The sequence below is a fragment of the Micromonospora sp. AMSO1212t genome (assembly GCF_008868145.1).
Lineage (GTDB): Bacteria > Actinomycetota > Actinomycetes > Mycobacteriales > Micromonosporaceae > Micromonospora > Micromonospora tulbaghiae.
The window spans coordinates 1-57,671 of record NZ_WBKS01000003.1 but is presented as its reverse complement, the minus strand read 5'-3'; the positions used below and the strand labels follow the sequence as shown (position 1 = coordinate 57,671).

Below are 57,671 nucleotides of genomic sequence, written 5' to 3'. Positions count from 1 at the left end.
GGTTGGAGCCCCAGCTGAACCAGACCCCGGTGAGGTTGTCCCACGCGTCGCCGGCGCCGAGACAGGCGTACGCACCTGTGTAGTCGGGGTGGATGTAGAGGGCGACCGGCCGGCCGCCGTTCGAGTCGTTCCAGGCCGAGGACGCCAGGTTGCGCATGCTGGCCCGGTTGTTGTAGTCGCAGTTGGCGTTCTCCGCCGTGCTGATCGTGTCCCAGTTGTTGTCGGCGTTGTACCACCAGCACCACCGGCCCGCCCACCCGGCGTCCTGGCTGACGTACAGGTAGCCGCTGCCCGCGGCGGCACGCTGCGTGTCCGCGTGCGGGGTCGGCCGGGGCGCGGCCTGGGCGGCGGTGGCGGTGAAGGCCAGCGCGGCTGCCGCCGCGACCACTGTGGCCAGCACGGACCGTACTGCTCTCATGGTGTTCCCTCCGGTCGGGTCCTGCCGTGGCGGGCCGCCACGGAAGTCGTGGGGTGGGTCAGCCGGTGGCCAGCACGGCGCGCGCCCGCGGCAGCGCGGCGGCCTCCAGACGGAGCCGTTCGGCGACCTCGGTGTGGAACCGCCTGTCGAGGGCGCGACGGTGCTCGGCGTCGAGCCGCCGGGCGAGCCGGCCGAATCCGGTCCGTGTCGCGCAGGTCGCCTCGGCCGCCGCCAGCCTGATCTCACCGGGCGTGACGGAGCCGGACGCCGGCTCGGGCGCCGACGCGCGGGCCGATGCCGGATCGGCCACGTCGTGCCCGGCGGCGCGCATGCACCGCCGCCACGCGGCCACGCCGTCGGCGTAGCGGGGGTCGGCGAGCACCCGGCCGACGCGCAGTCCGGCCAGGTTGTCCGTGATCCTGGTGACGCGGTACCAGCCGGGCAGATCGCGATAGAGCTGTCGCTCCGCCTCGGACGTGCAGCTGTGACTGCTGCGGCGCAGCACCCCACCGGCCGGCAGCGTCGCGCGCAGGGCGTCGGGCTCGCCGGGGTCGCCGTTGACCGCGCGTACGGCGGCGGCGCCGCGTTCCGGGGGCAGTTCCCGGACGTACCGGGTGTTCGGGTCGGCCGCCATCGCCTCCTGGAGGCGGCGTTCCAGGGCGCCGCCGTATCCGTATCGGCGGGCGTAGGAGACGTCGTCGAGGACGTACGGGAACTCGCGCAGCTCCGGCACCGGCTGCCGGGGAACCGGCCAGTAGCGGAACCCGCGACGCTGCATGCAGTCGCGGATCAGCACCTGCGTGGCGGCGTACCGCACGTCGGCGGCCGGGGCGGTGGCGGGCGGGACCGGGTCGGCGGCGGCACTAGCCGCGGGCGCGCGGTGACTCTCGGACTGCGGCGCGACGTCGGGGCGCGCGCCCAGTGCCCCGGCCGCCGCCGCCGCGAGGGCGGCGGGGACCGCGAGGACGTACCACCATGACCGCGCTCGGCGCGACACCACCGCCATGACATGCACCTCGGCCGTCCGGGGCGCCCGATGCGCCCGTCAGAAGACAGCTTCGGCACGGTGCGTGCCTCGGGACAGAGACCTTCGATCAGGCTCGAACGACAGGGCCCGGCGTACCGCGGGTCAGGGCTGCGCGGCGCGGGCGATGCTCGCCCGGATGGGGGCGTAGTGCTCGGCGACGGCCGAGCGCAGCGCCGTCGCGTCGGCGGCGGTGAGGGCCGCGACGATCGCCTGGTGCCGCTGGGCGGTGATCACCCGGTCCTCCGGCTCGGTCTGCAGGGTGGGCGCGACGATGGCCTGCACCTGCCAGAACGCCTCCGTCAGCTGGACCAGCAGGTCGTTGCCGAGGGGTTCCATCAGCTTCAGGTGGAACGCGCGGTCGACGTCGAGGAAGTCCTCGCCCCGGGCGGCCCGGCTGTGCATCTCGTCGGCGAGCGCGGACAGCTCCGACCGGTGCTGCTCGTCGAGGGCGTCGATGACGGTGGCGGCCAGGCCCTGCTCCAGCGTCTGGCGGACGTCGACGACCTGGGCCAGTACGCGATGGTCGTCCTCGCCGCTGAGCAGTCCGCGGAACGTCAGGCTCTCCACCAGGGCGTTGAGGGACATCCGGCCGACGAACGTGCCGTGGCCGTGGCGCACCTCGACGATGTCGAGCGCGGAGAGGATCTTGACGGCCTCGCGGACGCTGGAGCGGCTGGCGCCGACGGCCTCGCACAGTTCCGTCTCGGTGGGCAGGAGGTTCCCGGGCTTCAGGCGGTTGCGCAGGATGTACTCCTTGATCCTGGTGGCGACCTCCTGCCGGCGAGGGCTGGGCCGCTCGGCGCCGCGTAGCGGACTGGCGTCAATGGTCGTCATCTGCCCCTTGCCCTTCGTTCCCGAATCTGACACCCTCACCCTACCGGCATCAGACGTCAGACGTCATACACCTTATGCTTCACATCCCCGAGCGCGAGCGGTCACCGCGAGCGCATGAAGAGCCTATGGAGGCAGCTACGTGAGCACCACCGGTAAGCCGTCGGGGAGCCGGCGCGTCCTGCGAGGCCGCGCCCGCTCCCTGGCCGTCGCCTCCCTCGCGGGGGGCCTCGCGGTCGCGCTGGCGGCCTGCAGTGGCGGTCCCGCCTCGACCAACGCCGTGGGCGACGGGAAGGGGGGCACGTCGATCGAGGCCACGCTGGCCTTCACGCTCTCCAGCGGTTTCGATCCCAGCAACGCCTCCTCGGCCGTGGCGACAGCGGTCAACCAGCACGTCTTCGAGGGCCTCGTCGACCTCGACCCGATCACGCGGGAACCCTACAACGCCCTGGCCAAGAGCGACCCGACCCCCGGGGCCGACGGCCGGACCTACACCGTGACGCTGCGTGACGGGGCGAAGTTCTCCGACGGCACCGCTGTGACCGCCGAGGACGTGGCCTGGTCCTTCACCCGCGTGCTCAAGCCCGCGGACCCGAAGGCGCCGCCGCTGATGCAGGGCTTCGTGTCGTTCCTCGACAGCGTCACCGCCAAGGACGCGACGACCGTCGAGTTCACGCTGAAGTACCCGTTCGCGCTGTTCAGCGAGCGGATCGCGGTCATCAAGATCGTCCCCAAGGCGAAGACCGGTGACGCGGCCGCGGCCAAGGCGTTCGACACCGCCCCGATCGGCTCCGGCCCGTTCAAGGTGGACAGCGCGTCCAAGGAGTCCGGCGTCAAGCTGAGCAAGAACGCGAACTACAACGGCCCGCGCGCCGCCAAGGTCGAGACGATGACGTGGAACACCACCACCGAGGCGTCGGCCCGCGTGTCGGACCTGCAGGGCGGCCGGGTGCAGGCCATCGAGGCCGTGCCGTACCTGAACGTGGACTCGCTCAAGGACAAGTACACGATCGACGTGAAGCAGGCCTTCAACCAGGTCTTCCTCATGTTCAACAACTCCGCCGCCCCGTTCAGCGACAAGCGGGTGCGCCAGGCCCTGCACTACGCCATCGACAAGGAGGCGGTCATCAAGACCGCGCTCAACGGCTACGGCAGCCCGGCGACCAGCTACCTCGACGAGGGCAACAAGGCGTACCAGAAGGCCGCCACGGTCTACGACTACAACCCGGACAAGGCCAAGGCCCTGCTCCAGGAGGCCGGCGTCACCAACCTGTCGTTCCGGCTCGACACCACCGACAGTTCCGTGGTCAAGGACGTCGCCCCGCTGGTCATCGAGCAGTGGAAGAAGATCGGCGTCACCGCCACGCTCAACACCGTGCCGTCCTCGGCCATCTACGGCGACATCGTCCCCAAGGACACCTTCCGGGTGCTCATGGCCACCGGTGACCCGAGCGTCTTCGGTGTGGACACCGACCTGCTGATGCGCTGGTACTACTTCGGCGAGACCTGGCCGGGCCAGCGTTACCGCTGGAGCGACGCCGACCGCAAGGCCATGAGCGACCTGCTGGACAAGGCCGCGCAGACCTCCGACGAGGCGGCCCGCAAGGTGCTGTGGAAGCAGGCCCTGGACATGGCGGCGGACCAGGTGCCGCTGTACCCGATCCTGCACACCAAGGTCGTCACCGCGTACGACCCGGCCAAGGTGGACGGCTTCTCCGGCGCCTCCACCACCGGCCTGTACTTCCTGGGCACCGGCCGGACCGGCTGAGCCCGCGCTCGGGGTTCCGGCCCCGCAGGCGTCCCGCCCGGCCCACGTGACCCGTGCGGCCGGGCGGGGCGTCCCGGCGCCCCGCCACGAGAAAGAGAATCCATGCTGACCGTCCTGAACCTGGTCGCACGACGATTCCTGACGCTGATCCCCCTGGTGCTGGGCATCACGCTCTTCGTCTTCGTGATCATGCAGTTTTCCCCGATCGACCCGGCGTTGTCCGTCCTCGGTGACCAGGCCACGCCGGCGCAGGTCGAGGCGTTCCGCGCCGCCAACGGCCTGAACGACCCGCTGCCGCTGCGCTACCTGCACTTCCTCGGCGACCTCGTCCGCGGCGACCTCGGCATGACGTTCCCGCCGTCGGTCCCGGTGGCCGAGAAGATCGCCATGGCGCTGCCGCTGACCATTCAGCTGACCGTGCTCGGCGTCGTCGGCGCGCTCGTCATCGCGCTGGCCCTCGGCATCCCGGCCGCCCTGTACCGGGACCGCTGGCCCGACCAGGTCATCCGGATCGTCTCCATGGCCGGCATCGCCACGCCCTCGTTCTGGCTGGCCCTGCTGTTCATCCAGGAGTTCTCCGTCCGCCGCCCGATCTTCCCGACCGGCGGCTATGTCAACCCCGCCGACTCGGTCGGTCTGTGGTTGCAGTCGCTGGCCATGCCCGCGCTGGCGCTGGCCGTACCGGTCGGCTGCTCGCTGGCCCGCATCGTCCGGACCTCCATGGTCGAGGAACTCGACAAGGACTATGTCCGTACGGCGATCGGCGCCGGACTGCCGCCGCGCGTGGTGGTCGGCCGCAACGTGCTCCGCAACGCGCTGGTCAACCCGCTCACCGCGCTCGGCCTGCGGATCGGCTACCTCATCGGCGGCACCGTCGTCATCGAGGCCATCTTCTCTCTGCCCGGCATGGGCACCCAGATCATGAGCGCCGTCCAGCAGAACGACACCGCGCTGGCCCAGGGCACCGTCCTGACCATCGCGCTCTGCTTCGTCCTGGTGAACCTGGTCGTCGACATCCTCTACCTCTTCGCCAACCCCCGACTGCGCGGAGGCCACTGATGCGCCGGTCCCTCACCACGCGGCTGTCCCGCCCCGGCATGGCCTTCGCCCGGCTCGGTCTCGCGGCCCGGTTCGCGCTCGGCTTCGTCGCGCTCATCGTCGTGGTCGGCGTGCTCGCCCCGCTGCTGCTGCGCCACGACCCCACCCAGACCGGGCTCGGCCCGGCGCTGACCGGCCCGAACGGCGACTTCTGGTTCGGCCTGGACAAGCTCGGCCGGGATGTGTTCTCCCGGCTGGTGGCCGGCACCCGCCGCTCCCTGATCGTCGGCTTCGGCGCGGCGGGCATCGCGCTGGTGGTCGGCGCGATCCTCGGCGCGATCGCCGGAAGCAGCCGCACCGTCGTCGACGAGATCATCATGCGCTGTCTCGACGTGGTCATGGCCTTCCCCACGATCGTGCTCTCCGCGCTGCTGATCATCTCGTTCGGCAAGAACAGCCTGCTGGTCCTCGTGATCGCGATCGGCTTCGTGTTCACCCCGTCGGTCGCGCGCATCGTCCGCGCCAACGTGCTGTCCCAGTACGGCGAGGACTACGTGGCCGCCGAGCGCATCATCGGAGCCCGGCGCCCGCACATCCTCTGGCGGCACGTCCTGCGCAACTGCGCCGCCCCGATCCTCGTCTTCGTCACGGTCATGGTCGCCGACGCGATCGTCTTCGAGGCGTCGCTGTCCTTCATCGGCGGCGGCCTCGCCCCGCAGGAGGCGGCCTCCTCGTGGGGCTCGGTGATCGCGTTCGGCAAGGAGATGGTGCAGATCGGCGGCTGGTGGGCCACGTTCTTCCCCGGCCTGCTGATCCTGCTCACAGTGCTGGCGCTCAACGTGCTCTCCGAGGGCATGTCCGACGCGTGGGCCGCACCGGCCGCCCGCCGCGCCATGTCCACCACCAGCGGTGACGCCCTGGAGCAGGCGCAGCCCGGCACCGGTGAGGTGGTCGAGCTGCCCGGCCTCGCCGAGGCGGCGCGGCGGCTGCGCGAACGCGCCCGCCCGCTGCCGCAGGGCCGGCCCGTCCTTCAGGTCAGCAACCTGTCCATCGGCTTCGAGGGCCGCCACCGCGGCGTGGACATCGTCGACGGGCTCTCCTTCGACGTACGCCCCGGCGAGGTCGTCGGCCTGGTGGGGGAGTCCGGCTCCGGCAAGTCGCTGAGTGTCCTGGCCGTGATGGGCCTGCTGCCGAAGGGCGCCCGGGTACGCGGCGAGATCCGCTTCCAGGACACGAACCTGCTGAAGCTGAACGCCAAGGGCCGCCGGGCCCTGATGGGGCGCGAGATCGCCATGGTCTACCAGGACGCGCTGTCGGCGCTGAACCCGGCGCTGCGTGTCGGCGCCCAGCTCGCCCAGATGATCCGCCGCGGCGGCACCCGCTCGGCCGAGGAACTGATGCGGCTGGTCGGGCTGGACCCGCAGCGCACGCTCGCCGCGTACCCGCACGAGCTGTCCGGCGGGCAGCGGCAGCGCGTGGTGATCGCCATGGCGCTGTCCCGCGACCCGAAGCTGATCATCGCCGACGAGCCGACCACCGCGCTCGACGTCACGGTGCAGGCCCAGGTGATGAAGCTGCTGCTGGACCTGCGCGAGCGGCTCGGCTTCGCCCTCATCCTGGTCAGCCACGACCTCGCCCTGGTCAGCGACGTCTCCGACCGGGTCGTGGTGATGTACGGCGGGCAGATCGTGGAGACGGGCGTGACTGCCGACGTGGTGGAGGCGCCCGCCCACCACTACGCCCGCGGGCTGCTCGGTTCCGTCCTGTCCCTGGAGACCGGGGCGGAACGGCTCACCCAGATCCGCGGCGTGGTGCCGTCACCGGCCGACTTCCCGAAGGGCTGCCGGTTCTCCGACCGCTGTCCGATGGCGACCGAGATCTGCCGGGACACCGCGCCCCCACTGGAGGGCACGGACGGCCACGGGTACGCCTGCCACCACCCCGCCGTCACCGTCAGCGAGAAGGAGCCGGCCCGATGAGCGCCACCGCCGAGCACCGGCCGATCGCCGAGCTGAGCGACGTGCACGTGGTGCACGCCGCGCGTGGCGGCGGCATGTTCAGCCGGGACAAGGTCTACGCCCTCACCGGCGCCGACCTGGTGATCCGGGCCGGCGAGACGGTCGGCATCGTGGGCGAGTCCGGCTGCGGCAAGTCCACGCTGGCCAAGGTGCTCGTCGGCCTGCAACGGCCGACCAGCGGCACGGTGTCCTTCGCCGGTAAGGACGTGTGGTCGATGAGTGCCGCCGAGCGGCGCGAGCACATCGGCGCCGGCGTCGGCATGATCTTCCAGGACCCGGCCACCTCGCTGAACCGCCGCATGCCGGTACGCGACATCCTGCGCGACCCGCTCGACGTGCACCGCCGGGGCACCCGGCAGCAGCGCGAGCAGCGGGTGGCCGAGCTGATGGCCCTGGTGGGCCTGCCCCGCTCGGTCGCCGACGTGCTGCCCAGCCAGCTCTCCGGCGGCCAGCGCCAGCGGGTGTCCATCGCCCGCGCGCTGGCCCTGGAGCCGGGGCTGGTCATCGCCGACGAGCCGACGAGCGCGCTCGACGTGTCGGTGCGGGCCCAGATCCTCAATCTGCTGCTGGACCTCAAGGACCGGCTCGGGCTGGCCATGGTGCTGGTCTCGCACGACATCCAGACCGTCAAGCGGGTCAGCGACCGGGTCGTCACGATGTACCTGGGCCGGATCGTCGAGCAGACGCCCGCCGACCTGCTGCCCGAGGGCGGCCGGCACCCGTACACCCGGGCGTTGTTCTCGGCCACGCCGGGCCTGCTGTCGCCGATCGAGCCCATTCCCCTGGTCGGCCCGGTCCCGTCGGCCACCCGGCCGCCGAGCGGCTGCCCGTTCCGGACCCGCTGCTGGGCCGCCACCGACGGCTGCGCCGTGGACATGCCGGCGCCGCGCCCCGCCGAGGGCGTGGGCCACGAGTTCCGCTGCCACCACCCGGTGCCCGCCGGAACCGCCAACACCGAACTGGTCGCGCTCGCCACCCCGGCGACCGGCCGCACCGCATCTGAGTCTGTCGAGGAGAACCTGTGACCACCCCAGCCCCGCGGTTCGCCGGAGTCGTGCCGCCGGCCGTGACCCCCCTGACCGAGGAGGGCGAGGTCGACGTCCGCTCCCTGGAACGGCTGGTCGAGTGGCTGCTCGACGCCGGTGTCGACGGCATCTTCGCCCTCGGCAGCTCCGGCGAGACGGTATTCCTCACCGACCGGCAGCGGGACCTGGCCCTGGAGACCATCGTGAAGACCGCCGGCGGCGCCGTGCCGGTCATCGCCGGATGCATCGAGCCCACCACCCGCCGGGTCGTGGAGCGCGCCGAGGCGTCCACCCGGCTGGGCGCGGACGGCCTGGTCGTGACCGCGCCGTTCTACGCCATCGTCGGCCCGCACGAGATCGAGCGGCACTTCCGCGCGGTCGCCGCGGCGGTCGAGCTTCCCCTGCTGGCGTACGACATCCCGGTCTGCGTGCACAGCAAGCTCTCCGTCGACCTGCTGACCCGGCTCGCCGCCGAGGGTGTGCTGGCCGGCGTCAAGGACTCCAGCGGCGACGACGTCGCGTTCCGCCAGCTCGCGCTGGCCGTCGCCGAGCACGCGCCGGAGCGCGACTTCAGCCTGCTCACCGGCCACGAGGTGGTGGTCGACGCGATGATGCTCGCCGGCGGCTCCGGCTCCGTGCCCGGACTGGGCAACGTGGACCCGGCCGGATACGTGCGGCTGCACCGCGCCTGCGTGGCCGGCGACTGGGCCGCCGCCCGGCGGGAGCAGGACCGCCTGACCCGGCTGTTCCGCATCGTCGACGCGGCCGACCCGGCCACCTCGGCGGGCGCTACCCGGGGCGTCGGCGCGTTCAAGACCGCCCTGGCGCTGCTGGGTGTCATCGCCGGCAACGCGGTGTCGCTGCCGCTGCGGCCGCTCGACGCCGCCGAGACGGGCCGCGTGCGTACCCAGCTGGAACTGGCCGGGCTGCTCTGACCATGCCCGACCTGAGCACGAGCGGCGCCGGCCTGGTCGCCGCGCTCGACATCGGCGGCACCAAGACCACCGCCGCCCTGGTCACCGCCGGTGGAGCGGTCGTCGGCCGGCTCACCGCACCGACGCCTGGTCGCTCCGGCGCCGCCGCGGTGCTCGACACCGCCGCCGACCTGGTCGAGAAGCTGCGGGCGGACGCGCCGGGTGCCGTACGGGCGCTCGGCGTCGGCAGCGCCGGTGTGATCGACAGCGGCTCCGGCCTGGTGCTGTCCGCCACCGATGTGCTGACCGGGTGGACCGGCACGGACCTGCGCGGCGACCTGCGCCGGCGCCTGGGCGTGCCGGTCACCGTGGTCAACGACGTGCACGCCCACGCGCTGGGGGAGGCGCGTCACGGCGCGGCGGCCGGATACGACACGGTGCTCTACGTCGCTGTGGGCACCGGTGTCGGCGCGTCGTTCGTCCTCGGCGACTCGGTGCTCGCCGGTGCGCACAGCGCCGCCGGGCACGCCGGGCACCAGCCGTCCCCGTACGCCGGAACGCTTGCCTGCACCTGCGGCGGGCGCGGGCACCTGGAGGCGATCGCCGCCGGTCCCGCGCTCGCCGCCGAGTACGTCCGGCGTACCGGCCGGCCGGTGGCCGACCTGCGGGCCGTCGCCGCGCTCGCCGAGGGCGGCGACGAGACGGCCCGGGAGATCGTCCGGCTGGGCGGCGCGGCCGTCGGTTCCGCCGTCGGCGGCCTGGTCAACGTGCTCGACCCCGCCGCCGTGGTGGTCGGCGGCGGCGTCACCGGCCTCGGTGAGCCGTGGTGGCGGGCGCTGCGCGACGGGGTGCCCGCCGAGACGCTGCCCGGCCTGGCCGGCGTACCGGTTTTCGCCTCCACCCTCGGCCCCGACGCGCCGCTGCTCGGCGCCGCCTCGCTCGCCTGGAAGGTCTCATGAACGCGCTCGTCGACCAGCTCCGTCACCGCCTGGTGGTCTCCTGCCAGGCGTACCCGGGTGAGCCGATGCGCGACCCGGACACCATGCGCCGGGTCGCGCTCGCCACCGCACGCGGCGGCGCCGCCGGCATCCGCGCGCAGGGACTGGCCGACATCGCGGCCATCCGCGCGGCGGTGGACCTGCCGCTGATCGGGCTCTGGAAGGACGGCGACGACGACGTCTTCATCACCCCGACGCTGGAGCACGCACTGGCGGTCGCCGACGCGGGGGCGCACGTCGTCGCGCTCGACGGCACGTCCCGGCCCCGGCCCGACGGCCGGACGCTCGCCGAGACGATCGCGGCCGTGCACGAACGCACCGGCGCGCTGGTGATGGCCGACTGCTCCACGTTCGACGAGGGCGTGGCCGCCGCCGCGGCCGGCGCCGACCTGGTGGGCACCACGCTCTCCGGGTACACCGCGTACACCACCAAGGGCGACGGGCCGGACCTGGACCTGGTCGCCCGGCTCGCCGCCGCGATCGACGTCCCGGTGGTCGCCGAGGGACGCATCCACACGCCGGAGCAGGCCGCGCAGGCGCTGCGGGCGGGCGCGTGGACGGTCGTGGTGGGCACCGCCATCACCCACCCGAGCACGATCACCGGCTGGTTCGCCGCCGCCGTGCAGGAGGCCGCGTCGTGCCGCTGACCGACCTCGACCTGGCCGGCTGTATGGCGTACCGGCCGGAGCTGGACGTGCCGGCGGACCTGGACGCGTTCTGGGCGCGCACGCTCGGCGGCGGCGGCGAACCGGAGGCGGCGGTCTACGAGCCGGTCGACACCGGTCTGACCCAGATCCGGACGTACGCCGCCACGATCCCCGGCTTCGGCGGCGAGCCGGTACGCGGATGGCTGCACCTGCCCGCCGGGGCCGACGGACCGCTGCCCTGCGTGGTCGAGTACCTCGGCTACGGCCGGGGCCGCGGCCTGGCGCACGAGAAGCTGTTCTGGGCGGCGGCGGGCTTCGCGCACCTCATCATGGACAGCCGGGGCCAGGGGTGGAGCGCCGCCACCGGCGGCACCCCCGACCCGCACCCGTACCCGGCCGGCACCGTGCCGGGCTTCCTCACCCGGGGCGTCGACGACCCGGCGGAGCACTACTACCGGCGGCTGATCACCGACGCGGCGCGCTTCGCCGAGGCCGCCCGGCGGCACCCGGCCGTCGACCCCGCGCGGGTGGCGGTGACCGGCTTCAGCCAGGGCGGCGGCCTGGCCCTGGCGGCCGGTGCGCTGTGCCCGGACGTCGTGGCGGTCATGCCCGACGTGCCGTTCCTGTGCGACATCCGCCGGGGCGTGCGCGTCGCCGGCCCGGACAGCCCGTACGCCGAGGTCGTCGAATACCTCGCGCTGCACCGCGACCGCGCCGACCGGGTGTTCCGCACCCTGTCCTACCTGGACGCCGCCGTGCTCGCGCCCCGCGCCACAGCGCCGGCGCTGTTCTCCGTCGCGCTGCGGGACCAGGTCTGCCCGCCGTCGACCTGCTTCGCCGCCTACCACCGCTACGGCGGCGACAAGGACGTGCGGGTGTACGAGTTCAACGACCACGAGGGTGGCGAGGCGGCGCACCAGCGCGAACAGCTCAAATGGCTGCGCGGGATCCTGGGCGCCTAACGCGCGCGTTCCACCACGTAGTCGGTCAGCTCCAGCAGGAAACGGCCGTCCTCGGTGTCGGCGGCGGCGCCCAGCGCCCGCTCGCCCGCACGCCGGGCGGCGAGAGCGAGTTCCCGGGCGCTGCGCCGCGCCGACTCCACACAGTCGTACGCGAACAGCCGCCCGTGCAGCCAGCGCACCTCGGCGGCGCTGCGCTGCGCCCGGGTAAGGCTCAGCAACCGCACGAGCCGTTCGCGTTCCTCCAGGGTGCACCGCCGCATGAAGTCGATCAGGATCAGCGTGCGCTTGCCCTCCCACAGGTCACCGGCGATCTCCTTTCCGTACCGGGCGTAGTCGCCGGTCAGGTTGAGCGCGTCGTCCTGGATCTGGAACGCCGCACCCAGATACCAGCCGTACCGGTCCAGTACGTCGACCGCGCTCTCCCGGCCGGTCGCCACGAGGATCCCGGTGCGGCACGGGTAGATGCACGTGTACCAGGAGGTCTTCTTCAGGCACATCCGGTAGTAGTCGTCCGCGTCCAGGTCGCACACGTTGTCGCGGATCCAGCCGATCTCGATGGCCTGACCCTCCAGGGAGTGGCGCATCATCAGCTCGGTCTCGGTGAACAGCCGCCACGCGATCCCGGAGCCGAGCGCCGCCCGGTTCGCGGCCAGCCGCCGCAGCGCCAGCAGGTTGGTTATGTTGCCGACGTTCAGCGCCACGCCGACGCCGTACTCGGCGTGCAGCGTCCGCCCGCCGCGCCGCTGCTCGCTTTCGTCCTGGATGTCGTCGTGGATGAGGAAGGCGTTGTGGAACAGCTCCACAGTCACGGCGGCGTTGAGGCCCACCGCGTCGCCGCCGCCGAACGCCCGGCACGTGGCCAGGCACAGCGCGGCGCGCAGCCCCTTGCCCCAGCGCCGGGGGTATTCCGCGACCAGGTCGTAGAGGTATCGCGGGCCGCCCTCGGGCACGTCGTCGAGCAGCGCGCCGAGGGCGAGCCCGCGATAGCGCTCCAGCATCCGTTCCACGTGCCCGCCGGCCACCCCGGCGGTCGGCGCCATCGCGCGGCTACCGGTCCGTCGGCCGCTTCGGGGCCGGCGACGCGAGCCGGTCCGCGAGCCCGTTGGCCACCTCGGGGGCCAGCCGCGCCAGATTGAGTACGGTGTCCAGCGCGTCGTGCGCGTCCGAGGTGTACCGCCGGATCACCTCGCCGCGCTGGTCGTCAGCCATCTTCAACTGCCCGACCACGGTGTCGATCAGGGCATGCCCGTCGGTGCGGACCCGGGCGACCAGCTCGTCGAACGCCTCCGGGTCGACCCGGCGGCTCTCGGTCAGCTTCTCCTCGAGCCGCCGTGCGCCGGCCAGCCCCGCCGCGAGTTCCTCCTCCAGCACCGTGGCCGCGTGGGTCACTGTCTCCGAGGTCTCCTCGGCCACCTTCTCGAAGCGCTCGTTCGTGCGCTCACGCTCCACGTTCTCCATGCGGCGGAGTCTCCACCCGGCTCCGGCCGGTGGGCTAGGCATGTGTCGCGATGGTGACTGACGGTAATGACCGCGGCACGGTTCCGGTGATCGTGTACGTCACCGTCCCCCCGGCCCGGACGGTGACCGTGTCGCTGATGTTGCCGGTACCGGAGACCGTGCACGTGCTGCCGGCGGAGGGGTCACAGGTCCAGCCGAACCTGGCCAGGGGCCCGGGCAACACGTCGGTCACTGTGGCGCCGACGGCGTCGGACGGCCCGCCGTTCGTCACGGTGACGGTGTACGTCAGGGGAGTGCCCGGCACGTACGGGCTCGGTGTCGCCGTCTTGGTGACGGCCAGATCGACTGTGCTCTGGCCGGGAGTCACGACCGTGGCGGAGCAGTTGGGGGTGCAGCCGGGGTCGGTGGCGCCTTCCGGCGGGGTGACCGTGGTGGTATTGGTGAGGTCGCCGGTGGTGCCGGCGGGCACGGTCCCGGTGATCGTGTACGTGAGCGTGCCGCCCGCGAGGACCGTGACGGTGTCACTGATGTTGCCGGTACCCGAGGCGGTGCAGGTGCTCCCGGCGGACGCCTCGCACGTCCAGCCGAACCCGGCCAGCGGGCCCGGCAGCGCGTCGGCCACTGTGGCGCCCACGGCGTCGGACGGGCCGTCGTTGGTGACGGTGACCGTGTAGGTCAGTGGTGTGCCCGGCACGTAGGGGCTGGGCGTCGCGGTCTTGGTGACGGCCAGGTCGACCGTCCGCTGTGCCGGGGTCACCGTCGTCGCGGTGCAGTTCGGGGTGCAGCCGGGATCGGCAGCCCCTTCGGGCGGTGTGACGGTGGCGCTGTTGGTGAGGTCGACTGTGGTGCCTGCGGGGACTGTTCCGGTGATCGTGTAGGTGAGCGTGCCGCCCGCGAGCACTGTGACGGTGTCGGTGAGGTCCCCGCTGCCGGAGGCGGTGCAGGTGCTGCCGGTGGACGCCGCGCAGGTCCAGCCGAAGCCGGCCAGCGGGTCCGGCAGCGCGTCGGCCACTGTGGCGCCGACCGCATCGGACGGTCCGCCGTTGGTGACGGTGACCGTGTACGTGAACGGACTTCCCGGCACGTACGGATTCGGGGTGGCGGTCTTGGTCACCGCGAGGCCGACTGTGGTCTGGCCGGGGGTGACGGCGGTGGCGGAGCAGTTCGGTGTGCAGCCGGGGTCGGTGGCGCCTTCCGGCGGTGTCACTGTGGTGGTGTTTGTGAGGTCGCCGGTGGTGCCGGCCGGCACGGTCCCGGTGATCGTGTACGTGAGCGTTCCGCCGGCCCGGACGGTGACGGTGTCGGTGATGTCGCCGGTGCCCGAGGCCGTGCAGGTGCTCCCGGTGGACGCCTCACACGTCCAGCCGAACCCGGCCAGCGGTCCCGGGAGGGTGTCGCTGACCGTGGCACCAGCGGCGTCGGACGGCCCGTCGTTGGTGACGGTCACCGTGTACGTGAACGGACTTTCCGGCACGTACGGGTTCGGGGTGGCCGTCTTGGTGACCGCGAGGTCGACTGTGGGTTGGCCCGGAGTCACGCTGGTGGCGGAGCAGTTCGGTGTGCAGCCGGGATCGGTCGCGCCCTCGGGCGGGGTGACGGTGGCGGTGTTGGTGAGGTCGCCTGTGGTCCCTGCGGGCACGGTTCCGCTGATCGTGTAGGTCAGCGTTCCGCCTGCGAGGACGGTGACGGTGTCGGCGATGTCCCCGCTGCCCGACGCCGTGCAGGTGCTCCCGGTGGACGCCGCACAGGCCCAGGTCAGGCCGGGGAGCGGCAGAGTGTCGGTGACTGTGGCGCCGACGGCGTCGGACGGTCCGCCGTTGGCGACCGTGATCGTGTAGGTCAGTGGCGTGCCCGGCACGTACGGGTTCGGCGTCGCCGTCTTGGTCACCGCCAAGTCAACGGTGGGCTGGCCGGGAGTCACGGTGGTGGCCGAGCAGTTCGGGGCGCAGTCGGGGTCGGTGGCGCCGTCCGGCGGCGTGACGGTGGCGGTGTTGGTGAGGTCTCCCGTGGTTCCCGCCGGCACCGTTCCGGTGACGGTGTAGACGACCGACTCACCGACCCGGATGGTGACCCGGTCGTCGATGTCTCCGAGCCCGGAGGCGGTGCAGGTGCTGCCGATACCGGCTGTGCACGTCCACTCGAATCCGGCCAGCGGCTCGGGCAGCGCGTCGGTCACCGTGGCGCCGACGGCGTCGGAGGGTCCGCCGTTGGTGACGGTGACGGTGTACGTGAACGGCGCGCCCGGCACGTAGGGGCTCGGAGCGGCGGTCTTGGCGATCGCGAGGTCGACTGTGGGGAGGCCGGGCGTCACCGTCGTGGACTGGCAGCTGGGGGTGCAGCCGGGATCGGCGACGCCCTCCGGTGGGGTGAGGACGGCGGTGTTCGTCAGGTCGCCGGCGGTGCTCGCCGGCACGGTCCCGCTGATCGTGTAGGTCAGTGTGCCTCCGGCCCGGACGGTGACGGCGTCGTCGATGTCTCCGCTTCCGGAGGCGGTGCACGCGCTGCCGGTGGACGCCTCACAGGTCCAGGTGAACCCCTCCAGCGGCAGATCGTCCGCGACCGTGGCGCCGACCGCGTCCGAGGGGCCGGCATTGGTGACGGTGACGGTCCAGGTCAGCGCCGCCCCCGGCACGTACGGGCTCGGGGTCGCGGTCTTGCTGACGGCGAGGCCGACTGTGGGCTGGGCCGGGGTGACGACCGTGGCGGTGCAGTTCGGCGTGCAGCCGGGGTCGGTGACCCCTTCCGGCGGGGTGACTGTGGTCGTGTTGGTGAGGTCGCCTGTAGTGCCGGCGGGGACGGTCCCGGTGACCGTGTACGTGAGGGTTCCGCCCGCGAGGACGGTGACGGTGTCGCTGATGTCCCCGCTGCCCGACGCGGTGCAGGTGCTGCCGGTGGACGTCGCGCAGGTCCAGGTGAGGCCGGGCAGCGGCAGCGGGTCGGTGACCGTGGCGCCGACGGCGTCGGAGGGTCCGCCGTTGGTGACCGTGACCGTGTAGGTCAGGGGTGCACCCGGCACGTACGGGTCAGGGGCCGCCGTTTTCGTCACGGCCAGGTCGACCGTGGTCTGGCCGGGGGTGACGACGCTGGCGGAGCAGTTGGGGGTGCAGCCGGGATCGGTCGCGCCCTCGGGCGGGGTGACGGTGGCGGTGTTGGTGAGGTCGCCTGTGGTCCCTGCGGGCACGGTTCCGCTGATCGTGTAGGTCAGGGTTCCCCCCGCGAGGACGGTGACCGTGTCGCTGATGTCCCCGCTGCCGGAGGCGGCACAGGTGCTGCCGGTGGACGCCGCGCAGGTCCAGGTGAACCCGGGCAGCGGCAGCGGGTCGGTGACCGTGGCGCCGGCCGCGTCCGACGGGCCGCCGTTGGTGACGGTGACGGTGTACGTCAGGGGAGTACCCGGCACGTACGGATTCGGCGTCCCGGTCTTGGTCACCGCGAGGTCGACTGTGGGTTGGCCCGGAGTCACGCTGGTGGCGGAGCAGTTCGGTGTGCAGCCGGGATCGGTCGCGCCCTCGGGCGGGGTGACGGTGGCGGTGTTGGTGAGGTCGCCTGTGGTCCCTGCGGGCACGGTTCCGCTGATCGTGTAGGTCAGGGTTCCCCCCGCGAGGACGGTGACCGTGTCGCTGATGTCCCCGCTGCCGGAGGCGGCACAGGTGCTGCCGGTGGACGCCGCGCAGGTCCAGGTGAACCCGGGCAGCGGCAGCGGGTCGGTGACCGTGGCGCCGGCCGCGTCCGACGGGCCGCCGTTGGTGACGGTGACGGTGTACGTCAGGGGAGTACCCGGCACGTACGGATTCGGCGTCCCGGTCTTGGTGACCGCCAGGTCGACAGTCGGCGCCGCCGGTGTCACCACAGTCGCCGTGCAGGTCGGTGTGCAGCCGGGATCGGAGACGCTTTCGGGCGGCGTCACGGTGGTGGTGTTGGTGAGGTCGCCGGTGGTTCCGGCGGGCACGGTTCCGCTGATCGTGTAGGTGAGGGTTCCGCCCGCGAGCACGGTGACGGTGTCGCTGATGTCCCCGCTGCCGGACGCGGTGCAGGTGCTGCCGGTGGACGCCGCGCACGTCCAGGTGAAGCCGGGCACCGGCAGGGCGTCGGTGACAGTGGCGCCGACCGCGTCCGACGGGCCGCCGTTGGTCACCGTGACGGTGTAGGTCAGGGGAGTACCGGGCACGTACGGGCTCGGTGCCGCCGTCTTGGTCACCGCCAGGTCGACGGTCGGCCGGCCCGGGGTGACGACCGTCGCCGTGCAGTTCGGCGTGCAGCCGGGATCGGAGACACCCTCGGGCGGGGTGACGGTGGTGGTGTTGGTGAGGTCGCCGGTGGTGCCTGCGGGCACGGTCCCGCTGATCGTGTAGGTCAGAGTCCCGCCCGCGAGCACGGTGACGGTGTCGCTGATGTCCCCGCTGCCGGACGCGGCACACGTGCTGCCGGTGGACGCCGCGCAGGTCCAGGTGAAGCCGGCCAGCGGGAGCGCGTCCGCGACTGTGGCGCCGACGGCGTCGGACGGCCCGCCGTTGGTGACGGTGACCGTGTACGTCAGCGACGCCCCCGGCACGTACGGGTCAGGGGCCGCCGTCTTCGTGACGGCCAGGTCGACGGCGGGCGCCGCCGGGGTCACCACCGTCGTGGCGCAGGTGGGCGTGCAGCCGGGGTCGGAGACCCCGTCCGGTGGGGTGACCGTTGCGGTGTTCGTCAGGTCGCCGGTGGTGCCCGAGGGCACGGTCCCGCTGATCGTGTACGTGAGCGTCCCGCCCGCGAGCACGGTGACGGTGTCGGTGATGTCCCCGCCGCCCGACGCGGTGCAGGTGCTGCCGGTGGACGCCGCGCAGGTCCAGGTGAACCCGGGCGCCGGCAGGGGATCGGTGACAGTGGCGCCGGCGGCGTCGGACGGCCCGCCGTTCGTCACGGTGACCGTGTAGGTCAGTGGCGCGCCCGGCACGTACGGGTTCGGGCTCGCCGTCTTCGCCACGGCCAGGTCGACCGCGGGGATGACCTGGAGTGTGGCGGAGCCGGGCGGGTTGATCCCGACGATGGCCGGGAAGTTGCTCTCACAGCCGGGGATCGGCGTGCCGTCCGGCCCGGCGCATCCGGTGTTCGTGTACGAGCCGACCACGTCGGCAGTCACCTCGACGGAGACGGTGCAGGACGCTACGCCCAGGCCGATGTCGCCGTCGAAGACCACCGAGGTCGCGCCGGCGGCCGCGGTCACCGTGGCGTCCGAGCAGGTGGTGCTGTTCACCCCGGTCGCGGTCACGCCGGCCGGAAGGTCGTCGGTGAAACTCATCCCGTTCTTGGCCCGCAGGTCGCCGGTGTTGGTGACGGTGAACGTCAGCGTGGATGTCTGCCCCTGCCCGATGGTGGCCGGGCTGAACGCCTTGTCCAGTTGCGGGGTCACGTCCACGATCTGGGGGAGGTCGAACGCGACGTCGTTGCCGGTGCCGGTGGCGGTCGCGTTGTAGAGCCGGAGTCCCAGTGTCGGCGTGTCGGCCACCGACAGTTGCAGCGCCGTCGACTGCAGCTTCGCGATCCACGTGTTGTTGACGATCACGGCACCCGGATCCGTACACGGGCTCAGGTTCTCCGCGAGCACCGTCGGCACCCCGTTGAGGAGCAGCTCGAAGCGCAGGCGTGCCCGCTGCGCGAAGGGGACGGTGCAGTTCCGCTCGGCGAAGATCGCCGAGACCTCGTAGAAGTGCCCGCCCACCGCCGGGATCGAGTTGTTGTCCGTCTCCAACTGGTATCCGGGCAGCTGGGCGGTCGTGCCGTTGGTGTACTCGGTGAGCACCTGGTTGGTGGCCGCCTCCTCGGTGCTCTGTCCCTGGAACAGCCCCATGTCACGGGCCATCTCGCGCAGCCGGTCCCAGGCGGCGTTCCGGGCGCAGTTGTCGTTGTTTGTCACCGGCGGGCTGCCGCCGTTGGGCGGCAGCGGCGACGTCTGGCGCATGATCCAGCCGTTGCACTGCGCTGCGCCGGGGCTCCACGCCGGGTCCGCCGTGTACGTCTCGCTGTCCGCGCCGCTGCCTCCCGGGCCCGGCACGTAGACCGAACCGGGGGAGCCGGTGTACGAGCCGATGCGGATCGGCTCGTCGGCCGCGCTCTCGTTGGAGAAGTCCTCGGTGAAGATGGGTGTGCCGGGCTGGGGCACTCCCGGCTGGCCGGGGACGGTGGCCGAGGCGGGTGAGGGTGAGACCACCACCGCGAACGTCGACGACGACGCAAGCACGGCGAGCACCGCCAGCGCCGACGCGGGTCGCCGCCATCCCTTGTGAACCATGTTCATCTTCCCCCGTTGCGGCAGGCCGGATCCGTGCGGGACCCGACACCTCACAGCGGTAAAGGTTCCAGGCGGCCGTGCCATAAGTCTGGTTTTTCACGATTTGCGGGTCAGATCCGGCGCGGTTCGCCTGGGTAGGGATACTCAGCGGATCACCGTCTCGCGGCTCAGGCGGCGGCGCCGGGGCGTCGACAGGATGCTTGTCATGGCCGAGACGCTGCACCGACACGCCGCTGCACGTACCGTCGACACGCCCCTGCCCGCCGAGGCCGCGCTGGCCCCCGCCGGCCGCGCGGTCGCCGCGCTGGCCCGGCTCGTCGCCCACCACCCGGCCGGCTGGCGCTGGCTGGCCCGGCGCCACCACCCGGTCCTCGACCGGCTCGCCGCCGCGAACGCGCGGTCGACCTGCGTGCGGGCGGCCCGGCGGGTGCCCGCCTACCAGGCGTTCCTGCGGGCCCGCCCGGGCGGCCTGCGCCGTCGGCTGCGGGACTTCCCGGAGACCGACAAGCGTGGGTACGTCATGGCGTACGACGCCTCCGCCCGCTGCCGGGACGGGCGGCTGCCGGAGCGCGGCGTGGTGGTCGACGAGTCGGCCGGATCGTCCGGGCGGCCGTTCAACTGGCCGCGCGGCGAGCGAGAGCTGCGGGGCATACACCGCGACATCGCCGGCTACACCGGGCTGGCGTTCCCGATGCGCCGGCCGTTCGTGATCAACGCGTACTCGATGGGCGCCTGGGCGACCGGCACCACCACCGGCGCGGCGATGGCCCGGATCGCCACCGTGAAGAACACCGGTCCCGACCTCGGGAAGATCGTCGACACGCTGCGCGAGTTCGGTCCCGGCCGCGACTACCTGGTGACCGCGTACCCGCCGTTCCTCAAGCACCTGCGGGACCGGCTCGACGCCGAGGACTTCCCCTGGTCGCGGTACCGGATCTTCGCCAGCTGCGGCGGCGAGGGCATGACCGAGGCGCTGCGCGACTACCTGGAGCAGCGGTTCGTGCGGGTGCGGTCGGCGTACGGCGCGTCGGACCTGACCATCGGCATCGGCGCGGAGACCCGGTTCACGGTGTGGCTGCGGCGGCGCCTGCGCACCGACGCGGGGCTGCGCGCGGAACTGCTCGGCCGCGGCGAGCAGCGGCTGCCGATGGTGTTCCAGTACAACCCGTTCGCCACCTACCTGGAGACCAACGACCGGCGGGAACTGCTCTGCACTGTGACGAGCCCGCACGTGCTCCAGCCGCGACTACGCTACAACGTGGGTGACGAGGCACTGCTGGTGCCGTACCGGCGGATCGTCGAGCTGGCCCACGCCGACCCGGTACGCCGCGCCGAGTTCCGTACCGCGGTGGCCGAGGAGCGGATGACGCTGCCGCTGCTGCTGTTGTTCGGCCGCAGCGACTCCACCGTGTCCTACCTGGGCGCGAACCTCTACCCGCAGGACGTCGAGTACGGCCTCTACACCGGCAACCCGTACGCCGCCGAGATCAGCCGGTTCTGCCTGACTCTGCACGAGGACGCGGCGCTGGAGACGCGGCCGGTGATCCACGTCGAGCTGCGCCGCCCGCTGGACGCCGACGTACGCGCGGCGCTCTCCGACGCCTGCCGCGACGGGGTACGCGCGCACCTGACCTCGGTGTCGCGGGACTTCGCGCAGTCCCTGGTGGAGGACCCGACCGCCGGTGACCTGCGGGTGGAGCTGCACGAACCGGACGGCGGCCCGTTCGCCGCCATGCAGAAGATCAAGAACGTCTACCTGGTGAGGTGAGCGATGCGTACCCGTGACTTCTCCCGCGCCCCGGCCCAGGCCCGTGCCGGCGCCATGTTCATCGGCGGTACCCGGTACGCGAACCCGCTGGTGCTGCTGCGCCTGGCCCCCGACTGGATCCGGATGGTGCGCGACATGCGCCGGATGTCCGGCTACTGCTGGCACACCGTCTACTGGCAGTTCCCGCTGACGCTCGGCACGATCGCGTTCTTCACCGACCGGGACGCGCTGCTGCGCTTCGCCCGCACCCGGCACCATCGCAAGCTGATGATGTGGCTGACCGACGGCAACCGTAACGCCACCGCCGGCTTCATCCGGCTCTACACCGCGTCCCCTGACGGCTACTCCAACGGCGCGTGGCGGGCCGAGGACGGCGCGATGGGCCACATCGAGCAGTTCACGCCGCTGGGCCCGGAGACGGCCGGACCGGCGGTGCGCCGATGACCGGCCACCGGTTCGAGCGCGTGACCGGCCGGCGCGGCCTGCGCGACTTCCTTACGCTCACCGACCGGCTGTACGCGGACGAGCCCCGGTTCGTGCCGACGCCCCGGCAGCAGATCCGCCGCTGGTGGCGCGACGGCGTGCCGATGTACGTGCTGCGCGACGCCACCGGCACCGTGGTCGGGCGCACCACGCTGCACACCGACGCGGACCTCGACGCGAAGCTGGGCCGCCGGTGCCAGCTGTTCGGGCTCACCGAGTTCACCCCGTCCGCCGCCGGGCCGCTGTTCGACGCGATCAGCACGCACGCCACACCCGGCCGGGACCTGCTGTTCGGCCCGGTGGCGCTGCTGCCCAACCAGGCCGGCGGCGTGATCACCTCCGGGTACGCCGACCGGGGCTTCGTGGACAGTGCGTGGAACCCGCCGCACTACCCGGACGCGTACGAGGCGTACGGGTTCACCGGGCGGTTCGTCTCCGACACCTGGATCTGCCCGGTCCCGCCGCCGGCTGGACCGGGCCCGGGCCCGGGTGTCGAGCCCGACGGCGCCCGGCTGGAACTGCACCGGGGGAGCACCCGGCGGCTCGACGAGCAGCTCGGCCTGCTGCGCGGGATGCTCAACGACTCCTTCGCCCAGCTCGGCTACTACACGCCGATCTCGGCGGCGCAGCTGCGGCGGCAGACCGACGGGCTGGCGTACCTGCTGGACGAGTCTTTGCTGCTCTACCTGACCCGCGACGGGCGCCCGGTGGCGTTCGTGCTCTGCGTGCCGGACATCAGCGACTTCCTGGTCGCGGTCCGCGGCGACCTGAACCCGGTCAACCAGTTGTGGCTGCTGGCCACCCGCCGCCGGTACCGCCGGGAGGCGGTGCTGATCGTCAAGGGCGTGGTGCCGGAGTTCCAGGGGCGCGGCTACCAGCGGCTGCTGTCCGAGCACCTGCACCGCAACCTGCACGCCGGTGGCTACACGGCGCTGCGCAGCACGTACGTCGGGCGGGACAATCCGGCGTCGGCCGCCCAGTACCGGCGCCTGGGCGGACGCCCGCTGCACGGCTACACGTTCTACGCCAAGGAGCGGTGACCATGGACCTCGCCGCGTTCCACGCGCTGGAGCCGTTGTGCTGGCGGGCCCCGAGCGCGCACAACACCCAGCCGTGGCGGCTGCGCTACGAGCGCTGGGCGATCACCGTCGGGTGGGATCCGGCCGACGCGCTGCCCGCGGGCGACCCGACCGGGCGGGACCTGCGGCTGTCGCTGGGCGCGTTCGTGGAGACCTGCCTGATCGTCGCAGCCGACGCGGGGCTGCGGCTGGACTGGGCCGCCGACCACGACGAGTCCGACCGGCGGGTGGGCCGGCTGCGGCCGGGACGGCAGCCGTACCGGACGCCGTTCCGCACCGCCGACGTGTGGGACCGGCGTACCCACCGGGGCCGGTTCGCCGCCGGCCCGGACGCCGACGTGGTAGCGGCAGTGGACGCGGTCGCCCGGCGGGCCGGTGGCGCGGTCCGCGTCGTGCCGGCGGCCGGGCGGCTGCGCGCGCTGCTGCGCACGGCCGACCGGCAGGTGTACGCCGACCCGGCGGTGGTCGCGGAGCTGCGCCGCTGGCTGCGCCTGGACCGGTCGGGCCCGCGCTACCGGACCGACGGGCTCAGTGACCGCTGCCTCGGGCTGGGCCGGGCGGCGGCCACCGGGCTGCGGGTGGCGCTCGCGGCGTACCCGGCGTTGCGTCCGCTGGGGCTGCCCCGGCTGCTCGCCGCCGCGGGCGGTGACCCGCTCGCGCAGGGCGGCGCGGTGCTGGCGCTCGTCGCCCCGCCCGGCCTGGACGCGGCCGGCCAGGTCGAGTTCGGACGGGTGCTGATGCGGACGTGGCTGACGCTGCACACGGCCGGGCTGGCCGCGCACCCGCTCAGTCAGATGATCGACGTGGCCGACACCCGGGAGGCGCTCGGCACGCTGCTGGACGTGGCGCCGGAGCGCATCGTGCACGTGGCCCGGGTCGGCCGGCCGGCCGACCCGGCGCCCCGTTCGGCCCGGCGAGTGGACCACGGATCGGATCTGTTAGCGGTAACACCCCTTGACGCGGTGTCACTTCATCCATGAGAGTCCATGTTGGCTGATGTGTCGCCCGGTCGGGAGCCCTGGGCGCGTAGTGGCAGAAATGCGGCGTCCGGGTGCGCGAGCGGAGTCTGTTAGCGATAACAGCACCGTCGCGCACCCGGGACCGCCCTCTGATCTGCGCGGTTGGGAGCAACCATGTCCGAAGTGACACGACGAAACATCATCAAGGCAACGGCGGCGGGCGCCGGCGCCGCGCTGGTACCGGCCGCCTGGAGCGCCGCCGCGCGCGCCGGCTCGGCGGCGCCACCACAGGTGCTGGCCGCCAACGACCTGGCACTCTGGTACGACGAACCGGCCGGCACCGACTGGCTGCGCGCCCTGCCGATCGGCAACGGGCGCCTCGGCGCGATGGTGTTCGGCAACGTCGACACCGAACGGCTCCAGCTCAACGAGGACACCGTCTGGGCCGGCGGCCCGTACGACTCGGCCAACACCCGGGGCGCGGCCAACCTGGCCGAGATCCGGCGCCGCGTCTTCGCCGACCAGTGGACCTCGGCCCAGGATCTGATCAACCAGACCATGATGGGCAGTCCGGGCGGTCAGCTCGCCTACCAGACAGTCGGGAACCTCCGGCTCGCCTTCGGGTCGGCGAGCGGGGCGACCCAGTACAACCGGACGCTCGATCTCACCACCGCCACGGTGACCACCACCTACGTGCTGAACGGCGTACGGCACCAGCGGGAGGTGTTCGCCAGCGCGCCCGACCAGGTGATCGTGCTCCGGCTGACCGCCGACCGGGCGAACTCGATCACGTTCTCCGCCACCTTCGACAGCCCGCAGCGGACCACCATGTCCAGCCCCGACGGCGCGACAGTGGCACTCGACGGCATCTCCGGCTCGATGGAGGGGGTAAACGGCTCGGTGCGGTTCCTCGCGCTGGCCCACGCCGCCGTCACCGGTGGCACGGTCAGCAGTTCCGGCGGCACGCTGCGGGTGTCCGGCGCCACCAGCGTGACGGTCCTGATCTCGATCGGGTCCAGCTATGTCAACTACCGCACCGTCAACGGCGACTACCAGGGCATCGGGCGCAACCGGCTGAACGCCGCCAAGGGCGTCGACGTCGACCAGCTGCGTACCCGCCACCGCGCCGACTACCAGGCCCTGTTCAACCGGGTCACGGTCGACCTGGGCCGCACCGCCGCCGCGGACCAGCCCACCGACGTGCGGATCGCGCAGCACGCGAGCACGAACGATCCGCAGTTCGCCGCGCTGCTGTTCCAGTTCGGGCGGTACCTGCTGATCTCGTCGTCGCGGCCGGGCACCCAGCCGGCGAACCTCCAGGGCATCTGGAACGACTCGCTGACGCCGTCCTGGGACTCGAAGTACACGGTCAACGCCAACCTGCCGATGAACTACTGGCCGGCCGACACCACGAACCTGTCCGAGTGCTTCCTGCCGGTCTTCGACATGACCAAGGACCTCACCGTGACCGGCGCGCGGGTCGCCCAGGCGCAGTACGGCGCCGGCGGCTGGGTCACCCACCACAACACCGACGCCTGGCGGGGCGCGTCGGTCGTGGACGGCGCGTTCTGGGGCATGTGGCAGACCGGTGGGGCCTGGCTGAGCACGCTCATCTGGGACCACTACCTGTTCACCGGCGACCTCGGATTCCTCCAGGCCAACTACCCGGCTCTCAAGGGCGCCGCCCAGTTCTTCCTCGACACCCTCGTCGCCCACCCGACGCTCGGCTACCTGGTGACGAACCCGTCGAACTCGCCGGAGCTGGCGCACCACGCCGACGCCAGCGTCTGCGCCGGCCCGACGATGGACAACCAGATCCTGCGCGACCTGTTCGACGCGGCGGCCCGGGCGAGCGAGGTCCTCGGCGTCGACACCACCTTCCGGTCCCAGGTGCGCACCGCCCGGGACCGGCTGCCGCCGAGCCGCGTCGGTTCCCGGGGCAACGTGCAGGAGTGGCTGGCCGACTGGGTCGAGACCGAGCGCACCCACCGGCACGTCTCCCACCTGTACGGGCTGCACCCCGGCAACCAGATCACCAGGCGCGGCACCCCGGCGCTGTACGAGGCCGCCCGTAAGACGCTGGAGCTGCGCGGCGACGACGGGACCGGCTGGTCCCTCGCCTGGAAGATCAATTTCTGGGCCCGCCTGGAGGACGGCTCCCGCGCCCACAAGCTCCTGCGCGACCTGGTGCGCACCGACCGGCTCGCGCCGAACATGTTCGACCTGCACCCGCCGTTCCAGATCGACGGCAACTTCGGGGCCACCTCGGGCATCGCCGAGATGCTGCTGCACAGTCACACCGGCGAGCTGCACCTGCTGCCCGCGCTGCCGAGTGCCTGGCCCGCCGGGCAGGTCGCGGGCCTGCGCGGCCGGGGCGGTTACACGGTGGGGCTGACCTGGAGCAGCGGCCAGGCCGACGAGATCGCCGTCCGCGCCGACCGCGACGGCACGCTGCGCCTGCGGTCCCGGCTGTTCGCCGGCACCTTCACCGTCGCCGACCTCACCGACGGCAGCACACCCGCCACCACCCGCCCGGAGTCCGACGTCGTCGCGCTCACCGTCCGCGCCGGGCACACCTACCGGGCGGCGCGGCCCGGCGTGACGCCGTCGCCGACGGCCACACCGACGTCCACGCCCTCACCCACTCCGACCCCGACCCCGACCCCGACCACCAGCTCCCCGGCGCCGTCCGGCGCGCGTGCCACGTACGCGATCACCGGCTCGTGGTCCGGCGGCTTCCAGGCCGAGGTCACGGTGACCGCCGGCGCGACCGCGATCCGCGGCTGGACGGTGTCCTGGACGTTCCCGAACGGGCAGGTGATCAACCAGATCTGGAGCGGCACGCACACCCAGAACGGCGCGAACGTGACGGTGCGCAACGTCGACTACAACGGATCACTGCCGGCCGGCGGCTCCACCACGTTCGGCTTCATCGGCACGGCCGGCGGCACCAACAACCCGCCGGCGAACCTCACCTGCACGACCACCTGACCCGCGACGCGCCCCGCCGCGGCCACCCGGCCGGGGCGGGGCGTACCGCCGGTCAGGCCAGCAGCGTCTCGCGCAGCCGCGCGCCCAGGTTCAGCTCGCCGACGACGCGGGGACCGGCCGGGTCGTACACGGCGATGCGGTGGTTGCGGCGCATCATCTCCCGCACCGCCGGCGGCAACCGGGGCGGGTCGTCCATCGTGGCGAGCACCCGCGCGCCGGTGCCCATCAGCCGCTCCACGAGCGTCGCGCTGTCGGTGTCCACACGCACCCGGCCGAACTCCCAGCCCGCGGTGGTCAGGTCGAGCACCTCGAACAGGCGCGTCACGAACGGCTGCGGGTCGGTCACCCGGTCCAGCCGGTCGGCCCGCCCGCCGACCACCGCCACGGCGGCGGTGACCTGCGCGTACGGGTGCAGCCCGCTGGGCAGCGCGCCGAGCGGCCAGCGCAGCGCCGGCCCGGCCTCCTTCCACAGGGGCCGGTAGTTGCGGCGGTGCACCAGCAGTCGCCGCCCGGTGCGCCGGAACACCTCCTGCGCCTGGGCGAGCAGGTCGGCGTGCGCCTGGTCGGCGGCCTCGCAGACGATCCCGGCGGCCACCACGAGACCGTCGTCATCGGACAGCAGCCGGGTGATCGCATCGGCCTGCTCCGGGAACCGGAGGCGGGCGTGCGTCCCGTAGGACTGCCGGACGTCCCGCAGCAGCTCCTGCTGACGTGCAGGGTCCAGTTCGACCCGTCCGCCACCGAGCAACCGCTGGAGCCAACCCATCGCGCCTCGCTTCCGTCGCCGTCTGCGGACCGGGCAATGCTAGTTCGTCGGCCGATGCTCGTATGGTGACGGGGTGACCGATCGATCCCTGACCCTGATGGCGGTGCACGCGCACCCCGACGACGAGGCGACGAGCACCGGCGGCGTCCTGGCGCGCTACGCGGCCGAGGGCGTCACCACAGTGCTCGTGACGTGCACCGACGGGGGGTGCGGCGACGGCCCCGGCGGGATCAAGCCGGGCGACCCCGGGCACGACCCGAAGGCCGTAATCGAGATGCGGCGCGCCGAACTGGCCGCGAGTTGCGAGGCGCTGAAGGTCACCCACCTGGAGACGCTCGACTACGGCGACTCCGGGATGATGGGCTGGGCGACGAACGACGCGCCCGGCGCGTTCTGGAACACGCCGGTGGCCGAGGCGGCCGGCCGGCTGGCCGAGCTGATCCGGCGCTACCGCCCCGATGTCGTGGTCACCTACGACGAGAACGGCTTCTACGGCCACCCGGACCACATCCAGGCCCACCGGATCACCATGGCCGCGGTCGAGCAGACCGGCATCCCGGCCAAGGTCTACTGGACCACAGTGCCGCGCAGCGCGTTCCAGCAGTTCGGCACCGTCATGCGGGAGATCGAGGTGGAGTTCCCCGAGCCGGAGGCGACCGACGAGATGCCGGCGCTGGGCCTGCCGGACGACGAGATCACCACCTGGGTCGACACCCGCGGCTACGGCGGGCAGAAGTTCGCCTCGCTCGCCGCGCACGCCAGCCAGGCGGAGAACATCTTCTTCCTGCGTCTGGGGCAGGAGCGGTTCACCGAGCTGATGGGCATGGAGACGTTCGTGCGGGTGCGGGACACCACCGGCGCGGCCACGCCCGAGGACGACCTGTTCGCCGGGTTGCGCTGACCGGTCGTGGGCCCGGTCCGGGGCGGTCATCGGCTCACGTCGAGACGGTCTGTGCGGCCAGGTGCGCCAGTACGGCGCGGACGTCCCCGTCGGTCTCGGCCATGATCCGTCGTTGCCGGGTGGCGCCGGTGCCGTCCCGGCGTACCCGGTCCAGCTCGCGCCGGACCAGGTCCAGGTCACCGTGGCGGGTCAGCGCGGGTGTGACGGTGACGAACAGGTCGTCGACGAGGTCCCAGGCGGGCCGGGGCCGCCCGGTGCGCAGGTCGACGAGCCGGCCGTCGACGCCGTCGTGGGCGGCCCGCCAGTGCGCGGCGGCCACCAGGCAGTCCCGGATGCGTGGCGCGGGCACTCCCGCGCGGACGTCGTCGATCAGGGTGGCCACGAGCGCCCGGACCAGCCCGGCGACCAGCACTGTGTCGTCGACGGTGGGGCAGACGTCGCCGACGCGGACCTCCACTGTGGGGTACGACGCGGACGGGCGGGCGTACCAGTAGACCATCGCGGCGTCGAGCATGATCCCGGCGGTGATCAGGTCCGCCACCGTGGCGTCGTAGTCCGCGGCGGAGTCGAAGTGCGGCGTCGGTCCGATGCTCGGCCAGCGTTCCAGCTGCATCGAGCGCCAGCTCGCGTGCCCGGTGTCCCGCCCGTCGTGCAGCGGCGAGTTCGCGGTGAGCGCCTGCACCACCGGCAGCCACGGGCGCAGGTGGTTGCAGACCTGCACGGCCAGTTCCCGGTCCGGCACGCCGACGTGAACGTGGCAGCCGCAGACCGCCGGGTCGTGGGCGACCGGGCCGAACCGGCGGGACATGTCGTGGTAGCGCTGCTCGTCGGGCACCGTGCGGTGGGCCTCGCAGACCGGCGTGGCGCCGACCGCGACCAGCCGCGCCCCGGCCGTGTCGGCCGCGCGTGCGGCCGCCCCGCGCAGCGTCACCAGATGCTCCCGCAGCTCTGCGAGATCCGGGCTGACCGGCGTCACCATCTCGACCATGCTGTGCCGGAACTCCTGCCGGGTCTGCTCGCGGGCGGTGCCGGAGAGCGCGTCGCGTACCCGGTCGGCGACCGGCATGCTCTCGCCGGTGGCCGGGTCCAGCAGCAGGAACTCCTCTTCCACCCCGAGGGTCAGGACGGTGGGGATCTGCTGGGTGGTGGCGGTGGTGGTGGGCCGCGGCCTCACCGACGGCTCCACCGGCACGGAACGGTCGGCGTGTCGTCGTGAGGCGGAGTCATGTCTCGACGGTACGAGGGCGGAGGCCGGCCCGAGGCCGTTTCCGCCGACCACCGCCCCCGCGGGTGGCGGGGGCGGTGGCGGTACGGCTCAGCAGTCGAAGTAGAGCGCGAACTCGTGCGGCGTGGGCCGCAGCCGGACCGGGTCGACCTCGTTGGCGTTCTTCCAGTCGACCCAGGTGGAGATCAGGTCGTCGGTGAAGACGTTGCCGTCGAGCAGGTAGTCGTGGTCGGCCTCCAGCGCCGCCAGCGCCTCGGGCAGCGAACCGGGCACCTGCTTGACGTCGCCCCACTCCTCCGGCGGGAGGTCGTAGAGGTCCTTGTCGATCGGCGCCGGCGGCTCGATCTTGTTCTTGATGCCGTCGAGACCGGCCATGAGCATCGCGGAGAACGCCAGGTAAGGGTTGCTGGACGGGTCGGGGACGCGGAACTCGACGCGCTTGGCCTTCGGGTTGCTGCCGGTGACCGGGATGCGGGTGCAGGCGGAGCGGTTGCGCTGCGAGTAGACCAGGTTGACCGGGGCCTCGAAGCCGGGCACCAGACGACGGTAGGAGTTGATCGTGGGGTTGGTGAAGGCGAGCAGCGAGGGGGCGTGGTGCAGGAGTCCGCCGATGTACCAGCGGGCGGTGTCGGACAGGCCGGCGTAGCCGGTCTCGTCGTAGAACAGCGGCTCGCCGCCGCGCCAGAGGCTCTGGTGGGTGTGCATGCCGGAGCCGTTGTCACCGAACAGCGGCTTGGGCATGAACGTCGCGGTCTTGCCGTGCGCCCACGCCTCGTTCTTGATCAGATACTTGAAGAGCTGGAGCTCGTCCGCCGAGTGCAGCAGCGTCGAGAACTTGTAGTTGATCTCCGACTGCCCGCCCGTGCCCACCTCGTGGTGCGAACGCTCGACGGTGAAACCGGCGTCCACCATCCGGCGGACCATGCTGTCGCGCAGGTCGGCGTAGTGGTCCACCGGCGGCACCGGGAAGTAGCCGCCCTTGTACGCGGTCTTGTAGCCGCGGTTGCCGCCCTCCTCGATCCGGCCGCTGTTCCAGGCGCCCTCGATCGAGTCGATGTAGTAGAACGACTGGTGCGCCGACGTCTCGTGGCGGATCGAGTCGAAGATGTAGAACTCCGCCTCCGCACCGAAGTACGCGGTGTCCGCGATCCCGCTCGCCGCCAGATACGCCTCGGCCTTCTTCGCCACGTTGCGCGGGTCGCGGGAGTACGCCTCCCGGGTGAACGGGTCGTGGACGAAGAAGTTCAACGCCAGCGTCTTCTGCGTGCGGAACGGGTCGATGAAAGCCGTCGACACGTCCGGCAGCAGCAGCATGTCCGACTCGTGGATCGACTGGAAGCCGCGGATCGAGGACCCGTCGAAGGCGAGACCGTCGGTGAAGACGCTGTCGTCGAACGACTCGACCGGCAGGTTGAAGTGCTGCATCACGCCGGGCAGGTCACAGAAACGTACGTCGACGAACTTCACGTCCTCGTCGGTGAGGTATCGCAGGAGTTCCTCGGAATTGGCGAACACACGTCCTCCTGGCAGGCGTCGTTGATCCTGGCCACGTCCCGTGGCCGGACCGCCCGGGGACATGGCCCGTACCGCCACCGTACGACGGCTCGCCGTGCCCGGCTCGGCAACCGCCCATCCGGGTTTCCTTCGCCACATGCCGGGTAGTCGCCGTACCCGGCGGACCGCCCGGGAGACGACGCGGCGGGAGGTTGGCATGGTGAGTGCTCCGCGACTGACCGGTGGGCGCTGAGATGTGCGGGATCAGCGGTGAGGCCAGGTTCGACGGGGCCACCCCCGACACCGACGCGGTGAACCGGATGACCGCGGCCATGCGCTCCCGCGGCCCGGACGGTGAGGGCGCGTGGAGCGACGGCTGGATCACCCTCGGGCACCGTCGGCTCACCGTGATCGACCTGTCCGAGGCCGGCGCCCAGCCGATGGTCCGCGACGACCTCGGCCTGGCCCTGGTCTTCAACGGTTGCGTCTACAACTACCCGGAGCTGCGCGACGAGCTGCGCGCCGCCGGGCACACGTTCCACAGCACCAGCGACACCGAGGTGATCCTGGTGGCGTACGCGCAGTGGGGGGAGCGGTTCGTCGACCACCTGGTCGGCATGTTCGCGGTGGCGCTGGTGGACCGGCGGCGGCGCCGCCTCGTGCTGGCCCGCGACCGGCTGGGCATCAAGCCGCTCTACCTCGCCGGGTCGCCCGGCCGGCTCCGGTTCGCCTCCACGCTGCCGGCGCTGCTGGCCGGCGGCGACGTGGACACCGGCATCGACCCGGTCGCGCTGCACCACTACCTGTCCTGGCACTCGATCGTGCCGGCGCCGCGCACGATCCTGCGCGGCATCCGCAAGCTGCCCCCGGCCACCGTCCGGGTGATCGAGGCCGACGGGCGCAGCCGCGAGCGCGTCTACTGGCGGCCCGAGTACCGGCGCGACCCGGCCCACGAAGGCATGGACGCCGCAGACTGGCGGGCCGCCGTCGGGGACGCGCTGCGCACCGCCGTACGCCGTCGGCTGGTCGCGGACGTGCCGGTCGGGGTGCTGCTCTCCGGCGGCCTCGACTCCAGCATGATCGTGGCGTTGCTGGACGGAGCCGGACAGCACCACCTCCAGACGTTCAGCATCGGCTTCGACAGCCGCGGCGACGAGACCGGCGACGAGTTCCACTACTCCGACCTGGTCGCCCGCACGTTCGGCACGGACCACCACCGCATCCGGCTCGCGGACGGCGATCTGGGCCCGGCCGTACGCGCCACCGTGGCGGCCATGACCGAGCCGATGGGCAGCCACGACGTGGTGGCGTTCCACCTGCTCTCCGAGCAGGTCGCCCGGCACGTGAAGGTGGCGCAGTCCGGCCAGGGCGCCGACGAGGTGTTCGCCGGCTACGGCTACCACCACCGGCTGGCCGCCTCGGCCCGCGAGGACGCGACGGCCGAGTTCACCGCCGCGTTCTTCGACCGCGACCACGCCGAGCTGACCGAGGTGGTCGAACCGGCGTACGCCTGCGACGGTGACGCCAGCGGCGAGCTGGTCGCCGCGGACCTGGCCGCGCCGGGCGCGCAGACCGCCGTGGACGCGGTGCTGCGCCTGGACACCCACCTGATGCTGCCCGACGACCCGGTCAAACGGGTGGACAGCATGAGCATGGCGTGGGGGCTGGAGGTGCGCACGCCCTTCCTCGACCAGGACCTGGTCACGCTCGCCGCGGCCTGCCCGCCCGAGCACAAGCTGGCCCAGGGCGGCAAGGGCGTGCTCAAGGAGGTGGCCCGGGAGTTGCTGCCCGCCGAGGTCATCGACCGGCCGAAGGGCTACTTCCCGGTGCCGGCGCTGCGCAACGTCGACGGTCCCGTGCGAGAGTTGGTGGTCGAGGCGCTGGGTGCGCCCGAGGCGCGCCGGCGCGGGCTGTTCCGCCGCGCGTACGTCGACGAGCTGCTGGCCGAGCCGGACCGGGCCCAGGCCGCCGCCGGCAGCAACAAGCTGTGGCAACTGGGCCTGCTGGAGCTGTGGTTGCAGACGCACGGCGTGAGCTGAGCGGGGCGGGAGGAGCACGATGAAGTTCGTCATCGAGAGCGAGGCCGACGGCACTGTGGGATTCACCGTCGTCGGCGGCGACGGTCAGGTGCTCGCCACCGGTGCGCCCTGCCCGGACAAGGGCTCGGCTCTCGCCGTGGTCGGCGAGCTGATGCACGGGCTCGGCGACGCCTGCCTTGAGGACCGGACCGAGGCGACCGCCGGGCCGGTGGCCGGCACCCGGACCGAGATCGGCGACGACATGTCGGACATCGGCCGCTCCGGCATCCCGCCGGTCTGACCGGCGGCACGTCCGGCCCGGCCCGCGAGTGGCCCTGAACGCGACACGTCCCGCGCGGGCCACGAGCCCGGGCGGGACGCTGCGCTCACTGCTCGTCGTCGAGCACCTCTGTGTGGCCGTCCCGGGTGACTGTGGGTGGCAGGTGCTCGTCCGGCTGGGGCGCCTCGGCCAGCGTGTGGTGCGGGTCGCCGTCGGGCGAGAACAGCACCCGATCGGTCTTGCGGGTCTTCTCCTGCTCCTCCTCCGGCTCCGTCACCGCGTTCTCCCTCCGCTCACCGGCGCCCCGGGCAGGCCGCCCCTCGTCCCACGCTAAGCGCCGGACGGGCGCCGGGAGCGGGTTTCCGCGCGACGGCCCGCTGTCACCCGGCCGGACGGTACGGCCGCCGGGTCAGGCTCGCGTACGCCATCGTGGTCAGCGTGACGATGTCGAACACCGGCACACCCAGCCGCGCCTGGATCCGGTGGGCGAACGGCACCAGGTCGGTGCACTCGACGACCAGCGCCCCCAGACCCGGGTGGGCGCGGGCCAGCGCGTCGACCCGCTCGTCCACCTCGGCCGCCAGCCGCTCGACGTCGAGGGCGTCGCGCCGCCCCTCCAGCATCACCTCGCGGAACTCCGGCTGCCCGGCCATGCCGGTGACCGCCACCGGCACGTCGGCCGCGCCGATCGCGGCCAGGTGGCGCGGGGTCAGCGCCGCCTCGTCGGCGACCAGCAGCCCGACCGGGCGCCCGACCATCCGGTGAACCATCGGCAGTTGCACCAGGCTCGACGACCACAGCGGGACGCGCACCGCGGCGGCGAGTTCGGCCTGGAACAGCACGAGGAACCCGCACGCGCCGGTGATCCCGGCGACCCCGGCCGCCTCCAGATCGCGGGCCGCGTCGACGAACGGTTGCAGCAGCGTCGGGTCGGCCTCGCGGACCAGCCGACGCGGGGTGGCGCCCTCGACCACCCGGTAGCGCACCGGGAAGTCGAACGTGTCCGGGTTGCGGATGTGCCCGGGGATCTTGTCGAAGCTGGTGTCGAGGCAGAGCACCCCGATCTCCGGCCGGTCGCTCACGAGATTCCCTTCCGGAAGCGGTCCAGGGCGAACGTCTCCAGCGGCAGGTCCGGCTCGGCGCCGGAGAGAAGCTGGGCGAGCAGCTGCCCGCCGGCCGGGGCCAGGCCCATCCCGATGTGCCCGTGCCCGGTGGCCACGCTGACGTTGTCGTAGCCGTCGGCCCGCCCGATCAGCGGCAGGCTGTCCGGGGTGCACGGGCGCAGGCCGCTCCACACGTCCAGGCGCCGGCCGGTGTCCAGAGCCGGCAGGTACCGCCGCGCGGTGTGCAGGATCCCGTCGACGCGGCGCGGTGAGATCGACGCGTCCAGCCCGGACAGCTCCAGCGTGCCGCCGACGCGCACCCGGTCACCCAGCGGCATCACCGCGACCTTGCCCTCGCTGAGCAGCACCGGCCGGGTCGGCGTGCCCGGGCCGGCGGGCAGCGTGACGGTGTAGCCCTTCGCCGGTTGCAGCGTCAGCCCGACGCCGAGCATCCGGGCGCAGGCCGCCGACCACACCCCGGCGGCGATCACCACCTCGGTCGGGCGCAGCTCACCCCTGGTGGTGCGAACCGCGTGTACCCGCCGCCCGGTCACCTCGAAGTCGCGTACCTCCGCGCCGGTGACGACGTCCACGCCGCGGGCCCGCAGCGCCCGCGCGAGCGCCACCAGGAACGCCGGGATGCGCAGCGCGGCGCCCTCCTCGTTGAGCAGCGTCCCGGCCACCGCGAACTCGACGCCGGGTTCCAGCCGGGCCAGCTCGGCCCGGTCCAGCTCGCGCAGCGGCACGCCGCGCGCGGTCGCGGCCGGGATCGTCCGGCGCGCTTTGGCGTACCCCTGCTCGGTGTGGCAGGCGAGGATCATGCCGCGTTCGGTGAGTGTCCCGGCCAGCTCGTCCTCGGCGCAGATCTCGCGCAGCAGCGCGAGGCTTCGCTGCTTGAGCGCGAGCAGCGTCTCGAACCCGGCGCGGGCGTGCCGTTCGGTGCAGTGCCGGCGGAAGTGCCACAGCCAGGCCAGCAACGCGCCGTCGAGCCGGGGCCGGACCGCGAACGGGCTCTCCGGGCTGAACAGCCAGCGGATCCCGGTGGCCGGCACCCCGGGCTCGGCCAGCGGCGCCGAGCCCTGGGTGCCGACGAAACCGGTGTTCCCGGCCGAGCAGGCCGCCGGGTCGCCGACCTCGCCCCGGTCGACCACCGTCACGGTGTGCCCGGCGCGGCGCAGGAACCAGGCGCAGCACAGGCCCACCACGCCCGCGCCGACGACCAGCACGTCGGGGTCGGTTCGGGCCGGCGTCGTCATCCGTCGCCGCCGGTCAGAGCGTGACGACGAAGAAGCAGGTGGGCAGGTTCACCACGACCCGCTCCCAGATCTCGGCGCGCAGCGCCACCCCGGGTTCGGCGAACGTGCCCGGCGGCGGCTCGGCGAACCCGATGGTGGACCGGCCGGCGTCGAAAAGCAGCGCGCCGTGGCCGAAGTCCCCGACGATCGCGGTGCCCGGGTCGACCAGCCGGGTACGGACGATGAACACGCCGTTGTCCTCCACGTCGCGCATCAGCGAGCCGCTGCCCAGCAGCCGGTAGTAGTCGGCCGGGTTGATGATCAGCCCGTCGGCGGTGCTGCCCATCTGCTCGACCTCGTTGCACGCGGCCAGGACGGTGGACGCGAACGGCCCCGGGTCGGTGAGCCGGCCCAGCTCCGGCATGGTCAGCAGTCCGCCCTCGCCGCGCAGGATGGTGTGGTTCTCCGCGGTGGCCAGCCGCACCACCAGCCGGTAGTCGATGAACTGGGCGAAGCTGACCGGGTCCTCCCACAGCGTGTCCGGCACCTGCACCCACGCGGTGGTGGTGAGCAGCGGCGGGATGGGGGAGCGGTGGAAGTGGTTCGCCGCCTCCCGGCGCAGGTCCGCGCCGTCCACCGCCGGGTCGTCCGGGCGGGGCGGGCTCTCGTGCCAGTAGTAGTCCTGCGGATCCCGGGACAGGTCCACCACCTTGAGCATGTTCCGCGAGGGGTAGCGGGGCTTGCGCCGGGAACTGGTCAGCGAGTCGGTGATCGTCACGTCGTAGTCGACGCTCGTGTCGAAACCGTCCTTGGCGAACGCCTCGACGAACGTCGCGCCGGGCGACATCTGCGTCTTCCGTTCGGCGACCACCTCGGCGATCGTCCGCTTCACGGTGTCGGTGCGCTGTGACATCTGCTGTCCCCTTCCTCAGGCCGGCTTGCGGGCGACGAACATGCCCCAGCCGAACTCGCCCCTGTCGATCGCCGCCTGGATCTCGTCGCACGAGTCGGCGAAGCCGAGGATCCAGGTCCGCGCCGCCTCGTCCGCCGTCGTCTCCGCGCGCTCCCGGGCGGTGCGGCCCAGCACCCGGTACGTCTGCCTGATGTGCGCGTCGAGACTGCGGGCGACCACGTCCACGAACCCGGCCTCCGCCAGCGCCCGGCGGTAGCCGTCGAGCGAGTAGCCGTCGTTCCAGCGCACCCGGTCGTAGACGTGCCTGCGGGCCGCCTCGCCGATCCGCTCGGTGGGCTGGAGGAAGTCGGACACCGCGAGCACCCCGCCGGGGGCGAGCACCCGGAACATCTCGGCGTGGCTGCGCGGCTTGTCCGGCACCAGGAACAGCGCGTCCTGGCTGACCACATGCGTGAACGTGCCGTCGGCGTACGGCAGGGCGGTGGCCGAACCGTGCCGGAACGACACGGGAAGCGAGGCGCCCCGCTCGGCGCGCCGCTGCTCGGCGAAGCGCACCCGCTCGATGCTCAGGTCCAGCCCTTCGCCCCGGCATCCGGTACGGGCGGCCAGGCGCAGCAGGAAGTTGCCGCAGCCGCAGCCCACGTCGAGCACGTTCGCCGAGGCGTCGATGCCGGCGTCGGCGGCGAGGATGTCGGAGGTCCGGTCGGCCGCCGCGTGGTAGTCGGTGTCGTCCTCCCCGGTGAAGTACCCGGTGTGCAGCACGCCCTCGCTGTCCCAGAAACTGAGGTACGTCTGCGTGGTCTGGTCGAAGAACTCGGAGACGTCCCGCTCGGTGAACCGGCTGGTCGTGGACATGGCACTCCCTTGTGCGGCGGTCGGTGGGTCAGGCGTAGGTGTCCTTGCGGACGCCGGTGAGGTGGGGCAGGTCGGGGCCGGTGGCGGAGGCGCCGCCGTCGATCAGGTGCACCCCGGCGGTCACGTACGACGCCCGCTCGCCGGCCAGGAAGGCGGCCACCGCGGCGACCTCCTCGGGCCTGGCCAGCCGGCCGACGGCGCTGTGGTGACCCATCGCGGACAGCCGCGCCTCGACGTCGCCGTCCGCGCCGGCGAGCCGGGCCGCGGCGCGTTCCATCGGCGGCGTACGCACACCGCCGGGCGCGAGGACGTTGACGGTGATGCCGTCGCGGCCCACGTCGGCGGCGAGGCCCTGGGCGAAGCGGACAAGCGCCGCCCGGGTCACCCCGGACAGCACGAGCGGTCCGATCGGCACGCAGGCGGTCTCGGAGGCCACCAGCAGCAGCCGCCCCCAGCCCGCGGCGCGCATGTGCGGCAGCGCGGCCATCGACACCGCGACCGCCGGCAGCAGCACCCGGTCGACGGCCGCCCGATAGTCGTCGGTGCCGAAACCGGTGGCGGTGCCGACCGGCGGGCTGCCGCCGCTGACCACCAGCACGTCCACCCCGCCCAGCTCGGCGGCGACCCGGTCCACCCAGCGTGCCGCGGCGACGGTATCGGTGAGGTCCACGCCGGTCGCGCTGACCCGGCCGGAGGCCACAGCGGTCAGCTCCCGCTCGGCGGCGGCGAGCCGCTGCGGGTCACGCCCGCACACCGCCACGTGCGCGCCCTCCGCGGCGAACTCCTTCGCACAGGCCAGCCCGATGCCGCTGGTGCCACCGGCGACGAGCGCCACCCGGCCCTTGAGCCCCAGATCCACGTTCTCACCTCTCCGTCTCGCCGACGCGGGCCGCCGCGCCGGGGTACGCCGGGTCACCGGCCGGCCCGCCGGACCGGTAGCCGTACCGGGTGGACAGCGGCCAGGCCAGCGCCGCCACGGCCAGCCGCTGCCGGCCGGTCAGGGTGCGTCGCCACCCGTCGTCGCGGTCCCGGATCACGGTCGGGCCGGTTCTGAACCGGTCCGGGTTGCCGGTGACCGTGTGGTTGCCGTGCAGCTCGACGGTCCGGTCCCGCACCGGGTTGGCCGCCGGGTCGACGCCCACCAGCTTCAGCAGGGCACCGATGGTGCCGGCCGGGTCGGCGGTGAAGTCCTCGTAGCGCAGGAACGCCGACCGGCCCGGATACCGCCGGTTGATCGCCGCCGAGGCCCGGTTGAACCCGTGCCAGTACGCGGTGCTGCGCGCCGCCGACATCGCGTAGACGTACTCCTTCGGCTCCCGCCACGAGTGCGCCACCGCGCGCGGGTCACGCACCAGATGCAGCCAGTACGCCTCGACGCCCGGCACGTGCGGCAGCAACGACGACTCACCGGGGATCTTGGTGCTGTCCACGATCACCCGGGCGCCGGTGCGCGCGGCCACCTCGCGGTAGACCGCGCCGAGCAGGTCGGCGTGCGCCCGGGTGTCCGCGTCGTACGCGCCCCGGCGCAGCAGCCGCCAGGTGTGCCGCGTCCGCAGCCGCGCCCGTTGCCGCCGGATCACCTCGGCGGCGTGCGCGTCCGCCGGCATCCCGGCCGGGCGGCCCAGCGGCAGCACCGCCGACCACAGCGGACAGCCGGTCAGCGCGGCGCCGCAGCCGCACCTGTCGTTCACGCCGCGCCCGGTCGAGTTCTTCCACAGGAAGTGCAGCTCACCGACGTGCACCACACCGGGCGCCTCGCCGAGGACGTTGCCGATGATGGTGCTGCCGTTGCGGCACCAGCCGTTGACGCTCAGGACGGTCACCGGTGCGTTCATGCCGCGCGTACCTCCGCCGCCGGCGCGGGCACGGGCGACGGCCGGCCGATGCGCAGCGCCATCGCGGCGGCGACCGCCGCGCCGGTCGCGCCCGCGACGAACACCGCCGGATAACCGAGACCGGCCGCGACCAGGCCGGTCGCCGGCCCCCACACCGCCAGCCCGAGATCCCAGAACGAGGTGTACGCCCCGATCGCCGCGCCCTGCCGCGCCGGGTCGGTGCGGTTCATCACCATCAGCGCCAGTGACGGGTGCAGCAGGGAGAACCCGACGCCCATCACCACGCTGCCGGCCACCGCGACCGGCAGGTTCGGCGCGACCGCGATGACCAGCAGACCGACCGCCTCGCCCACCCCGCACCAGGTGGCCACCCGGCGAGGGCCGAGCCGGTCGGGCAGGTGCCCGATGACCAGGCGGGTGCCGGCGTACACGGCGCTGAAGACGCTCAGCACCACCACGCCGTGGCCGATGCCCCGGGCGTCCAGGTGCAGTACGACGAACGCGGCCAGGCCCGCGTACCCGGCGGCGCCGAAGGTGAGCGCGATGCCGGGCAGCAGCGCCGGGCGCAGCAGCAGCCCGGCGCCCTTGGCCGCGGGTGCGGTACGCGCCGGTGCGGGCACCAGCGCGACGAGCGCCGCGCCGACCGCCGGGGCGACCGCGCTGAGCACCCACACCGCCTGGTACCCGGCCTGCTGCACGGTGGCGCCGAGGAACGTGCCGGCGGAGATGCCGCCCCACATGCTCACCCCGTACAGGCCGATGAGCTGGCCGCGCCGGTCGTGCGGGGCGAGCTGCACGATCCACACCGCACCGGCGGTGAACAGCGCCGCCTCACCGGCGCCGAGCAGCAGCCGGACCGCGACGAGCGCGGGCACGTCCAGCGGTGCCAGGTAGAGCAGGCCGCCGCCGGCCACCACGAGCGCCCCGGTCAGCATCACCGTCCGGTGGCCGTGCCGGTCGGCGAGCGCGCCCGCGACCGGCCGGACCAGCAGCGCGGTCACCGCGGTCACCGTGACCACCACACCGACGGTCAGGTCACCGGCGTCGTGCCGTTCGCGCAGGAAGCCGGGCAGCACCGGGATCACCGCTGTGAGCCCGAGGTAGCCGGTGAACAGCCCGCCGAGCAGGCCTGCGAGCGCGAGCCGGGGCAGGGGCCGGGACGGGGTCTGCGTGCCGGTCACGACCCGACCAGCGCGGTCTCACGAGCGGCGGCCACCTTGCGGACCGCGCGGACCAGGTCGTCGCAGTCCTCGGGCGTGAGGTTGGACGACAGCGGCACGTCGACCGTCTCGGTCAGCAGCCGTGCGGTGCGCGGCAGCGTCGCGCGGATCTCACCCGGGTCGGCGCTGTCGTACAGGAACCGCCAGTTCCAGAACGCCCGGACGTTCAGGTCGTCGTCCGCGCCGATGTTGCGGGCGTCTATCCCCTCGGCCCGCAACGCGCGGGCGAACCAGCCCGCGTCGCCGCCGGGCACGCGGAACACGAACGCCTCCCCGAGGTACGCCCCGGGCGCGACGGGCCGCCGGACCGCGATCCCGGACAGACCGGCCAGCGCGGCGCTGACGTGCGCGTAGTTGCGGTGGAACAGCGCCAGCCGCTGCGGCAGCCGGGTGAGTTCGGCGCGCAGCAGGGCCGCCCGGATCTCGTCCATCCGCAGGCTGAGCAGCGGCAGGTCCAGGCCGGTGAGCGGCGGCTCGCCGTGCGGGAAGTGCCGCCGCAGCCGCCCCTCGTACGCCCCGGACAGCGCCACCGCCCGCGCGAACAGCGTGCTGTCGTCGGTGATCAGAAATCCGCCCTCACCGCAGTTGAGCGCCTTGTCGGACTGGGTGCTGAACGCCCCGGCGGCCCCGAACGTGCCGAGCTTGCGGCCGTTCAGTTCGGCGCCGAGCGCGGGCACCGCGTCCTCGATGAGCGGCACGCCCATCTCGGCGGCGAAGGCGGACAGCGCCTCGACGTCGGCGGCGAAGCCGCGCATGTGCACGACCATGACGGCGCGGATCTCCGGCCGCCAGCGGCGACGCAGGTCGTCGAGGTCCATCCGCAGGTCGTCGTCGACCTCGACCAGGAATGGCCGGCAACCGGCCAGCACAATGGCGCTGGGGGTGGCGACGAAAGTGAATCCGGGGCAGGCCACCAATGAGCCCGGTGGCACTCCTGCGCCCATCAGGGCGAGCGCCAGCGCGGCGGTCCCGCTGGAAACCGCTAGCGCGTGCCGGGTGCCGAAATAACGACACAGTTCGTCCTCGAACCGCCCACATTCGGTTTCGTTCGGTGGGCGATGGTCATATCGGAAGTAGAGGTGACTGCGCACGGCGCGAATGGCCGCGTCCTCGTCCTCGGTGTGCACGAAAACCGCGCCCTTGTCGTACGTCGGCCAGGGCGTGCGGCGCACCGGCCGTCCGCCGTGCAGGGCGAGCTGTTCGGGCAGCTCAGAGCCGTTCTGCACCGGCCTCAGCGGGCTCGGTGCGGGAGCGTCGTTGTTCCCGTCCACCGGCGGACTCCTCGGGCGAGCGGCGACAATTCCTATTCACTCGATAGGATTAGCCGGGGCGCTCGCCGGGCATGGTCGCCCGGCGGAATCGCGGTCCCGGCGCGATCCCGTCGAGGGGTAAGAAATGCCACCAGATCCGACATCGTTGATACGTCGATCCAGCGAGAGTAATGATTGTCGTCGATCCCGTACTCGTCAACAGATGGACGTGAATATGTTCGGCGGCGGTGCGCGGCGACAGTGGACTATGCGGAATTGTCGCTGCCGGCCCGCTGATCCGTCGGCACGCCGGCGCCCGGCGTGCGCCGGGCCTGCTCGCGCGGGGCCTGCTCGCGCCGGACTTGCTCGCGCCGGGCCTGCTCGCGCCGGACCTGGCCGGTTCGGCCTTGGTCGCGTCGGTGCCTGGCCGCACCCGGGATTGCCGTCAGCGACGAGGCCTCCCAGCGATAGGTCGCCTCGCGCCCTTTGCTCTGCAGCCATTGACGCATCGGTAACTCACGGTCACCGCCGCGTATGCGGCTGCAGAGCAAAGGGCGCGCAGGGGTGTGGACGCTGCTGCCGGGCTCTCCGACGTTTCCGCTGTTCAGGAGCCCGATGTGGAGAAAACGGCCCAGTCGACGGGCGGGTTGACCGTCACCCTGCGTGACTTACTGCCCGGCGAGGGTCGAGATGACGGAAAGTCACGCCCCGAACCGGGCAGGGGCACCGCAGCACGGTCGGACGGCCGGGCGGATCAGGCCGTCCGCCAGTCGTCGACCAGAGCGGCCACTGTGGCGTGCCGCTGCGCCGGATCGGGTCGGCCGGCCCAGTCGACGACCGCACGCTCAGCGGCGGTGCCCCGCCAGCCGGACGGACCGTCGAGCAGGTGGTGCAGCGTACGACCCAGCGCATGGACGGTCGTGCGCTCGTCAATCGTCGCTCCCCGGGTCAGCTCCTCGGGCGACAGGTAACGACGGGAGCCGGGCAGCCGGTCGGAGTCCAGCACGAACGGTCCCGGCCGGTACTCGTCCAGGTCGATCAGCCACATCCGGCGGGCTTCGAAGTCGTAGAGGAAGCAGCCGTCGTACAGGTCGACCGCCACGTACCCGGCCGCGCTCACGGCCAGGTGGGCGTCGAGGATCACCTCCAGCGCCACGCGGACCTCGGCGACCGGCAGCCGCTGGAAGCGGGCCAGGCCGCTCCGGTCGCTGCCGCCGCCGGTGGTGGCGTGGTTGAGCACGACGCCGTCGCGCCACGGATACACCAGCGTCGGGCCGTCCGTGCCGTCGCGCACCAGCTCGGGCCGCACGAGCGCGGGGTGCCGGACCGCCGCGTGCAGGCCCAGGACGCGCGTCAGCGACTCGCGCGCCCGCGGTGTCCCGGCCCGTTTGACGAACCAGCGCCGGCCCGCCGACTCCACGCCGTAGGAGACGCACCCCGAGTCCTGGTCGCCGAAGACCACGAACGCGGCGGCCGGGTCCAGATCCCACACGTGTCGAGGCTACGACGACCACCGCGCCGGCAGTGCCCCGCCGCGGTCACCGCGATGGGGCCACCACCTCGATCACGTCGGCGGGCGCGCGGCGCGGTGCCGGTGGCAGCTCGGCGTCCGGGCCCCAGCCCACGCGCACCACCAGGTACGCCTCGCCGATGCCGGCCAGCAGGTCGCGCATCATCCGGCGCGGCCAGGCCAGCTCCACGGCGTCGCTGAGCGGCGCGCTGGCCAGCCCTTCGGCGGTGGCGGCGAGCAGCAGCGCCGACAGCGCCTCACCGCCGCGCAGCCACGCCGCCGGCTCGTCGGAGTCGCCGAACAGGATCAGGTACGCCGCGCCCCGGTCGAAGTCCGTGCCCGCGCTGAGCCCGGCCGCCCCGCCGGGGGCGTAGTCGCGCAGCGGCACCCGCCGCGGGGACGGCCGCACGGCGGTGGCGGCGGGCACTCCGTCGCCGCTGCCCGCCGGGCGGTGGGTCCAGTGGTGCAGCTCCTCCCGGTACGCGGGGTCGGCCAGCTCCGCGTCCGCCGCGCGACCGGTGGAGACGGCGAGCATCGGCATCTGGTCCGGCCGGACCACGTGCAGGTGCGCGCCCTCGGTCTCGACGGCGTCCCCGAGCCGGGCCAGCACCGCCTCCGGCACCGGCCGGTCACCGTACGCCCGGCGGTCGGTGCGGCGGCGCGGAATGGCGTCGACCAGGCGGCCCGCCGGCACGTCCAGGTCGACCGGGCCGGTGGTACGCACCCGGGCCAGAAGCGACGGGTCGGGCAGCCGCTCGACGGTTACCGCCCAGCCGGCCGCCGCCAGCGACACGCGCGCGTGGTGCAGAGCGGCGCCGCAGCTCAGCATCAGCAGCCGGCCGTCCGGGTCGGTGTGGGCGAGCTGCCGGTCCGGGTCGGCGCGCAGTTCGAGGGCGTCGGTGGTGACCCGCCAGCGCCAGGGCTGGGTGTTGAACACCGACGGGGCGTGCAGGGACTGCCGGGCGGCCGCCTCCAGCACCCGTACCCTCGGGTCCTGGTCGGTGCGGGTCGATGAGCTGTTCATGGCGGCCCTCCTGGTGCTCGTCCCCTTCCGACCCTGCCCGCCGCTGTCGCGGGCGGACAGGGCCGGAGGTCCCGGCCGCACCGGGCCGTGCGCCCCCGCGTGGCGTCAGGTGTCGTCCGGCTCCGGGGGTACGGCCAGAGCGATGGTGAGGTCGAGGACCGTGGCCGGGTCGTTCAGCCGGTCGCCGAACAGTTCACGCAGCTTGCCCATCCGGTAGCGGACGGTCTGCGGGTGCACGAACAGGTCGGCCGCCACGTCGTCGCGGCGTCCCTGGTGCAGCAGCCACGACCGCAGCGTCTCGGCCAGCCGGTGCGCGGTGGCCGGAGGCAGCGCGGCCAGCGGCGCGAGGGCCTGCGCGCGCAGGTCGGCAAGGGCCTCCGGGTCCATGCTGAGCAGCAGCGTGGCCAGGTGACGCTCCGTGTCGACCGGCCCGGCGTCCGGCTCGCCGAGGCTCAGCGCGAGCGCCCGGGTGGCCCGCTGGTACGACGCGGCGACCCGGTGCCAGGGCCGGGCCGGGCCGAGCACCGCCCGGTGCCCGTGCAGCAGTCGGGTGAGCTGGCGGCGCCGGCCGCCGTGCATGTCCGGCACCAGCAGTACGGCCAGCTCCTCGACCGGGTTCATGCCGGGCAGGTCCTCGCCGCTCTCCAGCGTGTACGGGCTGAGCAGCGCCAGTACCGCGCGCAGGTGCCGGCGGGGCAGCAGCACCACTGTCAGCGTCTGCGGCGGCGGCCAGTCGGCCCGTTCGGCGCTGCGCCGCAGCGACTCCTCCGGTTCGCCCGCGAGCAGCTGCTGGGTGAGCCGTTCCAGGCTGCGGCGGCGCATCCGGCCGGCGCTGGCCAGCTCGTCGGCGTGCCCGGCCACGCTCGCCGCGGACAGCTCGTCGATGTAGGCGAACATCAGCTCGGCGAACTCGGCCACCGTCTCGGCGGCCAGCCCGCTGCGTACCGTGGTGGTCGACACCTCCCGCCAGGCCACCCGCGCGCCCACCCGGTACGCCGCCAGCAGCGCGTCCATGCTGCGCCCCGAGCGTGCCTCGCCGCTGCCCAGCGCGTACGCGGCCTCCAGCGCCGGGGCCAGGGGAGTGCTCGGGTCGAACGCCTGGGTACCCTCGATGAGCTGGAGGAACGTGCCGAGCGCGATGCGTACCGCGTTTTCGATCTTCGCCCGCATGGCGCCGGTGAGCGCGCCGGAGTAGTCCGGCACCTCGGCGGTGATCGCGGAGACCGTCCGCTCGGCGACCATCGGCAGCCGGGCGCGCAGCGTATCCGCCACCCCGGCGTCGAGGTCGAGGTGCGCGGCGCGCTGCCCCGTGCCGGCCTCCGACGTCATATTGTTCCCTCCGAACAAAAACCTGCGACTGTTTCACCTTTGTCGGTCAAGATGTTATGCGATCGGGCGGTCACGCTGGTCATATGACCACAACTGCCTCCCGCCGCCCTCAGAAGGTCACCTTCCGGGACAGGCTGCTGCGGCTGGCCGGAGCGGTCACCACACCGGTGCTGCCGGACGACTATCTCGACCTGATCGCGCCGCTGCGCGCCGGCGCCCCGCTGCGCGGCCGGATCGTCGCCGTCCGGCCGGAGACCCGGGACGCGGCGACGCTGGTGATCCGACCCGGCCGCGCCTGGCAGGGTCACCAGCCCGGTCAGTACATCCGCCTCGGTGTGGACGTCGACGGGGTGCGCCAGTGGCGTGCGTACTCGCTCACCTCACCGCCGGACGCCGCCGAGGGCCGGATCTCCGTCACCGTGAAGGCCATCCCGGACGGCAAGGTCAGCAACCATCTCGTACGCCGGCTGCGGCCCGGCACGATCGTGCACCTCGACCAGGCCCAGGGCGAGTTCGTGCTGCCCGCCGCGACGCCCGAGCGCGTCCTGTTCCTCACCGCCGGCAGCGGCATCACCCCGGTCATGGGGATGCTTCGATCCGGGCTGGCCGACCGGGCCGACGTGGTGCTCGTACACTCGGCGCCCACCCGCGACGACGTCATCTTCGGTACGGAGCTGCGCGCGCTGGCCGAACGCGGCACGCTGCGGCTGATCGAGCGGCACACCGACACCGACGGCCTTCTCGACGTCGCCGAACTCGCCGGGCTGGTGCCCGACCACCTCGACCGGGAGGCGTGGGCCTGCGGACCGATCGGCATGCTCGACGCGATTGAGGGGTACTGGTCCGCCAACGGCCTCGTCGAGCGGTTGCACACCGAGCGGTTCCGCCCGACGGTGATCACGCCGGGCGAGGGAGGCACCGTGACTTTCACCGGGGCGGGGGTGACCGTCGAGTCCGACGGCGCCACCACCCTGCTCGACGCGGGGGAGAACGCCGGAGTGCTGATGCCTTCCGGGTGCCGGATGGGCATCTGCTTCGGCTGCGTCGTACCGCTGCGTCAGGGCGCCGTCCGCGACCTGCGCAACGGCGACGTCACCGCGGCCGTACCGGGGGACGGCGTGCTCGTCCAGACGTGCGTGTCGGCCGCCGCCGGTACCTGCGACATCGATCTCTGAACAGGAGCCACCCACGTGACCGTCATCCAGAAGAAGGCCGTCAACCCGATCGCCCACCTCAGCGCCGAAGACATCGAGATCATCGGCAAGGAACTGGACGCGATCCGGGACCGGGTCCTCGCCGACCGGGGGGAGCGGGACGCCCGCTACATCCGCAAGGTCGTCAAGACCCAGCGGACACTGGAGATGAGCAGTCGGGCGGTGCTGCTGTTCTCGCTGTTCCCGCCGGCCTGGGTCGTCGGCACGGCCGGCCTCACGGTCGCCAAGATCCTGGAGAACATGGAGATCGGGCACAACGTCCTGCACGGCCAGTGGGACTGGATGCGCGACCCGAAGATCCACTCCACCACCTGGGAGTGGGACCACGTCTCCCCGGCCGACCAGTGGAAGCAGTCGCACAACGAACTGCACCACCGCTACACCAACGTGGTCGGCAAGGACAACGACCTCGGGTACGGCATCATGCGTGTCGACGAGGACCAGCCGTGGCACCCGATGCACCTCGGGCAGCCGCTGTGGAATCTGCTCAACGCCGCGTTCTTCGAGTACGGCATCGCCGCGTACGACATGGAGCTGGGCGACCACCTCAAGCAGCGCAACCTCAAGGACCCGAAGTTCCGGGCCAAGGCCAGGGCCGTCGGGCGCAAGATCCGCCGCCAGGTGCTCAAGGACTACGTGGTGCACCCGCTGCTGTCCGGCCCGTCGTTCCTGTCCACGCTCGCCGCCACGTTCACCGCGAACCTGCTGCGCAACGTGTGGAGCCACTCGGTGATCATGTGCGGGCACTTCCCCAACGGCGTGGAGACGTTCGAGAAGACCTCCATCGACGGCGAGACGCGCGGCGAGTGGTATCTGCGCCAGATGCTCGGCTCGGCCAACATCAGCGGCAGCCGGCTGCTGCACATCATGACCGGCAACCTGTCGTACCAGATCGAGCACCACCTCTTCCCCGACCTGCCCAGCAACCGCTACCAGGAGATCGCCCCGCAGGTGCGGGCGCTGTTCGACAGGTACGGACTGCACTACACCACCGGCCCGCTGCCCAAGCAGGTCGCCTCCGCCTGGTGGAAGGTCATCCGCCTGTCGCTGCCCAACCGCAACGACAGCCGGCAGCCGGTCGCCCCGGCCGCGCTGGCCTCCTCCGGCACGGCCTGAACCGCCCGTCGGGTGCACGGCCGGTGAACTTCCACCGGCCGGCACCCGACCATCGTCTGCACAGTCGGCATCACCGCAGCTCAGAGCCGGTTTCGCGGCAGTCGTGACGGTCTCGCGCCCCCGTACACTCGCGCCCGTCCGGGCGTACGGGTGAAGGGGTGGAACGCCGATGCGGCGCGACGACACGACGCGGCCCGGCCGGCGCGTGGTCATGCTCGTCGACAACGCGGTCGACCGTGACTCGCGGGTGCAGAAGGCGGCCCGCTCGGCCGCCGACGCCGGCTGGGAAGTCACGCTGATCGGCTGTGCCCACGTCGACGCCGAACGCCGCTGGCGGCTCGGCGACGCAGAGGTACGCGTCCTGCCGCTCTCCGCTGCTCGCGCCACGCCACCGGCCATCGCCTACGGCCCGCGCGGTGCTGTTCCCGGCCCGGGAACCGCCGGCCCGCGTGACGTGTCCGGCCTGCGGGCGCGGCTGGTGGCCCGGGGCGGGCTGCCGCTGCGCGCGGCCCGGCTGGCGCGCCGGCCCGTGGAGCACGCCCAGGTCCGCTACTGGCGGGCCCGGCTGCGCGACGGGGCCTGGCGGCGGCTGGAACCGGGTCTCTGGGACTACGAACGGGTCGCCGGCCCCGTCGTCGACGAGCTGCGCCCCGACCTGATCCATGCGCACGACTTCCGGATGCTCGGCGTGGCCGCCCGCGCCGTGGACCGTGCCCGCGCCGCCGGGCGCGACGTGAGGCTGGTCTGGGACGCGCACGAGTGGCTGCCCGGTGCCCGGCCCCGCCGCGACAACGTCCGCTGGCTGCCCGCGCACCTCGGCTACGTCCGCGAGCACGTCGGTCACGCCGACGCGGTGGTCACCGTCTCCGACACGCTCGCCGACCTGCTGGTACGCGACCACGGCCTGCCCGAACGCCCGACCGTGGTCCTGAACGCCCCGGTCACGGCCGCCCCCGAGGCGTCCGCCCCCGATCTGCGGGAGCGCTGCGGCGTCGCCGCCGGCACGCCGTTGCTGGTGTACAGCGGGGCGATGGCCGTCCAGCGCGGCGTGGACACGGTGGCCGAGGCGCTGCCGCTGCTGCCCGGCGTGCACCTGGCGCTTGTCGTCGCCGACCCGGCCGCCCCCTACGTCCGCCAGGTCGTCGCCCGCGCCGCTCGGCTCGGTGTGGGTGACCGGGTGCACGTGCTGCCGTACGTGCCGCACCGGCAGCTCGTCGCGTTCCTCGCCACCGCCGACATCGGGCTGATCCCGCTGCACCACTGGCCGAACCACGAGATCGCGCTGATCACCAAGTTCTTCGAGTACGCGCACGCGCGGCTGCCGATCGTGGTCAGCGACGTCCGCACCATGGCCGAGACGGTCCGCGCCACCGGGCAGGGCGAGGTGTTCCGCGCCCGCGACGCCGCCGACCTGGCCCGCGCGGTCCGGGCGGTGCTCGCCGACCCGGCCCGCTACCGCGCCGCCTACGAGGGCGAGGACTCCCCGCTGCCGGGGTGGACGTGGGAGGCGCAGGCCGAACGCCTGGACGCCCTCTACCGCCGCCTGTTCACCCCCACTCGCTGACGCCCGCACGTGGGCGCGGGAAAAGGGCTGGGCGGGAGTGTGCGGACCGGGCTACCGTCGAGGTATGCAGAGCAGGCGCACCTTTACCGCCGCAGCCGCGCGAGCTTCCCGCTCGCCGGTTGCCGCCGCCTGACCTGCCCCACACCCACGCCGGCGACCGGAAACGGTCCGCCGGCGTCGTCGTGTCGACGCCAACGCGCGCGGCGGGCCGTCCGGTCACCCGTACCCGGAAGGCACCCGCCATGACGACCGACGAGATCATCAGGACGTTCCTCGACCACTACCACCGGCACGGCCATCAGGACGCGCCGGAGAGTTCACTGGTGCCGCCATCCGGCGACCCGGTGCTGTTCACCACGTCCGGCATGCACCCGCTCACGCCGTACCTGCTGGGGCGCCCGCACCCGGGCGGGCGGCGACTGGCGAACGTGCAGCGGTGCCTGCGCACGACGGACCTGGACGAGGTGGGCGACAGTACCCACCTGACCGTGTTCCAGATGCTCGGCTCGTGGTCGCTCGGCGACTACGACATCGCGACCAGCCTGCGCTGGGGCTACGACCTGCTCACCGGCGGGTTCGGCATCCCGATGGGGAGGCTGCACGCCACGGTCTTCGGTGGCGGCAGCGGTGAAGGGCCGGACGACACCGCGCGGGACACCTGGACCGGGCTCGGCGTGCCGGTGGAGGCGCTGGGCGAGGACAACTGGTGGTCCAACGGCCCGACCGGCCCCTGCGGACCGGACTCGGAGATCTTCGTGTGGACCGGGGACGGCCCGCCCACCGGCACACCCACCACCGACGCGCGGTGGGTGGAGGTGTGGAACCACGTGCAGATGCGCTACCACCGGCACCCCGACGGCCGGCTCACGCCGCTGCCGGTGTCCAGCATCGACACCGGCATGGGCCTGGAGCGGCTGGAGATGGTGCTGCGCGGCGACCGGTCCGTGTTCACCGGCGACGGGCTGCGCCGGTGGGTGGACGAGGTGGGCAACTGGGACCTGCACGGCACGGACCTGCGCGTGGTCTCCGACCACCTGCGGTCCGCGGTGGTCGTGCTCGGTGACGGGGTACGCCCCGGGAACACCGGCCGCGGGTACGTGCTGCGGCGGCTGTTGCGCCGAGCGCTCACCGTGCTGTGGCGCGACGACCCGGCGCGCAGCCTGGACGAGCTGCCGCCCGAGCTGTACGCGGAGACGCTGCGCCGCTTCCGCCAGACATCCGGACCGGGCACGCTGCCCGGCGGGCAGCCGGTCGACGTCGGCTCGCTGCGGGCGACCCTCCTGGACGAGGAACGCCGTTTCCGGGGGCTGCTGCGACGCGGACGACCGCTCGTCGACCGGGTACGGGCGCGCGGGCCGCTGTCCGAGCGCGACTACCACTGGCTGCACGACACCCACGGACTGCCCCGCGACCTGGTCGACGGCCTGCTCGCCGACGCGAGCTGAGCCGCGGCCGGGTGAGCAGCGGCCAGGCTTCCAGATGAGCGGCGGCGGCTGAGCGGTGGCCGCCCGGCCGGGCCGGTGCCAGACTCGGAGGCGGACCCACGCGAGGACAGACGCCGCCGCGAGGAGAGGGCTGCCGATGACCGAGGTTCGGCCGGACGAGGAGACGGTGCCGTTGCTCGGCGCCGAGGTGCGCATCGCCGGCGCGGCCGGGCTGCTCGCCGCCGCCGTCGACGGGCCGGTGGAGTTGCTGGTCGACGGCGACTTCCCGGCCCCGGTGCGGGAGATGCGCTGCACCGTGCGCGCCGACGCCGCAGACGGGCAGCCGGTGCACCGCTTCGAGGCGTACCTGCGGGTGGAGAACACACCGGCGGGCCTGCTCGCCCTCGGTCTGGCCGGGCCGGTCGGCGTGCTGCTCGCCGAGCGGCTGGCCGCGCGCGGCGGCGACGGTCCGGCCGCCGCGGTGGGCCGGATGGCCGCGGAGGCCGGTCGGCGGATCTGGCCGCGACCGGTCGCGACGCTCGCCGCGCCGCCGGGCGACGAGGCCGGCCGGGAGGCGCTGCGCACGGCCCGGGAAGCCGGGCTGCGGCCCCGCGTCGACCAGGCCAACGGCACGGTACGCATCCGCGCCGACGTGCCCAGCGCCGAGGTGGATCCGGCGCACCTGCGGGCGATGCTCGGCCTGCTGCTCCAGGCCGTACGCGAGTTGTCCGGCGACAGCGACGAGCCGACGGTGCTGCGTGGACGGATGTACCTCGTGGGGCGGCGACCGGTGACGGCGGCCGGGCCGCGCAGCGCGACGGTGACCCTCGACCAGGTCGGCGGCCTGTCCGACGTGGTCGCGCGGTTCCGCGAGGTGGCGGTGTCGTTCCGGCACCCGGCGGCGATGGCCCGCTGGGGCGCGCGCCGGCCGCAGGGCATCCTGATGTACGGGCCGCCCGGCACCGGCAAGACCATGCTGGCCCGGGCGCTGGCGAACGAGGTCGGCGCGGACTTCGTGGAGATCCGTACTCCGGAGATCCTGGACAAGTACCTCGGCGGCTCGGAACGCAACATCAAGCGCATCTTCCGGGAGGCACGCCGCTACCGGCGGCCCACAGTGATGCTGTTCGACGAGTTCGACTCGATCATCAGCTACGCCGGCGCGGGCGGCGACGCGGCCAGCCAGGCGGTCAACGCCGTGGCGGGCATCTTCAAGCAGGAGATGAACACGCTGTTCGAGGAGAACCCCGACGTCATCGTGGTGGCCACGACCAACTTCCCGCAGCGCGTGGACGCGTCGCTGATCCGCTCCGGCCGCTTCGACCTGAAGATCGCCATTCCGGCGCCGGACGAGGCCGGACGCGCCGAGATCCTCACCAAGATGGTCCGCGAGCTGATCGAGCGGCACGAACGGCCGGGCTTCAAGATGTTCGCCGACGACCTCGACCCGGCCGCCCTCGCCGCCGACACCGCCGGGCTGACCGGCGCGGACCTACGGGAGGCGCTGCGCCGGGTGCAACTCGCCAAGGCGCTCCGGGAGGCGGCTGGGGGTGCGCCGCCGGCTCCGATCGGTCAGGACGACATGCGGGAGGCCGTCGCGGGGCTGCGCCGCGGCTGACGTCCTCGGCCCGACCTGCCACGGCGGCGGGACCCGGTGGTGTCCGGGTCCCGCCGTGGTGGGTGTGGTGGTCAGATGCCGTAGACGAATTGGGTGTCTACGGGGCCGCCGTTGTTGGTGTTGCGGAGGTAGACGGTGTTGTTGCTGGGTCGGCGGACGCCGGGGGTGGTGTTGCTGTTTTTGATCCAGCGGCCGGGGATGGCGATGTCGCCGGAGGGGCCGTGGCCGAAGATGTATTCGTGGTCGGTGGTGTTGGTGGCGGTGGTGGTGCCGTTGGTGAGGTACCAGGTGGAGTTGCTGGGTCGGAAGACGCCGACGGAGTCGTAGCCGTTGTTGTTCCAGTCGCCGGCGACGGGTTGGTCGCCTGAGGGGCCGTGGCCGAATTTGAATTCGTGGTCGGTGGTGTTGGTGGCGGTGGTGGTGCCGTTGGTGAGGTACCAGGTGGAGTTGCTGGGTCGGAAGACGCCGACGGAGTCGTAGCCGTCGTTGTTCCAGTCGCCGGCGACGGGGATGTCGCCTGAGGGGCCGTGGCCGAATTTGAAGATGCGGGTGGCGTCGCCGCTGTTGGTGTCGCGGAGGTAGAAGGTGGAGTTGCTGGGTCGGAAGACGCCGACGGTGTCGATGCCGTCGTTGTTCCAGTCACCCGAGATCGGCACATCCTCCGGCGACACGTCCTCGAGGATGTTGTCGTAGCGGACCGGGGTGTACAGGCTGGCGTAGCTCGAGGTCCAGGTCCGTTCGATCGTGTCCGAGCTGCCCGTCTGCTCGATCACCACCGGAGCGGTGTGTGCGGAGTCGCTCCACTTCACGAACAGGGCGACGTGGTTCTCCGAGGTGTCCCCGGTGTGCCGGAGCAGCGCATCGCCCGGGGCGAGATCGCCGCGCGAGATGGTGTGCGACCGGCTGTCCAGGTTTCCGGTCCAGAACGAACTACCCGAGCCGCCGAGACCCCACGCCATCGCCACGAACCCGGAACAGTCGGTCCGATAGTCGCCGTACTGGTTCTCGTAGCAGCGGTTCTGGCTGTAGGGGACACCACCCACGCTGAGCCAGCTACGTGCCCGCTTGACCGCGTCCGATCGCTGCATGTTCTTGTCGGAACCGTTGTTGCCGCACGGGATCGGCGTGGTGCTCACCGCGGCGGACGCTCGCGACCGTGGCGTCAGGCCCGGGTAGTCGGGCAGCGCCGGATCGCCCGGTGCGGCGGCGGCCGCTGTGCCGGCCGCGTCCACCGCCGAGGTGTCGGGCGTCGCGGACGCCACAGTGGGGGTCGAAGCCAGGGCCGCCGCCAGCACCGCCACCGGCACCAGCGACCGGCATGCCCACCAGCCACCTCGTCGAGCGTATGAGTGCAATGTGTTCTCCTCGTCTCTTCCGGCGTGCCTGCCGCCTCGCCGTGCTCAGAGTGTGCGGAGCGCTTCTGACGCACGACTGGAGGGACAGATCCTGTAGTGAACTCGTACTACGATCTGTGCGGACAGATGTACGAGTCAGATCGTCACCGCCGGCGGGTATCGATCGTCGGCTACCCTTCGACGAGCCAGCCGCGGGGGCGCTTCGGGCGGCCCCACAGGTTGACGATCGTGCACACGGGGGAGTCGACGATGGGCGACGGGGGGCCTGGCGGCCTCAGCGAGCTTCTGCGGCGTGCTCGGGTCGGCCGCGGCCTGACGCAGGCCGATCTCGCGGATCGGGCCGGGGTCAGCGTCGGTGTGGTCCGTGACCTCGAGCAGGGGCGCAGCGGAAGACTGCGTGGACGCTCCCTGCAGGCGCTTGCCGACGCCTTGGGTCTTCACCACGAGGACCGCATGCGGATGAAGCAGATGTCCCGGCCGCCGCAGCGGGAACGTCTCGAGGCGACCGGGCCGGCCCGGATCTCCGTGCTCGGGCCGCTGCAGGTCACCCGGGCCGGTCAGCCCACCGACCTCCGAGCCGGACGGCACCGTGTCGTGCTGGCGCGCCTCGCGCTGACTCCCGGCCGTCCGGTGGGCCGTGAGGAGCTGATCCATCTTCTGTGGGGAGACGCGCCACCGACGTCGGCGACAAACGTGGTGCAGACACACATCAGTCGGATCCGTCGCCTGCTGGAGCCGGCGCCGCGTCCTGACCAGCCGCCGTCGGTGATCCTCGGGTCGGGCGGATACGAGCTGCCAGCCGATGCCGAGCGGCTCGACCTGGTGGGCTACCGGTCCCGCCTCCTGGAGGCCGGCGCGCCGGCCCTGCCACCCGAGCGTGCCTTCGAGCTGCTCCTCGACGCGCTCGACATGTGGCACGGCGACGACGCCGCCCAGGACGTGCCGGAACTCTCCGGCGATCCGTTGATCACGGCGCTGGCCGAGGAGCGCGTGGAGGCGGCCGTGCGTCTGGCGCGCCTCGGGGAGGTGCTGCACCGGCAGCGGGAGGTCCTCCCGCTTCTGCGCCGGCTGGCGGGGCGGCACCCGTGGCACGAGTCGTTGCACGCACGGCTGGTCGTCGCACTCGCCGCCGCGGGCCAGCAGGCCGCCGCGATCGAAGCCTTCGAGAGTGTCCGCCAGCGGCTCGCCGAGGAGCTGGGCGTCGACCCCGGCCGCGAGCTGACCGAGGCGCGGCAGGCCGTGATCGGCGGGCAAGGGGATCGAAGCGCGGGTACGCCGGCGGACACTCGTGCCGTCGTCACGCCGCGCCAGGTGCCGGCGCCGCCGGCGGACTTCTGCGGACGCGCCGAGGAACTGCGCGAGCTCGAATGGGCGTTGCGCTACCCGGACGGTGGAGCACCAGTCGTCCGCGTCATCTCCGGCATGGCCGGTGTCGGCAAGACGAGCCTCGCCCTGAAGGCGGCCTGGGGAGTACGGCGGGACTTCCCGGACGGTCAGCTCTACATCGACCTCCGCGGTGGTGGCGAAGACCGGCCGGTCGCGGTCGGATACGCGCTCGCTCGACTGCTGAGAGCCCTCGGTGTCGAGGCGCGCGCCATTCCCGGTGACGAGGACGAGGCCGCCGCACTCTACCGCAGCGTGCTTGCCGACCGGCGGGTGCTGATCGTGCTCGACAACGCGCACAACGCCGCCCAGATCCGCCTGCTGCTGCCGGGCCCCGGCGGAAGCGCGGTCCTGGTCACCAGCCGCAACCAGTGCGAGGAACTGGACGGCGCCGCCACCACGCTCCTGCCGGTGTTCACGTCGGACGAGGCACTGCACCTGCTGCGGATCAAACTCGGTGCGGCCCGGGTCCACGCCGAACGCAGGGACGCCGAGGCCCTGGTCGACGCATGCGGCCGGTTGCCGATCGCGGTGCGGCTGCTGGCGGGCCGGCTGGTCGGCCACCCGGAGAGCACGGTTGCCGAGGTCCTGCAGGGGCTGACCGACGAGGGGTCGCGGCTTGCCCAGCTCAGCCTCGGTGACCGCACCGTGACGAGCAGTTTCGCAATCAGCTGCCGCGCCCTGCCGTCGGCGGTGGTGGAGGTCTTCCAGGCCGCCGCGCTGATCCCGGGCGAAGACTTCTCGGCCGCCGCGGTCGCCGCGCTGCTCGGGTCCGAACAGCGCGCCGTCCGGGCGACGCTGGACCACCTCGTCACGGAGAACCTGCTCCAGCCCGGCGGTGCGGAGGGCCGTTACCGCTACCACGACCTGCTGCGTCTGTACGCGTTGCGAGCCGGCGAGACCCGGGAGACGCCCGTCGACCGTGGCGCTGCGCTGGCCCGGCTCTACACCTGGTACCTGACGCGGACCGCGTCGGCGATGACACTGCTCTATCCCGACATGGTGCGGCTGCCGATGGAGGTCGACCCGGCCGAGAACCCGTTTCCCGATGTCGATGCCGCGACGGCGTGGCTCGGCCAGGAGGCAGCGAACCTCGTCGCGGCGGTCGAAGTCGCCGCGACTGACGGTCATGGCGCACGGTCCTGGCAGTTGGCCGACCAGCTCCGCGGTTACTTCTTCGTCTCGGGAGACGTGGTCGCCTGGCTCGCGAGCGGGTCTGCCGGACTCGCCGCCGCGGAGGCCGCGGGTGACATGCGGGCTCAGGCCGCCATGCATCAGACTCTCGGGCAGGCGCACTGGGCGGCCGGGAAACATCATCTGGCCTCCGCCGCCTACCGTCGAGGCATCGCGGCTGCCCGCGGCAGCGGCTGGCTCGTCGGCGAGGCATACCTGTCACACAACCTCGGGCTCGTGCAGGCCGAGTTGGGCCACCCGGACGAGGCGCGGGATCTCTATCAGCGGGCACTGGACCTCGGGACGGGTCCCGAGTTCCACCACGTTCGTGCGGTGACGCTGAACGACCTGGGCACGCTGTGCCACGAACGGGGCCAGCTCACCGAAGCGGCCGGCTACCTGACGGCGGCCCAACGGTTGAACGAGAGATCGGCGCGCCACCTGTCGGCAATGGCGAACCGGCACAACCTGGCGATGGTGCTACGGCAGATGGAAGACTTCGAGCCCGCGCGTGCCCACTTCGCGGCCGCACTCGACTACTACCGTCGCACCGGGTCGACGCTGCGGGAGCTGTCGGTGCTCGACGAGCTGAGCCAACTCGACCGCCAGCTGAACGAGTGGGTGTCCGCGGCACACAACGCCGCCGAGGCGCTGCGGCTGGCCAGGAAGCTGCGCAACCTGCGGGCGGAGGCTGCCACCCTCAACACACTGGCCTTCGCGTTGTTGGGAAGCCGGGCTGTCGACGACGCCCGCACACGGTTCACCGAAAGCCTGTCGATCAGCCGGAAACGCGGCTTCCAGTATTTCGAATGCCAGGCGGCCATCGGCCTCGCCGAGGCCGCACTGCTCGAAGGCGCGGCCGAGGAGGCCTACGGGACGGCGAAGGACGCCGTCCTCATCGCCTCCCGCAACGCCTACCGGGTACTGCACGGCGACGCCCTCCTCGTGCAGGCCAAGGCGGCGGTCCGGCTGGGTGAACCGGACACGGCCCGGCAGCACTGCGAGGCTGTCCGGGAGCTGCTCGGGACGACGTCGCTTCCGGACCGGGCGCGCGAGTGCGAAGCGATCGAGGCACTGCTGACGCACCTGCCACGGCGGCGGGACCCGGTGGTGTCCGGGTCCCGCCGTGGTGGGTGTGGTGGTCAGATGCCGTAGACGAATTGGGTGTCTACGGGGCCGCCGTTGTTGGTGTTGCGGAGGTAGACGGTGTT

General features: G+C 72.8%; 45 protein-coding genes (1 of these 45 running past the window's edge). 22 read left to right on the top strand and 23 right to left on the bottom strand.

Translation table 11 applies throughout. From position 1 onward, the window contains the following. The 3 genes from F8279_RS01570 to F8279_RS01560 form a co-directional block, all read right to left on the bottom strand. A protein-coding gene (locus F8279_RS01570; RefSeq protein WP_091425174.1) for a hypothetical protein crosses the window boundary here: on the bottom strand, positions 1 to 418 show its 5' portion. The gene continues 74 nt to the left of window position 1, outside the view; only the first 418 of its 492 coding nucleotides appear in the window; the start codon lies at positions 416 to 418; its stop codon lies beyond the left edge, outside the window. 58 nt (positions 419 to 476) lie between these two features. Then, on the bottom strand, positions 477 to 1,424 hold the full coding sequence (locus F8279_RS01565) for a hypothetical protein (RefSeq protein WP_091425175.1): 948 nt from the start codon (positions 1,422 to 1,424) through the stop codon (positions 477 to 479). A gap of 123 nt (positions 1,425 to 1,547) precedes the next feature. Next, the gene (locus F8279_RS01560; RefSeq protein WP_091425177.1) at positions 1,548 to 2,279 is read right to left on the bottom strand and encodes a FadR/GntR family transcriptional regulator; all 732 of its coding nucleotides are present in this window, start codon (positions 2,277 to 2,279) and stop codon (positions 1,548 to 1,550) included. Positions 2,280 to 2,418: 139 nt separating this feature from the next. Here F8279_RS01560 and F8279_RS01555 point away from each other — a divergent pair, with 139 nt between their 5' ends. The 8 genes from F8279_RS01555 to F8279_RS01520 all read left to right on the top strand — a co-directional run bounded on the left by F8279_RS01555 (position 2,419) and on the right by F8279_RS01520 (position 11,646). Further along, complete coding sequence (locus F8279_RS01555) at positions 2,419 to 4,044, top strand: ABC transporter substrate-binding protein (RefSeq protein WP_091425179.1); 1,626 nt, start codon at positions 2,419 to 2,421, stop codon at positions 4,042 to 4,044. Between the two features lie 102 nt (positions 4,045 to 4,146). Then, positions 4,147 to 5,103: an ABC transporter permease gene (locus F8279_RS01550; RefSeq protein ID WP_120570310.1), complete on the top strand. Its 957-nt coding sequence runs from the start codon at positions 4,147 to 4,149 to the stop codon at positions 5,101 to 5,103. Further along, positions 5,103 to 7,061: a dipeptide/oligopeptide/nickel ABC transporter permease/ATP-binding protein gene (locus tag F8279_RS01545; protein WP_151498881.1), complete on the top strand. Its 1,959-nt coding sequence runs from the start codon at positions 5,103 to 5,105 to the stop codon at positions 7,059 to 7,061. Before F8279_RS01550 ends, F8279_RS01545 begins: the two co-directional genes overlap by 1 nt. Next, positions 7,058 to 8,125 (top strand): ABC transporter ATP-binding protein, encoded by a 1,068-nt coding sequence (locus F8279_RS01540; RefSeq protein WP_151498880.1) that lies wholly within the window; start codon positions 7,058 to 7,060, stop codon positions 8,123 to 8,125. Before F8279_RS01545 ends, F8279_RS01540 begins: the two co-directional genes overlap by 4 nt. Then, on the top strand, positions 8,122 to 9,060 hold the full coding sequence (locus F8279_RS01535) for a dihydrodipicolinate synthase family protein (protein WP_151498879.1): 939 nt from the start codon (positions 8,122 to 8,124) through the stop codon (positions 9,058 to 9,060). The genes F8279_RS01540 and F8279_RS01535 overlap by 4 nt, the downstream gene beginning before the upstream one ends. A gap of 2 nt (positions 9,061 to 9,062) precedes the next feature. Further along, positions 9,063 to 9,998 (top strand): ROK family protein, encoded by a 936-nt coding sequence (locus F8279_RS01530; protein WP_151498878.1) that lies wholly within the window; start codon positions 9,063 to 9,065, stop codon positions 9,996 to 9,998. Next, the gene (locus F8279_RS01525) at positions 9,995 to 10,684 is read left to right on the top strand and encodes an N-acetylmannosamine-6-phosphate 2-epimerase (RefSeq protein WP_151498877.1); all 690 of its coding nucleotides are present in this window, start codon (positions 9,995 to 9,997) and stop codon (positions 10,682 to 10,684) included. Before F8279_RS01530 ends, F8279_RS01525 begins: the two co-directional genes overlap by 4 nt. Next, positions 10,675 to 11,646: an acetylxylan esterase gene (locus tag F8279_RS01520; RefSeq protein WP_151498876.1), complete on the top strand. Its 972-nt coding sequence runs from the start codon at positions 10,675 to 10,677 to the stop codon at positions 11,644 to 11,646. Before F8279_RS01525 ends, F8279_RS01520 begins: the two co-directional genes overlap by 10 nt. Here the strand turns inward: F8279_RS01520 and F8279_RS01515 are convergent. The 3 genes from F8279_RS01515 to F8279_RS01505 are packed head-to-tail and all read right to left on the bottom strand — an operon-like array spanning position 11,643 to position 19,375. Next, a complete protein-coding gene (locus F8279_RS01515; protein ID WP_151498875.1) occupies positions 11,643 to 12,686 on the bottom strand; it encodes a polyprenyl synthetase family protein in 1,044 nt (347 codons plus the stop codon). The genes F8279_RS01520 and F8279_RS01515 overlap by 4 nt on opposite strands. A gap of 7 nt (positions 12,687 to 12,693) precedes the next feature. Next, complete coding sequence (locus F8279_RS01510; RefSeq protein ID WP_013477142.1) at positions 12,694 to 13,104, bottom strand: hypothetical protein; 411 nt, start codon at positions 13,102 to 13,104, stop codon at positions 12,694 to 12,696. Between the two features lie 34 nt (positions 13,105 to 13,138). Next, entirely contained in the window at positions 13,139 to 19,375 is a 6,237-nt protein-coding gene (locus F8279_RS01505) for a DUF11 domain-containing protein (protein WP_192580597.1), read from the bottom strand. 205 nt (positions 19,376 to 19,580) lie between these two features. Between F8279_RS01505 and F8279_RS01500 the strand changes: the two genes are divergently transcribed. From F8279_RS01500 to F8279_RS01480, 5 genes are all read left to right on the top strand, one after another. Further along, on the top strand, positions 19,581 to 21,143 hold the full coding sequence (locus tag F8279_RS01500; protein ID WP_151498873.1) for a phenylacetate--CoA ligase family protein: 1,563 nt from the start codon (positions 19,581 to 19,583) through the stop codon (positions 21,141 to 21,143). Positions 21,144 to 21,146: 3 nt separating this feature from the next. Then, complete coding sequence (locus F8279_RS01495; protein ID WP_151498872.1) at positions 21,147 to 21,587, top strand: DUF4188 domain-containing protein; 441 nt, start codon at positions 21,147 to 21,149, stop codon at positions 21,585 to 21,587. After that, the gene (locus tag F8279_RS01490) at positions 21,584 to 22,666 is read left to right on the top strand and encodes a hypothetical protein (RefSeq protein WP_151498871.1); all 1,083 of its coding nucleotides are present in this window, start codon (positions 21,584 to 21,586) and stop codon (positions 22,664 to 22,666) included. Before F8279_RS01495 ends, F8279_RS01490 begins: the two co-directional genes overlap by 4 nt. A gap of 2 nt (positions 22,667 to 22,668) precedes the next feature. Continuing rightward, positions 22,669 to 23,685, top strand: coding sequence for a nitroreductase (locus F8279_RS01485; protein ID WP_151498870.1), 1,017 nt, complete (start codon positions 22,669 to 22,671; stop codon positions 23,683 to 23,685). Between the two features lie 153 nt (positions 23,686 to 23,838). Continuing rightward, positions 23,839 to 26,655 (top strand): glycoside hydrolase N-terminal domain-containing protein, encoded by a 2,817-nt coding sequence (locus F8279_RS01480; protein WP_151498869.1) that lies wholly within the window; start codon positions 23,839 to 23,841, stop codon positions 26,653 to 26,655. Positions 26,656 to 26,707: 52 nt separating this feature from the next. Here the strand turns inward: F8279_RS01480 and F8279_RS01475 are convergent, their stop codons facing one another. Next, positions 26,708 to 27,421, bottom strand: a complete 714-nt coding sequence (locus F8279_RS01475) for a hypothetical protein (RefSeq protein ID WP_151498868.1) — start codon at positions 27,419 to 27,421, stop codon at positions 26,708 to 26,710. Positions 27,422 to 27,494: 73 nt separating this feature from the next. On the opposite strand from F8279_RS01475, the gene F8279_RS01470 reads away from it, so the two are divergent. Beyond that, positions 27,495 to 28,322: a PIG-L family deacetylase gene (locus tag F8279_RS01470; protein ID WP_151498867.1), complete on the top strand. Its 828-nt coding sequence runs from the start codon at positions 27,495 to 27,497 to the stop codon at positions 28,320 to 28,322. A gap of 34 nt (positions 28,323 to 28,356) precedes the next feature. Here the strand turns inward: F8279_RS01470 and F8279_RS01465 are convergent, their stop codons facing one another. Beyond that, positions 28,357 to 29,496, bottom strand: a complete 1,140-nt coding sequence (locus F8279_RS01465) for a glutamate--cysteine ligase (RefSeq protein ID WP_151498866.1) — start codon at positions 29,494 to 29,496, stop codon at positions 28,357 to 28,359. 141 nt (positions 29,497 to 29,637) lie between these two features. Continuing rightward, positions 29,638 to 31,062: a type I glutamate--ammonia ligase gene (gene glnA, locus F8279_RS01460; RefSeq protein ID WP_151498865.1), complete on the bottom strand. Its 1,425-nt coding sequence runs from the start codon at positions 31,060 to 31,062 to the stop codon at positions 29,638 to 29,640. Between the two features lie 233 nt (positions 31,063 to 31,295). On the opposite strand from glnA, the gene F8279_RS01455 reads away from it, so the two are divergent. After that, positions 31,296 to 33,080, top strand: a complete 1,785-nt coding sequence (locus F8279_RS01455) for an N-acetylglutaminylglutamine amidotransferase (protein ID WP_151498915.1) — start codon at positions 31,296 to 31,298, stop codon at positions 33,078 to 33,080. Positions 33,081 to 33,099: 19 nt separating this feature from the next. Further along, on the top strand, positions 33,100 to 33,360 hold the full coding sequence (locus tag F8279_RS01450) for a hypothetical protein (RefSeq protein ID WP_151498864.1): 261 nt from the start codon (positions 33,100 to 33,102) through the stop codon (positions 33,358 to 33,360). 85 nt (positions 33,361 to 33,445) lie between these two features. Here the strand turns inward: F8279_RS01450 and F8279_RS30150 are convergent, their stop codons facing one another. The 13 genes from F8279_RS30150 to F8279_RS01390 form a co-directional block, all read right to left on the bottom strand. Then, the gene (locus tag F8279_RS30150) at positions 33,446 to 33,616 is read right to left on the bottom strand and encodes a hypothetical protein (RefSeq protein ID WP_162959107.1); all 171 of its coding nucleotides are present in this window, start codon (positions 33,614 to 33,616) and stop codon (positions 33,446 to 33,448) included. Positions 33,617 to 33,719: 103 nt separating this feature from the next. Then, a complete protein-coding gene (locus tag F8279_RS01445) occupies positions 33,720 to 34,421 on the bottom strand; it encodes an aspartate/glutamate racemase family protein (protein ID WP_151498863.1) in 702 nt (233 codons plus the stop codon). Beyond that, a complete protein-coding gene (locus F8279_RS01440; RefSeq protein WP_151498862.1) occupies positions 34,418 to 35,698 on the bottom strand; it encodes an FAD-binding oxidoreductase in 1,281 nt (426 codons plus the stop codon). The genes F8279_RS01445 and F8279_RS01440 overlap by 4 nt, the downstream gene beginning before the upstream one ends. Positions 35,699 to 35,711: 13 nt before the next feature. Beyond that, positions 35,712 to 36,590, bottom strand: coding sequence for a family 3 encapsulin nanocompartment shell protein (locus F8279_RS01435; RefSeq protein ID WP_151498861.1), 879 nt, complete (start codon positions 36,588 to 36,590; stop codon positions 35,712 to 35,714). A 15-nt stretch (positions 36,591 to 36,605) separates the two neighbouring features. Continuing rightward, a complete protein-coding gene (locus F8279_RS01430; RefSeq protein WP_151498860.1) occupies positions 36,606 to 37,445 on the bottom strand; it encodes a class I SAM-dependent methyltransferase in 840 nt (279 codons plus the stop codon). 28 nt (positions 37,446 to 37,473) lie between these two features. Further along, a complete protein-coding gene (locus tag F8279_RS01425) occupies positions 37,474 to 38,304 on the bottom strand; it encodes an SDR family NAD(P)-dependent oxidoreductase (protein WP_151498859.1) in 831 nt (276 codons plus the stop codon). A 4-nt stretch (positions 38,305 to 38,308) separates the two neighbouring features. After that, entirely contained in the window at positions 38,309 to 39,280 is a 972-nt protein-coding gene (locus F8279_RS01420; RefSeq protein ID WP_151498858.1) for a sulfotransferase, read from the bottom strand. Next, complete coding sequence (locus F8279_RS01415; protein WP_151498857.1) at positions 39,277 to 40,461, bottom strand: MFS transporter; 1,185 nt, start codon at positions 40,459 to 40,461, stop codon at positions 39,277 to 39,279. Before F8279_RS01415 ends, F8279_RS01420 begins: the two co-directional genes overlap by 4 nt. Beyond that, on the bottom strand, positions 40,458 to 41,771 hold the full coding sequence (locus F8279_RS01410) for a DegT/DnrJ/EryC1/StrS aminotransferase family protein (RefSeq protein ID WP_151498856.1): 1,314 nt from the start codon (positions 41,769 to 41,771) through the stop codon (positions 40,458 to 40,460). The genes F8279_RS01415 and F8279_RS01410 overlap by 4 nt, the downstream gene beginning before the upstream one ends. 245 nt (positions 41,772 to 42,016) lie before the next feature. Beyond that, positions 42,017 to 42,259 (bottom strand): hypothetical protein, encoded by a 243-nt coding sequence (locus F8279_RS30145; RefSeq protein WP_192580596.1) that lies wholly within the window; start codon positions 42,257 to 42,259, stop codon positions 42,017 to 42,019. Between the two features lie 245 nt (positions 42,260 to 42,504). Further along, positions 42,505 to 43,242: a serine/threonine protein kinase gene (locus tag F8279_RS01400; protein WP_151498855.1), complete on the bottom strand. Its 738-nt coding sequence runs from the start codon at positions 43,240 to 43,242 to the stop codon at positions 42,505 to 42,507. 46 nt (positions 43,243 to 43,288) lie between these two features. Continuing rightward, positions 43,289 to 44,284: a nitroreductase family protein gene (locus F8279_RS01395; RefSeq protein ID WP_151498854.1), complete on the bottom strand. Its 996-nt coding sequence runs from the start codon at positions 44,282 to 44,284 to the stop codon at positions 43,289 to 43,291. Positions 44,285 to 44,389: 105 nt separating this feature from the next. Then, positions 44,390 to 45,613 (bottom strand): CdaR family transcriptional regulator, encoded by a 1,224-nt coding sequence (locus F8279_RS01390; protein ID WP_151498853.1) that lies wholly within the window; start codon positions 45,611 to 45,613, stop codon positions 44,390 to 44,392. A gap of 83 nt (positions 45,614 to 45,696) precedes the next feature. Between F8279_RS01390 and F8279_RS01385 the strand changes: the two genes are divergently transcribed. From F8279_RS01385 to F8279_RS01365, 5 genes are all read left to right on the top strand, one after another. Continuing rightward, the gene (locus F8279_RS01385) at positions 45,697 to 46,788 is read left to right on the top strand and encodes a ferredoxin reductase (RefSeq protein ID WP_151498852.1); all 1,092 of its coding nucleotides are present in this window, start codon (positions 45,697 to 45,699) and stop codon (positions 46,786 to 46,788) included. A 15-nt stretch (positions 46,789 to 46,803) separates the two neighbouring features. Then, positions 46,804 to 47,943, top strand: coding sequence for an acyl-CoA desaturase (locus F8279_RS01380; RefSeq protein ID WP_151498851.1), 1,140 nt, complete (start codon positions 46,804 to 46,806; stop codon positions 47,941 to 47,943). A 169-nt stretch (positions 47,944 to 48,112) separates the two neighbouring features. Further along, positions 48,113 to 49,507 carry a glycosyltransferase family 4 protein gene (locus tag F8279_RS01375; protein ID WP_151498850.1) on the top strand — a complete coding sequence of 465 codons (1,395 nt, stop codon included), beginning with the start codon at positions 48,113 to 48,115 and terminating at the stop codon, positions 49,505 to 49,507. 242 nt (positions 49,508 to 49,749) lie between these two features. Then, entirely contained in the window at positions 49,750 to 50,952 is a 1,203-nt protein-coding gene (locus tag F8279_RS01370) for an alanine--tRNA ligase-related protein (protein WP_091425257.1), read from the top strand. Positions 50,953 to 51,088: 136 nt separating this feature from the next. Beyond that, positions 51,089 to 52,549 (top strand): 26S protease regulatory subunit, encoded by a 1,461-nt coding sequence (locus F8279_RS01365; protein ID WP_151498849.1) that lies wholly within the window; start codon positions 51,089 to 51,091, stop codon positions 52,547 to 52,549. 71 nt (positions 52,550 to 52,620) lie between these two features. On the opposite strand, the gene F8279_RS30455 is transcribed toward F8279_RS01365, so the two are convergent. Then, the gene (locus tag F8279_RS30455) at positions 52,621 to 53,904 is read right to left on the bottom strand and encodes a hypothetical protein (protein WP_225853070.1); all 1,284 of its coding nucleotides are present in this window, start codon (positions 53,902 to 53,904) and stop codon (positions 52,621 to 52,623) included. A gap of 96 nt (positions 53,905 to 54,000) precedes the next feature. Here F8279_RS30455 and F8279_RS01355 point away from each other — a divergent pair, with 96 nt between their 5' ends. Next, positions 54,001 to 57,615 carry a BTAD domain-containing putative transcriptional regulator gene (locus tag F8279_RS01355; RefSeq protein ID WP_151498848.1) on the top strand — a complete coding sequence of 1,205 codons (3,615 nt, stop codon included), beginning with the start codon at positions 54,001 to 54,003 and terminating at the stop codon, positions 57,613 to 57,615. The last annotated feature ends 56 nt before the right edge of the window (positions 57,616 to 57,671 follow it).

Coding starts and splice junctions, on each gene's coding strand:
- F8279_RS01565 (WP_091425175.1), bottom strand. CDS start 1,424: ATGGCGGTGGTGTCGCGCCGAGCGCGGTCATGGTGGTACGTCCTCGCG.
- F8279_RS01560 (WP_091425177.1), bottom strand. CDS start 2,279: ATGACGACCATTGACGCCAGTCCGCTACGCGGCGCCGAGCGGCCCAGC.
- F8279_RS01550 (WP_120570310.1), top strand. CDS start 4,147: ATGCTGACCGTCCTGAACCTGGTCGCACGACGATTCCTGACGCTGATC.
- F8279_RS01545 (WP_151498881.1), top strand. CDS start 5,103: ATGCGCCGGTCCCTCACCACGCGGCTGTCCCGCCCCGGCATGGCCTTC.
- F8279_RS01540 (WP_151498880.1), top strand. CDS start 7,058: ATGAGCGCCACCGCCGAGCACCGGCCGATCGCCGAGCTGAGCGACGTG.
- F8279_RS01530 (WP_151498878.1), top strand. CDS start 9,063: ATGCCCGACCTGAGCACGAGCGGCGCCGGCCTGGTCGCCGCGCTCGAC.
- F8279_RS01525 (WP_151498877.1), top strand. CDS start 9,995: ATGAACGCGCTCGTCGACCAGCTCCGTCACCGCCTGGTGGTCTCCTGC.
- F8279_RS01515 (WP_151498875.1), bottom strand. CDS start 12,686: ATGGCGCCGACCGCCGGGGTGGCCGGCGGGCACGTGGAACGGATGCTG.
- F8279_RS01510 (WP_013477142.1), bottom strand. CDS start 13,104: ATGGAGAACGTGGAGCGTGAGCGCACGAACGAGCGCTTCGAGAAGGTG.
- F8279_RS01505 (WP_192580597.1), bottom strand. CDS start 19,375: ATGGTTCACAAGGGATGGCGGCGACCCGCGTCGGCGCTGGCGGTGCTC.
- F8279_RS01500 (WP_151498873.1), top strand. CDS start 19,581: ATGGCCGAGACGCTGCACCGACACGCCGCTGCACGTACCGTCGACACG.
- F8279_RS01495 (WP_151498872.1), top strand. CDS start 21,147: ATGCGTACCCGTGACTTCTCCCGCGCCCCGGCCCAGGCCCGTGCCGGC.
- F8279_RS01490 (WP_151498871.1), top strand. CDS start 21,584: ATGACCGGCCACCGGTTCGAGCGCGTGACCGGCCGGCGCGGCCTGCGC.
- F8279_RS01485 (WP_151498870.1), top strand. CDS start 22,669: ATGGACCTCGCCGCGTTCCACGCGCTGGAGCCGTTGTGCTGGCGGGCC.
- F8279_RS01480 (WP_151498869.1), top strand. CDS start 23,839: ATGTCCGAAGTGACACGACGAAACATCATCAAGGCAACGGCGGCGGGC.
- F8279_RS01475 (WP_151498868.1), bottom strand. CDS start 27,421: ATGGGTTGGCTCCAGCGGTTGCTCGGTGGCGGACGGGTCGAACTGGAC.
- F8279_RS01455 (WP_151498915.1), top strand. CDS start 31,296: ATGTGCGGGATCAGCGGTGAGGCCAGGTTCGACGGGGCCACCCCCGAC.
- F8279_RS01450 (WP_151498864.1), top strand. CDS start 33,100: ATGAAGTTCGTCATCGAGAGCGAGGCCGACGGCACTGTGGGATTCACC.
- F8279_RS01440 (WP_151498862.1), bottom strand. CDS start 35,698: ATGACGACGCCGGCCCGAACCGACCCCGACGTGCTGGTCGTCGGCGCG.
- F8279_RS01435 (WP_151498861.1), bottom strand. CDS start 36,590: ATGTCACAGCGCACCGACACCGTGAAGCGGACGATCGCCGAGGTGGTC.
- F8279_RS01430 (WP_151498860.1), bottom strand. CDS start 37,445: ATGTCCACGACCAGCCGGTTCACCGAGCGGGACGTCTCCGAGTTCTTC.
- F8279_RS01420 (WP_151498858.1), bottom strand. CDS start 39,280: ATGAACGCACCGGTGACCGTCCTGAGCGTCAACGGCTGGTGCCGCAAC.
- F8279_RS30145 (WP_192580596.1), bottom strand. CDS start 42,259: ATGCGTCAATGGCTGCAGAGCAAAGGGCGCGAGGCGACCTATCGCTGG.
- F8279_RS01395 (WP_151498854.1), bottom strand. CDS start 44,284: ATGAACAGCTCATCGACCCGCACCGACCAGGACCCGAGGGTACGGGTG.
- F8279_RS01390 (WP_151498853.1), bottom strand. CDS start 45,613: ATGACGTCGGAGGCCGGCACGGGGCAGCGCGCCGCGCACCTCGACCTC.
- F8279_RS01385 (WP_151498852.1), top strand. CDS start 45,697: ATGACCACAACTGCCTCCCGCCGCCCTCAGAAGGTCACCTTCCGGGAC.
- F8279_RS01375 (WP_151498850.1), top strand. CDS start 48,113: ATGCGGCGCGACGACACGACGCGGCCCGGCCGGCGCGTGGTCATGCTC.
- F8279_RS01370 (WP_091425257.1), top strand. CDS start 49,750: ATGACGACCGACGAGATCATCAGGACGTTCCTCGACCACTACCACCGG.
- F8279_RS01365 (WP_151498849.1), top strand. CDS start 51,089: ATGACCGAGGTTCGGCCGGACGAGGAGACGGTGCCGTTGCTCGGCGCC.